This window comes from Gardnerella sp. DNF01157, from assembly GCF_049244225.1.
GTDB classification, from domain to species: Bacteria; Actinomycetota; Actinomycetes; order Actinomycetales; family Bifidobacteriaceae; genus Bifidobacterium; species Bifidobacterium leopoldii.
Map to the genome: position 1 here is coordinate 749,729 of NZ_CP058388.1, position 57,671 is coordinate 807,399.

The window sequence follows — 57,671 nt, forward strand, 5'->3', positions numbered from 1 at the left end:
AACTTATCTGCGCCAGCAGCAGCATGACCGCTTATCTTGGTTGCGTTAAGAACTTTCACAGCAACTGATTTGTCCAGTGAAGTTTGTGCTTTAGAATCATTTGCTGAATTATCTTTAGAGTCATCAGCATCTTTCTTATCTGATTTATTTTCTTCAGATTTATTATTATCGTCGTCATCATCTTCGTCTTCAGAAGATTTATCTTCGTCGCTTTTAGCAGACTTTTTGTTTTCAGAAGGCTTAGCAGGAGATGTTGATTGAGATGATTGTTGCTGATGGTTCCAAGGCAACGGAAGATGTGAGATTTCACCAGAAGCAATAGCCCAAACCAAAACGCCAACAACCGCCGCAATGATTAATGCAACAAAATAAGGAAGTATTACGGCATACCACGCAGGATTTCCACGATGAACTCCAACTGGTCCCTCTGGTGGCTCATCAAAAGCATCAGGCGTATACGACACGTTCTGATTATTTCGCGCCATAATTGCACTCCTTATAAAAGATCATTTAAACAACAATGAATCTATATTATCCAATGCTTAGCACAAAGCACAAATTTAGAAAATTTGATTAATTTCCTTTTATGGTATGCCTTGACATACAGTAGCAATATGAATCCTCAAAATATTAAACCTTTAAACGAGCTAATGGATCCTGATTGGGCTGAAGCATTAAAGCCAGTTGAGCCACAAATACGCGCAATGGGAGTATTTTTGCGAGAGCAGATAGAAAGCGGACATCATATTCTTCCTGCTAGCCACAATATTTTGCGTGCTTTTTCTATTCCACTAAAAAGCATTAAAGTTTTAATTGTTGGCCAGGATCCATATCCAACGCCGGGCCATCCAGTAGGCTTAAGTTTTTGCACAGCTGCAAAAGTGCGCCCACTGCCAAAAAGTCTCATAAACATTTATAAAGAATTAGTAAACGATTTAGGCGTAGAAACTCCAAAGAGTGGAGATCTAACACCGTGGACCAGGCAGGGTGTGATGCTTCTTAACAGATGTTTAACTGTTGAGGCTGGTAAGGCAAATAGCCACCAAGGAAAAGGTTGGGAGCCTGTAACCGATGCAGCTATTCGAGCATTAAACAATAGAACTGATTGCAATGGTAATCCATTGCCGCTTGTAGCTATTTTATGGGGTCGTAATGCGCAAAGTTTGGCTCCTTTGCTGACGAATGCAACTCTTATTACATCAGCGCACCCAAGCCCTCTTTCTGCAATGCGAGGATTCTTTGGATCGCATCCATTTTCAAGAGCTAATCAGGCTTTAATTAATATGGGAGTTTCGCCAATTAATTGGTCCCTAGATTCTCAAGAAATCTAATTGTCTTAAATATTGCAAATTATCTTATAAAGACAATAAAAATGCCATTTTTGAACATGTCAGTACTGCATATCGGTTAAAATGTCTCTTATGGCATTATTTCCACCGCAACCACAGAAGAAACCGTTAACCGATAAAACTTCAATTGCTTCTAAGCTTGGCATTGGATCAGCTGTACCTCAGCCGTCTGCTGTTTCTAATACAAGTGCGCAAGTTACTGCAACTATTTCGAGTGATGACATACGTCGTTGCCAACAAATTGCAAATATTTTGCGCGCACGTTTTGCACAAACCTTAGTCGGTCAAGACACTTTACGAGAGTCTCTTATCCTTACTCTTATTGCAGGCGGACACATTCTTATTGAATCAGTACCAGGTCTCGCAAAAACTACTGCTGCTCAAACTCTTGCAACAGCTATGTCAGGTAGTTTCCGTCGTGTGCAGTGTACTCCGGATTTAATGCCAGCAGATTTAGTTGGTACTCAAGTTTTTGATTTTGCTTCCCAACGTTTTACTACGCAAATTGGTCCTATCCATGCAAATGTTATTTTGTTGGATGAGATTAATCGTTCAAACGCAAAAACTCAATCTGCAATGCTTGAAGCTATGGCAGAAGGAGCAACAACTATTGGAGGCGAAAGAATTCCTCTGCCTCAACCATTTATGGTTATTGCTACGCAAAATCCAATTGAGGAAGAAGGAACATTTAATCTTCCAGAAGCCCAGATGGATCGTTTTATGGTAAAAGCAGTTATGACTTACCCTAATCCTGACGAGGAAGTTCGTATGCTGCAATTACTTACTCAACGAGGATCGGATGTCGTTGATCCTTCAAAGCTAAATACTCAACGCATAAGTTTGCAAGATGTTGTTTTTATGCGTACTGCAGCGCGTCACATACACGTTTCTGAAGCAGTTATGAAGTATGTAGTTGATCTTGTTGCCACTTCTCGCGGTGAAGGTACGCATCCACTTCCTACGATTAATTCATTGGTTCGTATGGGAGCTAGCCCTCGTGCATCAATTGCACTTATTCGTATTGCTCAAGCTCACGCTTTACTTTCTGGACGCGATTATGTGATACCTGAAGATATTAAATTGTTTGCGCATGAAGTGTTAAGGCATCGCATACTTTTAACTTTTGAAGCTTTAGCTGATTCTATTACTACAGATCAAGTAATTGATGCATTAGTTAAGACGGTTCCTGTGCCATGATGCGTACGAAGCGGTTAGTATTATCTGAACCTGCTAAAGCCGTGCGTCGCAAAATTGAGCTTTTGGATCAGCGAATTGATTTGCCTATTGCGCGTAAAGCTTTAGGCTTATTAGAGGGAGACCATCCTTCGCACAGGCGTTTTGGCACAGGTGATGTTATTGACATACACGCATGGCAGCCAGGAGATGAAGCTCGCATGATGAACTGGTCTGCGAGCGCTCGAACTGGACAGCCTATGGTGTCTTCTAGAGAGCGTACTTCGTCTTCTCATACTTGGATTGCTTTAGATACAAGCATAAATATGAATGGAGCTTGTGTTTCTGGAGAATCTCTGTATGAAGTTGCGTCTAATTCTGCATGCTTTTTTGCGTCTTTGAGTTTAAAACGTCATGATGCTGTTTCGTTGTTGTGTGCAGATGGAAAAAATGTTATCAATGTTCATGCTGCTAGCAACTTTTCTGATTTTGAGCGAAATCTAGATTATACGTTGCTTAATACTCGTAAAAATACCAGAGATATTGATGCGTTGCTTACTTCGCTACTAAAAAATATTGACAATAATGGTCTGGTAGTTTTAATAACTGATGAGTATGCATTACAAGCTCATAACGCTGAATCTTTGCGCAAAATTACGCAAAACCATAAGCTTGTCGTTATTGTTATTTCTCCTATTAATCCTTTTGATTCTGCAATTGATTTGCAAATATTTGATGGAATTACTTTACGTAAAGTACCGGCGTTTTTGAAAAAAGAATCAAATAAAAATGAAGTTGAAGCTCGTAGAAATATTAGAATAAACGCTTTATACGATATGCTGCTTGGTGTTCAATCTTCAATAATTCATGGTTCTTCAAGTGAAGAAGTTTTCCATATTTCTGCGCAAAAAGTGAGCCGTACAAATTATCTTGCTGACTCATTTAGCAAGGAGGTTGAATAGAATGAGCCTGGAAGATATTCAAAAGCCTTTACATGATGAAACGCTTTTTTTAATACTACTTTCTGCATCGCTTGTTGTTATCTTTATTGCTTTTGCGGTTTTATATTTTTCTTTTAAAAAGCCAAAGAAATTAGCTGAAAGTAGCAATTCTACAGAAGCAGTTCACATTCATAATGTAAACAAACAAGCTTGGCGTAAAGATATTGATGCGATTGTTGAGAAGTATCATAACAATGAACTTACTAAAGATCAGGCTTGTGCAAAATTGGCGTCTATTGCTAGATCTTATATTTCGAAGATGAGCGGTGAAGATATTCAAACTCACACTTTGGGAGAATTGGCTTCTTTGCGCTTGAAATGGCGCAATAAAAAAGGTGCTGATATGTTACGCCAAACAATATCTGCTTTGTATCCTCCAGAATTTGCTGATCGCAAAGCAAACGAGCAAGCGCGAAATACTACTGTTGAGCAGGCTGCTGAATGGGTTTTAGTATTGCTTGAAGGCTGGCAAACGAAGGACAAACGTTGATGAGTAATAATGTTTGGGAATACATATGGCCATGGAGATGGCAATGGCCATTGCTTTTTGTTGCAGGCGTTGTTGTTTCTGTAGCAATTTTTGCTGTCTTACTAATTTTAGATTCCATTCGTAGCAATATTTTAAAAAAGAAGTATAAGAGTCAAACTAGTAATATTACGCGAAAATTCTATACTTTTACTTTTGACAATGATCTACAAGGAACTACTACTAGTCATTCATGGTATATGTGGCGAATGTTTAGAAGGTTTGCTACGGCTGCATTGGTAGTATCTTTGTGCAGTGCGCTTGCTGTTGCTTCCAGACCAGCACGAGTGTTTAATGCGAACGAGCAAGTTAGTTCTAGAGACATTGTTTTATGCTTAGACGTTTCAGGTTCTGCTCTACCATATGATCGCGAAGTGATTCAAGCGTATCTTAATTTTATTGAGCATTTTCAGGGTGAACGCATTGGATTGAGCATTTTTAACTCCACATCTAGGACAGTTTTTCCACTGACTGACGACTATCGATTGGCTAAAAAACAATTGCAATATGCTGCAAATTTGCTTGGCGGAGTTCAATCGCAAAGTCGCATTAATCGTTTACAACAACGTCAATATCAAGAAATTTCTGACTGGCTTGAAGGAACTCAAAATCGCAAAAACGCAACATCGCTTATTGGAGACGGTTTAGTTAGTTGCGCAGCAATGCTTCCAGGTTTTATTTATGGTTCTGCTCATAATAACCATAAAATACAAAGCCGTTTTAATAGAAGTTCTTCTATTGTTCTTGCTACAGATAATGTTGTTTCTGGAAAACAAACTTACTCATTAAAGCAAGCTTTAGATTTAACAAAGCAGGCTAAAATTACGGTCGATGGGTTATATTCTGGCGCAAAACAGAATGAGAATGATGACACTACATTAGAAATGAAACAGCTTATTGAATCTCATGGTGGAATTTTCCTTTCTCAACGCAATTCTGATTCTGTTATTAATTTAGTAAAAGAAATTGAAAAAAGACATACTGCAATTCCTCAGGGCGCTGCTCAGTCTGCTTTTAGCGACGATCCTGGTCTTTGGGTTTTGTTTACTGTGTTTAGCGTTGTGATTTGGCTAGCTATTGCAAAGAGGATGAAGCGATGACAACAACACTATTTTCTGCTACTACCCTACTGTTTGCACACGCTAAAATTGAAGCTTCTGACACTTCTCAAGCAGGTCAGTTGGTTTTTTCTCCATCATATGGTTGGATTATTGCGATTATTGCAATATTGGTTTTGTTGGCAGCAATGTTTTTTGAAATTGTGCCTATACGCAGGAAACCTGAATCAAGTGATGAAACTTTTTGCATGAGATTAAGACGTATTGGCATATGTATAATGCTAATAATTTGCGTGCTATCTCCAAGTATTATGCGTTCAACTTTACAAAGAGCAGTAAATGCAACAAACGTGATTATTGCTCTAGATATAACAGGTTCAATGAGAGCAAAAGACGCTGATTATGCAAAAAATAGTAAGATTGAGCGTATTGAAGCAGCAAGGAATATTATTCATCAAATAACAAAATCCTATGCTAACTCAAGTTTTGCTGCTATTTCTTTTGGTGCTTCTACGTCTGTTGATGTCCCATTGACGCCTGATGCTAGAGCAGTTGACAATTGGATAAATACTCTACGAACTGAGCCAACTAGCGTAGCTACTGGAACTAGTCTTGACGCACCTATAGATCAAACTTTGCTTACTGCAAAAGCTATACATGATGCTCATCCAGATGACACAACAGTTTTGTATGTTATAAGCGACGGTGAGGAAACAACTCAACGGAAGCGCCGCACATTTTCATCGCTCAGAGCTTATATTACTAACGCATTTGTTATTGGAATAGGCTCATCTAAAGGAGCTAAAATACCTTTGGAAAAAACACAGCTGCAACTTGACGACTACAGCGAAAACAATACCTCTAATCAATGGGTTATTGATCCTGCTACGGGCAATCCTGGCATTTCAAAGCTTGATGAAAAGAACTTACGAAATATTGCCGATGAGCTTAGCGGCAAGTATATGCACTCATCTTTAAATGTAACATTTGGAGACGAAGCAAAACCAATTCTTTCACACCAATGGAGAATGAACGAGACAGCAAAGCCTCGTTTGAGACCTGAACCAATTATTTGGCCGTTTGCAATATTTGCGTCGATACTTTTAATTTGGGAATTAATGTCGTGGTTTATAACTTCAAGGAAATTAGTATGAAGCACATGTCTAGTCGCACAATTATTCGCATTGTTACATTCTTGTTCTTGATTATTGCGATATTAATAGCGTATTTTGCTATCGTAAATTGGAGAGCACAATACGCATATAATGCTGCTACTGATAGCCTTATTTCTAACATAAAATCTTCCAAGAGTATCGATAGCGACAAGAATGTGCTTTTAACTCAGCAACAGCAAACTGATGCTCAATTTGATGATGCTAAATCTCAAGAAATGATGCTGCTTCCTCAACTTCGAAGTAGTATTGACAAAAATGCTGAATTATCACGAAAGTTAACAGAAAAATTAAAGCAGAATCAAAACAATACTAATAAGCAACAGAAACCGAAAAAGCATAACAATCATTTTAAAAACGATAATTCTGACAATCCTTCTAAAGATAAAAAGCAGTCAGATTCGTCTAAGCCTCAGTTGGACAATACTCAGCGCAATAAAGTTGAAAACTTGCTAAAACAGAACGATCATGTGGATTCTAAATATTCACAGGATCAAGAAGACCAGCAAGGTTTAGAAAAGACAGAAAAACGTACTAAAACTGATGAAAGCAGCAATAAGCCTTGGTAATTAAATCTTCAAGATTGGTTATAAGCGAAGCAATAAGCATTGAATAACCTTTTAACCACATTGAATATTTTTTAGTGACTTTTTATTAATGAACGTGTGTAATAACGATTATGCACACATATTACGAATGGCAATGGCTTATACAACGCACTCAAGAGTGCGCTCGCTGCGTTATAGCAGAATCCGCAGCGACTGAATTAGAAGATTGGCAAGGGCTTGCAGCCGAACATTTTCGTCATAGTATGAAAAATATTTCCGCACAAGCGTATGCGTTATATAACATTCGCGGAGGAATATAGTATGTCTTGGAAAGTTAAGTCCTCTGTTGTAGGTGGAATGACGATTAGCGTTGCTGATAGAGAAGCGTATATTAGTTTTTCCAGAAAACTCAACAATATTGCTAAAGAATTGCTTACGCTAAAAAATTTATGGCTTAATGCAGCGATGGTTATTGCCGGTCAAAATTATGGTATACAAAAAGAATCAGGAGCATATATTCATGATTCTTCGCAATCATTTTTAACTGAAAGCATATGTCATGAGTATGCTCATAAATGTTATTTAATGTCTCAAAATTTAGAAAATCTTGCTTTTCTTATTGTAAGAGCAAATAATTTATATGAAGATGCAGAATTTCGTGCAAAAGACGAGTTAGACAATAAAATTTCTTTCTTGGCTCTTGCAAACCCTATTTTTGCTTTACACGTTTTATTGTCCGCAAGTCTTGCTGTCAAACAAGATGATAAAAATCATTCAGGTTTCCAATATCTTGCTAAATGGTCCTACGCAACTAAGAGTATGCAACAAGGAATTATTCGAGGTTTATCGCAGCACCTTATTTTAAATCCTATTACAAGTTTGCCAATATTTATTGCCGGAAATGCGAAAGGCCCCATAAATAAAAAAGAGCGTGAAACCTCACTAAACTTTTTATCCAATGCTCAAAAATATTTATCACAAGCTATTCCATTTATTTCTAGTGCTCTTAGCTTCGTAAGCGCGCCTATTAATGATCGAAAGCAAGGTAATAATTTACTTCTCACTAAAGTAAATGAGACGTGGAGAAAACCTGGATCTGTTCTTGCTAGACCTGGACGTAATCTGCTTGAAACTTTAGAAAATTTAACGGAACTTGGAAGCGGAAATTTGGGCGTTAGGCCACCACTTGTTAATCCAGATGCTGCTACTATTGCAATTCAACGTTTTAAGCGCAGCGATGGCAGTTCGTCATGGTTAGTAATAATTCCAGGAACTGACGGTAAAGAACACTCTCCTTTTGGTTGGGCACAAAACGCAGAAGTAATGAGTCATAGTTCTTTAATGAGAAAACAAGCTGATAGCACTCGAATGGTTGTAGAAGCTATGAAACGTTCTGGAATTAAACCTAACGAGCCTGTTGCTTTAGTAGGCCATTCTCAGGGAGGCATTGTTGCAGCAAGCATTGCAAGCGATTACTCTAAACAGTACAACATACAGCATGTTGTTACTGCTGGATCTCCTATTGCAAATCATCCAATTCCCAAGAAGACTTGGGTTACTAGTATTGAGATGGACGATGAGATTGTACCATCTTTAGATGGCAAGGAGAATCCTCGTAGAAATAATTGGGTGACTATTCATGGGCATGCAATTCATGTTAAAGAATCTAAGCGTTCTTTACCTCCTGGAGTCACGCGTTTTTCTGGCAAACAATATTCGATTAAAAAATTCGATAATGACGGAATATTCGTTAATGATGTTCCAGAAGAAGGAACTTTAACTCATGATTTGCATTACCATACTGCAGCTTATGAAGATGCTCTTCAACTCGGATCTAAAAGTGTGCGCGAGCAAGATCGACATTTTCAGAATACTATTAATGGCAAATTGCAAAGTACTACATTGTGGCAAGGAATAATGAAAAAATAAAATAATTAAATTCTTATTGAGTAAAATTAAGCTAATTCGCAGCATGATGTAACCTTAAACTATGAAGCTTACCGATATTTCTCCTGCAATAGCTCTGACTCCTCTCGATGGACGTTATCATAATCAAACATCCGCACTCGTTGAATATTTAAGCGAACCTGCGTTAAATCGCGAGCGCATGCGTGTAGAAGTTGAGTGGATGATTCTTCTCGCAAATGGTTATGAAGCTAATCGATTCCAGCCAATTGTTAAGGGTGTTAATCCTTTAACTGATGAAGAGTGCTCATATTTACGTTCTATTCCTGAAAATTTTGATGCTGAAGGAATCGCTCGACATGCTGCACATGAGGCTATTACTCATCACGATGTTAAAGCTGTTGAATACTACATTGACGATGCGTTAGACGAAGCAGAGAATAAGCTTGGTCATGCTACTGAGCTCTCAAATTTAAAAACTTTAGTGCATTTTTCATGCACAAGTGAAGATATTAATAATCTTTCTATTGCGCGTTGCGTAAAGCAAGCTGTTTTAAACGTTTATCGTCCGAATTTAGAAGCGATAGTTGATTATTTAGTTAAGAATGCTAACGAATATAGAGATTTATCTATGCTTTCGTTAACTCATGGCCAGCCTGCTACTCCAACTACTTTGGGTAAGGAATTGGCAGTGTTTGCATATCGTTTACGTCGTCAACTTCGTCATCTTGATAATCAAGAGTATTTAGGAAAGTTGAATGGTGCTACAGGAACTTTTGGAGCTCATTTAGCTGCTTTCCCAGAAGTTGATTGGATTAGCGTATCTCAAGAGTTTGTTGAAAATAGAATGGGTCTTCAATGGAATCCATTAACAACTCAAATTGAAAGCCACGATTGGCAGGCTGAACTTTATAGCACTGTAAGTCACATAAACCATATTTTGCATAATCTTGCAGTTGACGTATGGATGTATATTTCTAGGGGTATTTTTGTGCAAGTTCCTGTAAAGGGAGCTACAGGATCTTCTACTATGCCTCATAAGGTTAACCCTATTCGTTTTGAGAACGCTGAAGCTAATCTTGAGATTTCTTGCTCACTGTTTGACACATTATGTGCAACTCTTACTGAAAGCCGCTGGCAGCGTGATCTTACAGACTCTACTACTCAAAGGAATGTTGGCTCAGCTTTCGGTTATGCTCTTCTTGCTTTGAATAATCTTTTAGGCGGTTTGAAGTCTATTCATCCTAATAAAGAATTTATGGCAAAAGAATTAGACGGAAATTGGGAAGTTCTTGGAGAGCCAATTCAAACAGCAATGCGTGCTGAAGAAATTGCTGGCGTACCTGGTATGGAACGACCATATGAGCAAGTAAAAGAATTAATGCGCGGTCACCATATTTCACAAAGTGACGTAGAAGAATTCATTAAATCTCGTAGCTTTGATGCCAATACTGCAGCTCGTTTGCAAGCAATGACACCAGAATCTTACACTGGATTTGCTTCACGATTGGTGGACTTTATTGATTAAGTAGACGGTAAAGCCATGCAATCTAGCATAAATCCAAATCTTGTTATTGAAGATACTCAGCCTAGCTTAGTACGTAGTTGGGCTGATTTGTTGTATGCAATATCATCAGTTGTAATTGGCGTTTTTACTTTGTTGTCGTCAATGTGTTTATCAGCAACAGCTGATGCTATGAAGATTGATGCACGAAGTGCTACTCAAATTATAGGATTATCTTTTAATAATCTTTCATTTGTTCTGATACAGCAAGGTCTTACTCTCATTGTTGTTGCAGAAGTTATTGCACACATGGTTTCTGACAGGCGTTGGATTGATACCGCTATTTCTGTTATTACACTGTTTATAAGTTATGGTTCAGTATGGCTGTTATCTATTGCGATATTTTCTACACACAATATAGCTTTGATTGAATCTTTACAAATGCAGTCCAATAACACTTGGGCTGATTTGCTTCCAGACATGTATGCTGTTCTAGTTGCTTTTCTTACAGTTAGTGGTCCTAGACGCGAATATAAGCATGTAATGTGGGGCTGGAATGCTTTATTCATTGTTACAGCAATACTTCTATTTTCATCTTGGGACTCCTACTCTGCTGTTCTCGTATCATGCTGCTTAGGAAGAGCAATTGGTACGCTTATTCGTTTCGCAAAAGGCACACGCAGTAAGGGTGCTTGGGGTGACGATATTATTCTTGCTTTAAAAAATATTGGCATAGATAATCTTACTCAATTAACTCGTAGAACTCAGCAAGCTGATCATACTGGAGTACTTCGTTCAAGTCTTGATGACGATTTAATTGAAAATTCAAGATTGTATGATGCAACAGACATTCACGGCATACGTTATGTAATTTCAGTATTAGATAATCAAGTTCATTTACCAGGTTATTTAAATCAATTATGGCAGTGGGTGCGTTTAGTAGATATACCGACTCGTAGAGATCGTTCTGCTAGGCATTCTGTTCATCACCATCTTTCTATGCTTCTTGTTTTACGAAATATGCATTTGCCAACAGCGAATGTTTATGGAGTAAGCGACAGTGATAAATCTTCAATAATGGTTTTTCACGCTTCTAACGCTCTGCTGCCTTGTAATTTGAACACTTTAACTATTGATGATGCAGCAAAATTAATGCGTTATGTCGATGCGGCTAATACTCGCGGTATTACGCATAGACGCATCACTCCTGAAACTATTGCTAGGCTTGAAGATGGAACCCCAGTTATTGCAGGTTGGCAAAACGGCGATGTTGCCAGCGATGATACAAATATTGCACTTGATAAAGTTCAGCTTTTAACGCTTATTGCATCTTGCACAGATATTGACACTGCTCTTAAAGCTGCTATTAACACATGGGGTGTAGAAAAGTTATCTGCGCTATTGCCTTTTATGCAAAAAGCCGCTATTCCTGCTTCTACGAGATCTTTGCCATCTTGGAATAAAAAAGTTTTCCAAAATCTTTGCAATAAGTTAAGTGAAACAGTTGCTTTAAGCACAGATGAAGAAGATTATGATACTGTGCGTTTAGCTCGTTTCAATATACGTTTCTTTGTTAGCTTAGTTCTTTCAATTGTTGCTGTTGCTGTTATCGCTACACAGTGGCATCCTCAGGAAATATTTGCTGCCTTGCGTCACGCAGATAATGTAATGGTATTTATGTGCTTTGCTTGCAGCATGTTTGCTTGGATTGGATCTGCAATTACTCTCGGCTCATTCATGGATGATCAAAAACCTTCTGCACATGTTTTGTTTGCATCTCAAGCAGCTTCTGGTTTCACAGCAGTTTCTATGCCTGCTGGTGTTGGTCCTGCATTTGTAAATATGCAATTATTAAAGAAAAACGGGTACACTCCGGCTCAAGCTACAGCAATTACTAGTGCAGTATGGCTTATTCAAGCATTAATGACAACTTTAGTATTACTTTCTATAGGCGTTTTCACTGGTAAAAATGTGCTTTCTGGAATGATTCCTACTCATATGCTCATTACTTTCATTGGAATAATCACTCTTATAGTTTGTGTTTTAATGGTTATCCCGTCCGCTCGTAAAACAATTCGCAAACATTATTTGCCAATATTATCTGATTACGGTCGTCAAATTAAGGAACTTATTTCACATCCTATGCAACTTATTGCGGGCTCTTTCGGTGCTATTGTGCTTGTTTCATGCATTGGATTGGGTTATTGGATTTCTTTACTTGCATTTGGATATTACGCAAATCCTTGGGAAACAATCTTACTATTCTTACTTGCTAACGCTGCTGGATCGGCAGTGCCTACACCAGGCGGCTTGGGTGCTGTTGAAGCTTCTCTTACTTTCGCCTTTACATCTGTAGGTGTTCCTCCAACAGTTGCTTTGTCTGCCACCCTTCTGTATAGACTTATGTTCTACTGGTTAAGAATTCCGTTAGGCGCGTTTGCAATGAAGTGGCTTAGCAATAATGAGCTTATATAAGTGAAATTTACAAACATTTGTGTATTTTTATTAGCAAATATCGTATCTGATTTAATACGAGTATGTTTTAAATAAAAAATAATAAAAAATAAATAAAAATATTAAGAAAAAATGCAAAAATGGCTACATTTGTAGGGAAAATGTACTAGTATCTAGTATGAACGTGACCTTTGAAGAGAAGGTCCCCTGACACAAAGGATGCTGCATGGCATACAACAAGTCTGATCTCGTTTCTAAGATCGCACAGAAGTCCAACCTGACCAAGGCGCAGGCCGAAGCCGCCGTCAACGCATTCCAGGATGTGTTCGTTGAGGCTTTACAGTCCGGTGAAGGTTTGAAGCTTACTGGTCTGTTCTCCGCAGAACGCGTAAAGCGTGCTGAGCGCACTGGCCGCAACCCGCGTACCGGTGAAACAATCAAGATTCCAGCTTCTTACGGTGTACGTATTTCTGCTGGCTCCTTGTTGAAGAAGGCTGTCACTGCCTGAAATTAAGCGTTTTTCGTATTTATTACATTAGACAAATACTATTTGCGCAAAAACGAAGATGGGCACTCCAAAGCTGGGGTGCCCATCTTTTATAAATCTCCTCGTTCCATTTTTCGCAAACGCGGCTCTGCGCTATCTTTTGCTCCCGTAATGCGGTAAACGTCAAAAACGCCTTCAATTTTACGGATAGCAGCAAGTAGAGTTGCTAAGTGCTGAGGATCTGCCATTTCAAAGGTAAATTGACTTGTTGCAACACGGTCATCGCCTGTAGCAATAGTTCCGGAAAGAATATTTACTCCATGATCTGAAAGAACGCGAGTAACATCCGAAAGAAGATGTTGTCGATCCAATGCTTCAACTTGGACCTTAACCAAGAACAAGCCTTTATCGCTAGTCCATTGAACAGGAATAACGCGCTCTGATTGAGTTTTTTGCAAATCGAGCATGTTCTGGCAGTCAGTCCTATGCACAGACACACCTTGGTTTCGTGTTATAAAACCAATAATCATATCTCCTGGAACTGGCATGCAACATTTTGCAAGCTTTACCCAAACGTCTCCAACACCCTTAACTGATACTCCCAAAGCGCCGTTAGACTTATGGCTGCGCTCAACATGACGTAAAGGCAATGCTTCTTGTTCTACTTCTTCTGCAACTTCATCAGCGCCCGCATCTTTTACTAAACGCGAAATAACATTCTGTGTAGAAACTTGGCCTTCGCCAATAGCCGCATATAAAGACTCAACATTAGTAGGCAAATTCAATTCATCAGCAACGCCAATTAATGCCTGCTGCGTCATCAAAGTAGTTAAAGGCAAGTTACGTTTACGCATAGCGCGAGTTAGCTCATCCTTGCCCTCTTCAATCGCCTCAGAGCGGCGTTCCTTGCTAAACCATTGACGTATTTTATTTCGAGCACGAGGAGATTTTACAAAACTCAGCCAATCGCGTGATGGTCCAGCTGTATCCGACTTTGAAGTAAGTACCTCTACAGTGTCACCGTTTGAAAGCTTCGTATCAAGAGGAACTAAACGTCCATTTACACGAGCACCCATCATGCGATGACCAACTTCAGTATGCACAGAATATGCAAAATCAACAGGAGTTGCATCCTGCGGAAGCGCAACAATACTCCCCTTTGGAGTAAAAACATAAACTTCAGAAGCACCAAGATCTTGCTTTAATGAACCTAAGAATTCATCTGAATCTGGAGTCTCACTAGTCCAATCAGCAAGCTGTTGAATCCACTTAAGATTATCTGCTTCGCTAAGCTCTTTTTTGTCATCAATATTATTTTCGCGTTTTAAATCATCATTATCAGGCTTACTTAAAGCGCGACCAGCCTGACCATTAGCTTTGTACTTCCAATGCGCTGCGATACCAAATTCAGCACGCCTATGCATATCCCATGTGCGTATTTGAATCTCTACTGGCTTTCCACCAGGGCCTACAACTGTAGTATGCAAGCTTTGATACATATTCAACTTTGGAGTTGCAATGTAATCCTTAAAACGTCCTGGAACAGGGCTCCATCGAGCATGCACTGCACCTAATGCTGCATAACAGTCACGAATAGAATCGACTATTATTCTCACGCCAACTAAATCGTAAATATTAGCAAAATCATGACCTCGAACGATCATCTTTTGGTAAATAGAGAAATAATCTTTTGGTCGACCTTTTACTGATGCTTTAACGTGTTGTTCTGCAAGATCTGCATTAATTTCTTCAAGAATTTGTCGTAAATAAACTTCGCGCTGACCTGCTCTACGAGCAACTAAAACAACAATTTCATTATAAATTTTTGGATACAGTACTTTAAAACTCAGCTCTTCAAGTTCAGTTTTAATTGCATTCATACCTAAACGGTTAGCAAGAGGCGCATATACGTCAAGAGTTTCTCTTGCTTTTTTATGTGAACTTGATGGCTTAACATACCTCCAAGTGCGAGCATTGTGCAAACGATCCGCAAGCTTTACTACAAGCACTCGCACATCGCGGCTCATTGCAACAACCATCTTACGAATAGTTTCTGCTTGAGCACTTTCGCCATATTCCATGTTGGATATTTTTGTAACACCATCTACAAGACCTGCTACAGTATCGCCAAATTCAGCTCGACATTCTTCTAGCGTGTAATCTGTATCTTCTACAGTGTCGTGTAATAATCCTGAAGCAACAACAATTGGTCCCATTCCAAGATCTGCAAGAATTTGAGCTACAGCAAGAGGATGAATAATGTATGGCTCACCAGATTTGCGTCTTTGACCTGTATGCTGCTTTACAGCACGATCATAAGCTCTATGAAGAATGCTCATATCCTCATTAGGATGATGCCATTGGCACATGCTCAATATTGGCAATAATGGATTTCGAGAATCTTCGCTGATTTCACATCCGAGCCTATTGGATCCTTTTACATCCTCTTGAAGTTCACCCATTTGGCACCTCCTGGTACTTTTACTATCCTACCTGCAATTCGCTCAATACACTACAAAAACAAAAAATACATACAATAAATCCGACTCAGTTTTAAAAACCGGTCGGATATTTATAAAAAGATTATTGTACGCCAGTGGAGCCAAAACCTTTATCAGAGCGATCAGATTCAGGTAATTTAGATGCGGGAATAAATTGTGCTTCTACATAACGTTGTATAACCATTTGAGCGATACGATCACCTTTATGGAATTGCACTGTGTTCTCAGGATCTAAATTAATAAGAGGAACCTTAATTTCACCACGATACCCGGCATCAACTGTTCCAGGTGCATTTAGCACAGTCACACCCTGTTTTGCTGCTAAACCAGAACGAGGATGCACTAAAGCAACATAACCTGCAGGTAAAGCTATAGCAACTCCAGTAGGAACAAGCGCTCTCTGGAAAGGACGCAAGGTAAAATCTTGGGTAGTTCTTAAATCGGCACCTGCATCACCTGCATGCGCGTAGCAAAGCGGCTGTAATGTAGATGTTTCATCATCGAGATACTTAATTAATACCTCAACCTGTTCGGGGCCAGTATAGGTCTCGTCATATGCCATTTAAGCTGCGCACTCCTTGCAAATAGGCTGACCATCAGCATTAGTTTCAGCTAACTGGCTGCGATGCTTAACTAAGAAGCATTCAGAACAAATAAATTCATCGCCTTGCATAGGGATAACAGTTACGGATGCATCTTCGTTACTTAAATCAGCACCTGGCAACTCGTAGTCTTCAGCAATAGCATTTTCATCATCGTCAATATCGCTGTTTGAATTTTGAGAACCTTTACTCAAAGCTTCCAACGACTCTTCGTCCTCATCTTTGCTACGAGGAGAATCATAATCCTGTGCCATTATGGTCCTTTCGTTTTTAAAGCTACTTACGCGCATAGCATACACGAATGCTACCCCGTATATTACACATTTTTTATTTTAAATAAAATGGTAAAGAATGCAGTGTATGGACTAAAGTATATAAATAGTATTGTTAAAAGCGAAGAAAGTGGTGCATAATGCTTGAAAATCCGCCAAAAGAGGCGAGTTTTGACCATATTGACGCAGACGGTAATTTGATTTTCATTTGTGAAAACACGCCGTTACGTATTCAAGTGGACGACACGCTGGAACGCGCCATCGCTGGTTCACATAAAATTACGAGTAAAAACAGCGATGAACAGAACTCAGCAAACGCTGGCGCAAATTCTATGCAATCTAATGCAACATTGCCTATTTCGCAAATTCAGGCATTGATTCGCGCAGGAGTTGCACCTTCACATGTAGCACAAAGATACAACGTTAGTGAAGCACAAGTTAGGCGTTTTTCTGCAGGCGTTGAAACCGAAAAGCAGTATGCAATTGAGCAGTTCCTTCTAGTACCTGCTCCTAAACAAAGCAATATGCGCACTATTGCAGATTTAATTGAAAGAACGTTAGCTAAAGCACATATTGGCATGGAAACAGTGCAATGGAAAGCAACGCGCAGAGGATTAGAGCCATGGCGAATTACTGCTACTTTCAAAACTGCTAGTCGCACTATTAAAGCTGAGTGGACATGGAACATGCATGACAACTCTGTTACATGCGCGAACCCTTCGTCTAGATTATTGCTTGGTGAAGATGTTAATGCAGCGGATACTTCTAAACAGTCTCCATATGGTGGAGCTTATAGAGACACTGTAAGCATTAATTTCCCATTCAACACTGAAGAGCTTCCAGGAAATTCTATTCGTTCTGCCAGAATCGAACGAGCTGTTTCTCAATGGGAACTTAGAAACAGTGACAAACTTGCAGATGCACAAGCCCAATCTTCCTTCGAAAATCAGGACAATAATTCTGACATACAGCAAGTATTAGAAAAAGGCTATTCTAAGCGTTCTACTAAAACAAATACGCAATTTATTAAAGAAGATAATTCTCAGCAGCCTTCGCTAATACAACCGGATGCTGAATTTATTAATAGAAACGAAACGAATAGCAAAATCGTCAATGAGTCTAATGAAGCACAAAAATCATTGGCTGCAAAAGTTCAAAATGCTGAAAAAGCAGATATTGTTAGTACGAATTTGCAAAAAAATGCTGCTGAAAGTAATCAAAATTCTGCTAAAAATAATCAAGAAATTAATGCTAATGGTCAAGAAAAATCATCTCCTGAGCACAATAAACGTAAAGCTGGAAGAGCAGCAGTACCAAGCTGGGATGAAATATTATTTGGTGAAAGCTAAATAAGAAGTTTAAAAATAAATTTTTCGCTTATTGACAAAATGTGTGACACTCTTAGTAAAATTTGAGTGTCACACATTTTATTTGCTAAGTTGTGATTTATAAAAACATTTTCAATACTAGAAGCAAAAACTCACTAATTACACTAAATCTATGAGGCACGGAATATCCATTTCCATGTGAGTCATTGATCCATGAACGCTAGGTAAACTCATAGCTTTATCAGATTGAATGCGAGAATCAACAATTGTGTAAGCTCCACAAGCTTGCACAATAACATCGCCAATAACAGCCTCTGCCCTGTTGTTTACTAAACCAAAAAGACCATCGTCAATGGCTTGTTTTTTACTACGTACAATTGCATTAGTTCCAAAATATTCACGCCAACGGTAAATAATATCTTCAGGATTTGCGTCACTGTTAGCATACAACATTACAGAACGAGGTTCACCGCCAACCATCGATACGCCTTTTATCAACTCATCATGCTTAGCAATATCAACTCGCTTATTGGGATCAGATTTAATCATCCCATGATCTGCAGTAATAACAATTAATGTTCCAGGAGCACAATTTGCTCGCAAAAGACGCAACTGCTCGTCAATTTGCTCAAAAACAGAAACCCACTGCTGAGAATCCCAACCATAATTATGACCGGTTTTATCAGCGTCACGTAAATACATATAAGTTAAACCTGGAGTTTTACTGCTATTAGCAGCCTTAAGAATGCGAGCTCTAGGAGTTCCAGCAGTAATATAATTTGCTCCACGAAAAGCAGCTTTGGTAAGAGGAGTATTTTCAAACTTTGGTAATCCCACGCTATCTGCACGGACTCCATTAGAAACTAAACTTTCAAATATAGTTGGCTCTTGCTGCAAAACTAGCGGATCAGGCGCATCATTAAATTGAATAAGCTGCGCAAGTTTACCAGTTTGAGAATTCTTTTGCGTGTAACCGGTCATACAAGTAAGACCCGGACATGTGCCTGTTCCAAAAGTAGCCATTGCAGCAACAGTTGTGCTTGGGACGCACGTGCTAATTGGTCTTTGATTTATTGATTCGTTAAGTAAGGATCGTAAATAAGGAGCGTGACCTTTGCGCATAAGAATATTCCAGTATCCTAAACCATCTATTAGCACTACAATTGCAGAATTAGATTTAGGGAAACCAAGGCTTTCTCGTAAAGCGTGTGGATCGTTATGAATAGCTGTTTTGACAGGAGCATCTATTGCATCACTTAAAGCTGGAAGAACCGAAGATATATGTAACGCTCCACCAAGATTTTTTTCATTAAAATCATAAGAAAAATCTTCATTAACTACGAAATTAGAAAAATCACCGTACTTAACATTACCAACGAATTGTAAAAGATCATTTTCAGACGGTATTTCAGCACTCATACTTACTATTGAACCACTTATATTGCATTGGACAAAACGCGAATAATAAATATTTATATAAATAACTAATCAAATTGCTGAAAAATTCAGCAAAAACATGCTGTTTGTGCATATAAATTGGTAAGATTGATAGCCGTAATGTCATTCAAGGAGTTCTAAATATGCCCTCACGCCATCACTCAACACAGCAAGCTTTCGATCCAAGAAAAGTTAAAGAGCATATTGTTGAAACACCATTGAACGAAGAAATGAGCAAATCCTTCTTGGAATATGCTTATTCAGTTATTTATGCTCGAGCTTTACCGGACGCACGAGACGGAATGAAACCAGTGCAGCGACGCATTGTGTATCAAATGGGCAATATGAATTTGAGTCCTGATCATGCTTATATGAAATCAGCGCGCGTTGTTGGTGAAGTAATGGGTAAACTTCATCCTCACGGTGATTCTGCAATCTATGAGGCAATGGTTCGCTTAGCTCAACCATTTTCCCTACGCTTGCCACTTGTTGACGGACACGGTAATTTTGGTTCTCTTGACGACGGTCCAGCAGCTTCTCGATACACCGAAGCGCGTTTAGCTCCTGCATCACTAGGTATGAACGCGGATATCAACGAAGACACAGTTGATTTCGTACCAAATTACGACAATAAACTAAAAGAACCTACTGTGCTTCCTGCAGCTATTCCAAATCTTTTAGTAAATGGCGCTTCTGGAATTGCTGTAGGCATGGCAACTAATATGGCAACGCATAATCTAGGCGAAGTAGTTGCTGCAGCAAAATATGTTATGAAACATCCTGACGCAACCCTAGATGATCTTATGAAACTAGTTCCAGGACCTGACTGGCCTAGCGGAGGAATTATCATCGGTCGAAGTGGCATTCGCGAAGCTTACGCAACAGGTCGCGGAGCATTCACTACAAGATCTACAACACATATAGAAAATATTACTGCTCGCAAAAAAGCTATTATTGTTACAGAACTTCCGTTTATGGTTGGACCAGAACGCGTTTTGGAAAGAATTTCTCAAGGAGTTAAATCAAGAAAATTAGACGGTATTTCAGGTGCTATTGATTTAACAGATCGACATAACGGAACTCGTATTGTTATTGAGATTAAGACAGGCTTTGATCCTAACGCTGTGCTTGCTCAACTTTTTAAGCACACTCCTTTGCAAGAGAGCTTTACTATTAACAATGTTGCACTTGTTGACGGCAGACCTCACACAATGGGCTTGAGAGAGCTATTAGACGTTTGGATTTCTCACCGCAGAACAGTAGTACGCAGACGCAGCGAATTTAGGCGCAAAAAAGCTCAAGAACGCTTACACTTGGTTGATGGCTTGCTTCTTGCACTTCTTGATATTGATGAAGTAATTCAGGTTATTCGTTCATCTGAAGATGCAGATAGTGCAAAAACTAAGTTAATTAAAGTATTCGATCTTGATGAAATTCAAGCACAGTATATTCTTGACTTACGTCTTCGCAGACTTACTAAAATGAGCCGAATAGAGCTCGAAGCTGAACGCGACGATTTGCTCAAAAAAATTGAAGAGCTAAATCAAATATTAAGTTCTGAAGCGAAACTCGACAACGTCGTAATAGCAGATATGGATACTGCAGTTAAACAATGGGATACTCCACGCAGAACAATTTTGCTTGACGAAAATGAAGATGGTAGTTTTACTCCAGTAGCCTCCAGCATAAATAAAAACAGTGAGGATATTGCGATTAAAGCTGTGCAATCAGCAAATAAAATTACTTCAACTCAAGCAGATTTGGCTGCAGCAGCTAATGCAGCTCGTAAAACTGGAGAAGCTGACGCATCTTCTGTTGCAATGCAATTAAGTGACGAGCCTTGTGCAGTAGCATTAAGTACTTCAGGGTTAATTGCCAGAACAAGCATTGCAGTGTTAGAACATTGGAATTCGCACAATAACAACGTATTTAACACTCCTTGTAAAACAATGTTTGCGACAACAACGCGTTCAACTTGTGCTCTTGTTACTTCATCTGGTCGACTAGTTCTAGCTCATGTTGCAGATTTGCCACAACTTAACTATGAAGAAGGAAAACCTGCGCTGCTCAGCCATGGAGTAAAAGCACAAGAATTGCTAACTTCCACACAAAGCACGGATCCAGTAAGAGGAGAACATGTAGTTTCAGCAATAGCATTTGATGCCTCACAAAACGCTACTCCACTTGCAATCGGCACACGAAACGGTGTAGTTAAAAGATGGAATTTTGAAGCTCCAACTACCATGGATTCATGGAGCATAATTGACTTAAAAGACGACGACACCGTTATTGCTGCAGCCCCAGCGGAAGACAACGACAGACTTGTGTTCATTAGTAGTGATTCTTCATTACTTACTTTTGACGCTAAACAAGTTAGGCCACAAGGACGTACAGCAGGCGGAATGGCAGGTATTCGTTTAGCAGAAGGCGCTAAAGTTGCAACCTTCGCAGTAGTGCCAGAAAAATCAATAGAGTGGCATTACGAAGAAGGCGAAAATGGTTTATTCTCCGCTTCTGGAACAGTAGTGTTCACCGTTGCTGGAGACAGTGAAGCTCTTCCTGGAACCGAAAACGGTTCTGCAAAGATTACTCCATTTGACATGTACCCAACAAAAGGTCGCGCAACTGGTGGCGTGCGCTCGCAAAGATTCCTTAAAGGTCAAGATACGTTGATACACGCGTACGTTGGATACTATCCATTGCAAGCCGTTACAGAAGGCGGAAGCAATGTTGAGCTACCTAAACCAGATATGCGTAGGGATGCTTCTGGAACTGAGCTTGTTTCCCCAATTGCACATATTGGATAGCATTACGAACAATTTTTAGAAAATTATTAGTGATTAGTCACCAATAAGAAAATAGATAATATAAAACTAAAGCTATTAAAAATTAGGTAAATTTTTTAAAGAGAAAGGGAAAATATGTCATTTTGCACTCATTGCGGCAGTAGCATGGTAGACGATGCAAAGTTTTGCGAACAATGCGGTACGCCTAACGAAAATTACGAAGATAAAACTAAAGAACAAGAAATAAATCAAGTAGAGCAACAAACACATGCACAAGAGTTGCAAAAAGAACCTAATAAAGGTAATAAAAATCATAAGAAAAAAGGTGCATTCATATCAATTATTTGCGCAATAATCGTTCTAGCTATAGTTGCAGCCATTGGAACAATTTATTACATGACGAGAGTACAGACAAATTCAGGTATGGCTACAGTGCCAGTAATTAAAGATACAAATGCTCAAGCTGCTGCAACGAATTTACGCTCAAAAGGTTTTAAAGTACAAATTGTTAGGGAACTTAATAAACGCAAAAAAGGTTCCTTCATTTCATTAAAAGGCATTAAACCAGGTAGTAAAGTTAATCATTCCACAAAAATAACAGTTGTGGAATCTCTTGGTCCAGGTATGCCAAAAAACGTTATTGGGAAAACTGTAGACGAAATTACTGACGAAGTAAAAGCAATGAGCTTAAAAGTAGAAGTTCATAAAGTTCCTGCAACAGTAAAGCCTGGAACCATTATTTCAACTTATCCTATGCCCGGAGAAGCTTTTAATGCAGCTTACGAAGGTGACAATATGCATATTGCTATTGCTAGTAAATGCAACAAAAAAGTAGTACCTGCAGACTTGTTAGGAAAAGATATAGACAGCGCAAAACAAATACTGGAAAAAGTTGGAATAACGAAATACGAATTAAAACCACGATTTTCTTCTCGTAATCATATTGATAAAATTGTGGGCTCCTACCCTGCATTGGGTGAAGAAAATTTGAAAGAAGTAAAAAAAGTTACTCTATACTACGGTGTTGATGCAAGTGAAACAAAAGAAGTACTAACTAAAAAAGAGCATCTGGACGGAATAAATAATGCTGATGTCCGCGTAACAAAAGGCCTTTCTCCAATTGCAGGAGTTTGGTGTAATAAAGGCGGCGAATGCTTATACTTCAATGAAATGCCATCGTTTGTTGAAGGTGAATCTACAGTTGTGTTAGGGACACGCGTTGGCGATCTCATGAATGATGGAGCTAAGCCTATTATGATAAGTGATGAAAATTATCTTAGCATGAATAACTATTCGCAAGATATATCTGGATCTATTCTATACGATAAAAAATTACCTATGAATGATATGATGAAAAATCATTTACTTTCCGGCGATACTGGCGCAGTAGAATTCTACAAAGGATTAGATTTGCCATCTTGCGGAAACAATATATTTTCCCCATCACCAGGTGTAAGAGTTTGTGAACATGGTAAAGATATAAACGCAGAAAACAGCCCTGAAAAATTTGATGATCAAGGAATGTATAAAGGTTCTAACAAAGATGCTAATACAGGATTAACCTACAAAATGCATGATTTCTTTGTGCTTGTTCCTGTAAATACAAAATTTGATGAACTTGAAAAGAGCGGATACTTTAAAGGCAAAGGGAAAAATAAGCCTGATTTTAGCCGACCATTCATTATGCGAAGAGATCCAAAGCTGTACGATAAAACACAAGTAGCTATTCCTGATGGAGTTACTGGACCCGATTATCCAACTAGCCCGTTTGTGCCAACGAAAAAGAACAAGCCAGTGCCTTTCGCGCCAGCTCCAGACGACGACAATGTTTATTACAAGATTGAAGAACCTTTAAATTGGTTAAGGTTCGATATTATAAAAACCTTGTAGTTAAAATTTGACGTTGTAAAGCAAATAATATTAGCACTTAAAAAACGCTTAATCATTTGCTTATCAATAAAATTAAGCCCTTCTAGTTGTAGTATTTCAACTTTTTAAGGGCTTAATTTTATTATAAGAGATTATTATGCATAAACGCGCATCAGACGCACATGCATAAAAGTCATTACAGCGAGAAGAATAAGCAAATAAGCTGGAAGCAGCATCATGGAAACATTCTGTGCAACTATTCCAAAAATCGCAGGTATTACCATAGAGCCGATGTATGCGCTTGCCATTTGCATGCCAACAATTGCTTGAGACTTATCAGCACCAAAATAATGCGGAGTTGAATGAATGATGCATGGATAAACAGGAGCGCAACCAAGTCCAATAATAATGAATCCTGTAACAAGCTCAATATGATTCGGCAAAGGCAGCAGCAACACCAGAATGCCCATAAGCATTACGCACTGCCCAATACGAATCATGGTTGCATCGTTAAAACGCATAGTAAGAAATCCGCTTACAAAACGACCAACCGTAATACCAACATAGAACAGGCTTGCCCAACCAGCTGCAACAATGCGGCTAACTCCTCCATGCAAAACCATGTAACTACTAGCCCACAAGCCTGCAGTTTGTTCCAACGCACAATAGCAAAAGAACATAATAAGTATATTTTTAGCTCCTGGAATGCGCAAAATTCCCGCATAAGATACCTTTTCAAAAGATTTTGTTTTTGACTCAACGATCTTATTCAATTCATTCTTTTTATTGTTTTTCCACAACGGCAAACTCATGAGCAGCACAAGTGTTAAAGCAATCTGCATAACGGCAATATACTGGTATCCAGCAGTCCATCTTTGACCATGCGAAAGCGCAAAACCCATAACATAAGGACCTGCAGAAGCACCAATTCCCCACATGCAGTGAAGCCAGCTCATATGCCAACTCTCATAGTGCACTGCAACGTAGTTATTAAGAGCCGCATCCACTCCTCCAGCACCTAAACCGTAGGGTATAGCTAGAAAAATAAGCACAAGATAATTCGGAGCAAAAGAAAAACCTAGTAACGCTAAAGCTGTTAGAGCAACTGAAATAAGCGTAACTTTCCCAGGGCCAAATTTGCACGTAAGTTTGTTCGAAAGTAATGCAGAGATAATTGTTCCTGCAGAAATAACCATTGATATTCCGCCAGCCCAAGAAATTTGCGCACCAATATCGTGACTCATAGTAGGCCATGCAGCTCCAAGAAGAGCATCCGGCAAACCCAAACTGATGAAAGCAAGATAAATAACAGCAAGAAGAAGGTTAATCATAAAAATTCCCAAACATTAGTACTTCATATTTCTAACGCAAACACGCCTTCATAAAGCAATATAAAGGAATATAAATATACAAGGCGACATAAAGCAACGCAAACAACATGCCGACATCAGGTATCGATTTTGGAACGATCAAAGTCATCAGCGTTATCAACAATAAACTGCTTGCGCGGAGGAACATCATCACCCATCAGCAAATCGAATACTTCGCTCGCTTGCTGAGCATCTTCCATACGAATCCTTCGAAGCATACGGGTTCTAGGGTCCATAGTAGTGTCTGCAAGCTGATCCGCATCCATCTCGCCCAAGCCCTTATAGCGCTGAATATCGCTGTTAAAATCAATGCCCTTAGCTTGCAAATCATCAAGCTTTCCAGCCAATTCGTCGTCTGAATAAGTATAAATATACTCACCCTTTCGCTTTCCAGCGAGCGCAATTCTGTGAAGAGGCGGCACTGCAGCATAAACATGACCGTGCTCAATAAGCGGACGCATATAACGATAGAACAGCGTCAGCAGCAAAATACGAATGTGCGCGCCGTCAACATCAGCATCAGTCATCATAACAATCTTGTTATAACGCGCTTGCGAAATATCAAAACTTGCGCCCGATCCCGCTCCAACAACCTGAATAATTGCAGCACACTCTTTGTTTGAAAGCATTTGTGCAAGACTTGCCTTTTGCACGTTCAAAATCTTACCGCGAATTGGAAGAAGCGCTTGGAAAGCAGAGTTCCTAGCAGCTTTTGCAGTGCCAAGTGCAGAATCACCCTCGACGATGAAAAGTTCTGCAACATCGTCGTTTCCAGGCTGGCAATCAGAAAGTTTTGGTGGCATTGAAGCAGACTCAAGCGCATTCTTTCTGCGCGTAACTTCCTTAGTTTTACGCGCCTGAACACGAGCATGCATTTCGGAAACGATTTTTTCCAAAACCCTAGCAGACTGCTCTTTGAATCCTCGCTTAGATCCAGTAATCATCTCACCAAATTGAGCATCAGTCATTTTAGTAACAATTGGCTTAACTTGTGCGGTTCCAAGAACATCCTTAGTTTGACCTTGGAATTGAGGCTCAGCAATGCGAACAGTTACGACTGCTACCAATCCTGCTGTAATGTCGTCTCGCTCAATTTTCGTATTCGAATCTTTAAGATTTACTTTTAATTTGCGTGCGTTGTCTTCAACAGCTTTACGAATTTGCTTGGTCAATCCTTGCAAGAATCCGTCAACGTGCATACCTCCGCCAGGAGTTTCAACAACGTTTACGAAACTAATAATCGTTGAATCGTAGCCGTTTACCCAACGCATTGCAATGTCAACGCCGCACTTACGCGTTACTTGTTGAGCATGTAAATCTCCTGCAGAATCAACAGCTTGCGTTTCTTCTACATATGTATCTTCGCCAGAAATACGCCAAATATCCGATACTGCTTCACCTTTTGAAAGAAAATCAACGAAATCTTTGACGCCACCATTATGCAAAAATTCAACTACTCGAGGATGATGCTTATTTTGCATTGAGTTAGCAGACTCAGCATTTGCAACAGATTGTGCAACTGATTCTTCAGATTCAGCATCTTCATTCGCGATATTTTCAGTCTCATCTTCAGAATCATCTTCATCTTCTAATGTTGTTTCAGATTCTAATTCTTCAAATTCAGGCACAGAGTCATCGCTATTATCAGACTGGTTTTCAAGAAGATTATCTTCTGCAGCATTATCTTCTATAACATTGTCTTCTGGAGAATCAATTTCTTCAATATTTGCAGATTCACCTTCAGGCACATGCTCGTCAATAACAGTAATTTTTAAGCCTGGAACCAGGAAACTTGTTTGACGCACGCGAGCAATAAGCTGCTCATAGCTGAAATGCGCAGTTGAGTTAAAAATTTCTGGATCCGCCCAGTAGCGTACACGAGTGCCGGTAGTTTTTGGCGAAACAGTGCCAATAATTTCAAGCTCAGTAGGCTTATTTTTTCGCGTGCGCTTAAACGGAGAAGCAGGAGATGGATGCTCTGGATCTGCATCACTATAAACTCCAGGATGTCCCTGATGGAACGCCATATGATGCGTTTTACCGTCTCTATCAACTTCGACATCCAAACGCAAACTCAAAGCGTTTACAACAGAAGAGCCAACGCCATGTAAACCGCCTGCAGCATTATAAGAAGCGTTGCCAAACTTTGCTCCAGCATGAAGCTTAGTTAAAACAACTTCAACGCCTGTAAGTTTTGTTTTAGGCTCAACGTCTACTGGAATACCACGACCGTTATCTGCAACTTCAATAGATCCATCGTCGTGAAGAGTAACAATAATATGATCGCAAGCTCCAGCTAAAGCTTCGTCAACTGCGTTGTCAATAATCTCCCAAAGGCAATGCATTAAACCTTGACTGTCTGTAGTGCCAATATACATGCCTGGACGCTTACGAACTGCGTCTAAGCCTTCAAGCACAGTCAAGCTATCAGCATCATATTGCTCTTTATGAGAGACCACTTCTACCCCTTGCACTTATTAAACGTACAACCGATTATTTTAAGCAATAAGTGTCGTACTATCGCAAAAGCAACAATACGACACTTTGTAATATAACTTCACACAATCACTGATCTAAGAAGTCACGCAAAGTTTGCGATCTAGAAGGATGACGCAGCTTAGACATTGTTTTAGACTCAATTTGACGAATACGTTCACGAGTAACACCATAAACGCGACCAATATCGTCTAAAGTCTTTGGTTGACCATCTTCCAAGCCATAGCGCATCTTAATAACTCCAGCCTCTCTAGGGGCCAAAGTTTCCAAAACTTGCCTAAACTGTTCTTGAAGAAGCGAGAATGCAACAGCATCAGACGGTGCGATTGCGTCAGTATCTTCAATCAAATCGCCAAACTCAGAATCGCCATCCTCACCCAAAGGAGTGTGCAAAGAAATCGGTTCACGACCGTACTTTTGTACTTCCTGAACCTTTTCTACTGGCATATCTAGTTCGCGAGCAAGCTCATCTGGTGTAGGTTCACGACCTAAATCTTGAAGCATTTGACGCTGAACCCTAGAAAGCTTATTAATAACTTCAACCATATGCACTGGAACTCGAATAGTACGAGCCTGATCTGCCATAGCACGAGTAATAGCCTGGCGAATCCACCAAGTTGCGTAAGTTGAGAACTTAAAGCCCTTCTTCCAGTCAAACTTTTCAACTGCACGAATCAAACCAAGGTTACCTTCCTGAATCAAATCAAGGAAAAGCATGCCTCTACCCGTATAACGCTTAGCAAGAGAAACAACAAGACGCAAGTTTGCTTCAAGAAGATGATCTTTAGCTTTCTTACCATCTGCTGCAGCCCACTTAAGCTCACGCTTACGCTTAAACTCCATTTGATCAATTTGAGTATCAAGCAAATGCTGAGCATACAATCCAGCTTCAATACGCTCTGACAAATCAACTTCTTGCTCAGCGTTAAGCAAGCTCACGCGACCTATCTGCTTTAAATAATCCTTAACAGGATCTGCAGTAGCGCCTGTAGCAATTACACGACGCTTAGGATTACCAGACGGAGTTAGATTATCATCATCGTCATCGTCTCGTACAACAAATGCGCCTTTTGCTTGTGGCACTTGCGGAGCATCATGCTTAATTTCGTCGTGATCATCAATTTCATCAAGATCTTCAGACTCTTCATCATCAAGATCATCTGCAACGTCAATATCGCTTAAATCGTCAACATCAGATATATCTTCTGGCTGGATATCGTCTAAATCATCAAGATTCAAATGTTCATCATCAACATCAAGATGTGGATCGTCATCTAAAGGATCGTCAATAGATAATTGATCTTGAGATTCAATATCTACGCTATCCTCAGTTTCGTCATGTTTAGCATCAGACGATACTGATTCAGTATCAATCTTGTTGTCTTCAGTTTTCTTTGAGCGAGAACTGCGTGTCTTGCTATCAGCTGACGAAGTTCGAGTACTGGTTTTACGCGCAGCGCTAGCCTTGCGAGTTTTTACAGGCTTAGTATCATCTTGCATTTCGTCGCTGTCGACCGTTGATCCAACTTCACTCGTCAAACTGTTCCTCCTGTATTATCCCCTTGTAACGCATATAGGCATAGTTCATGCAAGGGCAAGTTTTACCTTAAGTAGTAAACCATTTAAGCAAGACGATTATTCCCCAACTAATTTTTTGCGGCGTGGCGAATTATTCAATCCATGCTGGCTCAAGACCATTTTCGAATGCTCCACACACTATTTTTGCCATAGAACAATCAGGATCAATGCGCAATGCACAATCACAATAATACTTTACTTCTCCTAGCCTAAACCACCAGCTGATATAAGCTAATAAAGCGTAAACTTGCACAGATAATTTTGGAATGCTTTTAGTAATAATAGCCATAGATTTTAAAATTTTGCACGCGAAAATAGCTCTCTTTATATCAGGCTTATTATTTGTTTGAGTGAATTTTGCTTCTAAACAATGCCGCAAATTACGAGATACTTCAGAAGTGTGAGGACACCAAGCAAATTCCGACAAAGTTTTTTCGTCATACCATTCTTGATTTTCATCCAGAATAGAAATAAGCATTGCGTCACGAACATTAATATTATGCAACATTGCTATTGGCAGGTTTACTAGATCATATCCAAACATTTTTTCATCGTAAGCAAACATATTGTACCATCGCATAAGCGCTCTGCTTGCAATATCTCTAATGGCGTATTGCTTGCCATTTCGATCAACATTTTCTATAAAAGCTTCCGAAACTGCCGGAACCCAATATTCTAATCCTTTAATCCATTGCACACTATCACTACAGTTGTTGTAAATATATTCCTTAGAAAAAGTCATAAAAAAGCTGCACTCTTTGGAAGGATATATATTCCCATTAATATCTGAAATTTCTCTTCCAGCAAAACTTTCAAAATCTTCTGAACCTGCAAAATCTAAACAACCATTAAAAGAATTAGCGCTTTCACCATAAATTTGCATAAGACTTTGCATATCAAAGTCATCCATACAATTATGCGATATCTTTGTTTTCAAATCATCCTCTACAATTTCCATGCATACTCCCCCTCATTTTTTACATGATTTTTTATTTTGATAATCAAACTATGTAATAGCATTTTTTGATATATTGAAGTTTCTCAAGACATAAGTCAGCATTCAATAAAAAACTATTTCCGCGGTGAAAAGCTTATTAAACCATAATAATAACTGCGTTTTGTAATGTTCAGCCCTGTGGATAACTTTCATAATATGAGCACATTTATAGGCAACAATTACAGTCTTAACGATATTGAATCTAGAATTACTTTTTTAATTTCTCAGCAATTTAATACGGGACTAGAAGATAATCTTTCATCCACATGTGCGCAAACACTACAGCAAGTAATAAAGCAAGCTATTGTTTCAAGCGAAGGCGGAAAACGTCTTAGAGCTCTTCTTACGATTTCAGCATTTTACGCTGCATCAAAAGAAACCAATATTCAAAAAATCCATGAACAGTCTGTATTTGACATAGCTTGTGCTCTAGAAGTATTTCAAACAGCTGCATTAATTCATGATGATATTATTGACGAATCTTATTTGAGACGTGGAAAGCCTAGTGCGTATTGTGCATTAAGTAAAGCTTGCAATAATAAGCATATTGGCACAGGCTTAGGTTTAATGCTAGGAGATCTACTTGCCACAGAAAGTTTCGATATTGCAAGAAATTGTGCGAAGAATTTTACTTATGGCGAGGAATTGTTAGCAGCATTTGCGTCTATGCAAAGAAATGTTGGTATTGGTCAAGTATTGGATTTGTCTATAGAAATGATGCAACTAGATAATCCAATACAACTTGCGGAATCATCTTTGAATGTTTTTAGATGGAAAACAGCCAGTTACACTACTGTTGCTCCATTAACTCTCGGCTTTCTTGCAGCAAATATGCAACCAACTGAAGCATACAATCTTGCTAATTCTATTGGCAATTCGTTAGGCGTTGCTTTCCAGATTGCTGATGATTTGCTTGATATTGTTTCAGATAGCAAGATTACAGGTAAGCCTATTGGCGGTGATATTAGAGAAGGTAAGCGTGCAGTTCTTCTTGCAGATGCTTTGCAATACGGAAACGATAACGAAAGAGAAATACTATTAAAAGCTTATACGAGTAGTACTAGGAGTGAAGATGATGTAAATAAAATAATACAGATTTACCATACTTCTGGTGCTATTGAAAAATCAAAAAAGCGAATTGAGAATCTATGGAATGATTCACAACAAGCAATCGAATCAAGTACATTGAGCGATAGTGGAAAAACTATTTTGCATGAAATTAGCAAACGATTTATACCAGAAGCATGGCGTAATGTACAATAATATTTAGTAAATAACGCTCGAAATTAGCCTTCTTTACTATCTTGCTTGTACACTCGTAAGTAGCAAAAATGGTTTTACGCGTATAAGGATTGTGACAATGGATGAAGCTACGCAGGCGCAGCCAGGTATGCGCATTGAAAATCGCTATCGCATTGTGCGCAAAATAGCTCAGGGTGGCATGGCTACTGTGTATCAAGCAGAAGATGAACGCCTTGATAGACCTGTAGCAATTAAAATCATGCACACTCAACTTGCTCAAGGAGTGCATCGCCAGCAATTTATTGCTAGATTCCGCAGAGAAGCAACCTCTGCTGCAGCAATTGCCAATCCACATATTGTGCAAGTTTATGATACGGGCGAATATGATGGGCTTGATTATCTTGTGATGGAATATGTTCATGGCGTTAATTTGCGTTATGAAATGAATATGCAAGGCACATTCAGTGTGCGAGATACGCTGCGTTTACTTGCAGAAACTTTGGATGGTCTCGCTTCTGCACATAATGCTGGAGTTGTGCATAGAGATATTAAGCCGGAAAATATTTTAATTAACGATCGAGGTCATGTTCAGATTACTGATTTCGGTTTAGCTAGAGCAATTTCGCAAGCAACATTATCTTCTACAGGATTGCTTCTTGGCACAGCAGCTTATCTTGCTCCTGAACTTATTGAGCATAATCTTGCAACTCCTCAAGGTGATTTGTATTCAGCGGGCATGATGGCTTGGGAAATGCTTGCAGGAAGAGTGCCTTTTACTGCAGATAATCCTGTTACGCTTGTTTTCAAGCATGTGCATGAAAACACTCCTTCAATTGCTACAGCTTGCCCTGGAATTAGCGAAAAAGTTGCACAATTCATAGCAAACCTCACTGCTCGCGACATGAACGAACGACCTAAAGATGCAAGTGAAGCATTAGCAAAATTACGTGCACTTTCTACACAATTAAACCCTGAAGATTGGCAATACAAAGCAGAAGAACCACAAGAGTTTTCAGAAGAAACAGACTTTTCTCCTATTAATAATTTGCGTGTTCCCCCTGAAGCAAATTATTCGGACAAATTGAATCCTAATAATGACTCAGATGCTACACGAGCGATAAATACTTCAGGCTCTAATTTTTCTGCTAATTCCAACTCTTTATTGCAAAATGCTACAGACGAAACTGTTGCAATACCTAGAGATAATTCTGTAGGTGAACTCGATTCATGCACAAATAATGATCTACATAATCCTGAAGTCAATAATGTAGCAATAGACAATTCACTAGCAAAGTCCGACAGTGCTTTCGATGCGAATAATCTTCAAAAAACACAAGCTATGCAATGGCATGCTACTAATGCAGAAGATGTGTCATACAATTCGCAAGATAATCCTTTAGAAGAATTTGACGATAGCAATATGCCAACAATTGCTATTAGCTCTCGCAATTTTAACAACAAATTAAATGCAACAAAACCATTGGGCCTGTCATATACAGAAAAGGACTTAGGAAACAAGTCTAACCGCTCTTCTAAAAAGCGTGTTTTCATTATTGCAGGTTTAAGTACAGCTGGAGTATTAGCAATTGCTGCTATTGGTGGTTTTTGGTATTTCTTAGGTCCTGGCAGTTATTGGACGCTACCTAAGCCTGACGACCTTCAATGCAACAATTATGCATCTTGCAAAATAACTGATGTCAATTGGCAACGATATGAGCACACGCTTAAAGTTGCTGGAATTCCTTACACAGTTTCAAAAGATTATAGTGACGATGTGCCAGAAGGAAAAGTAGTTTCAACAAATCCTGATGTTGTCGGAAGCCATATTCAAAAGCACAATAATAGTGCTCTTAATGTTGTAATTTCGCGTGGAATTCGTAAGGCTACAATCCCGGACGATATTACAGATCCAAAGACTTACAATGGCAAAAATCCTTTGAAAACATTGCGTAAAGCAGGCTTTACTAACATTATTCACGATAAGTCAGGAGATACGTATTCTATAGATATACCAGCTGGCAGCTTAATTGATATTAACCCTAAACCTGGCACGCGCATGAACCATAACGAAGAAGTAAGTATTTTACTTTCTAAGGGACCTAAGCCTGTACAAATGCCAGATATAGTTGGGAAAACAAAGAATGAAGCTGACTTAGCTTTGACTGACGCTAAGCTGGATGTAAAGTACGAAGAAGAAAATAGCGATACTGTAGCAAAGGGTAAGATTATCCGCGCTTCTGTTGAAGCTGGTTCTGACTTACATTGGGGCGATAGCGTTAAAGTTGTTGTTTCAAAAGGTCCAAAAACTGTTACATTGCCAAACGTTTGCGGAAAGAGCAGTGATGAAGCTAGAAGGATTATTGAAAGTCTAGGGCTTAAAGTTCGTGTTTCTGCTCCACTTGGTGATTTAATGCACGTAGTGCGCTTCCAATCCCCTGGAGCTGGAAGCGAAGTGCCATTGAAGGATTCTAATGGAAATCCTTCTATTATTACTCTTACAGTAATATAAGCGTGTCTTAAGTATTATAAAAGCGGCGGAAGCTCAATAACTTTCGCCGCTTACATATTTGAACATAAATAAAATTTAAATATATAATAATGTTAATCTAATAGCATGAGAATCAGCATTATATTTTACTTATTTTCGTTACTTTCTTCACGTTTTTGACGCATACGTTCTTTTACGGTTTGAGCATATTCATCAACGTATTCTTGACCACTCATTTGCTGAATAGACTTAGTTACTTTATCTGTAATTTCGCGTAAACGCTCGTGAGTGATCTCACTTTCGTCACGAACACGCTCTACTTGAATAGGCTCGCCATAAATCGCCTTAGTCTTGCCTTTTGCTGGAATAACTTGACCATGCACTTGTAATTCTCTAGTTCCAATAATTGCAACAGGTATAATCGGGCAACCTGTTTCAAGAGCAAGACGTGCAGCACCAGTATGACCACGATATAAACGACCGTCTGGGCTTCTTGTGCCTTCAATATGAATGCCAAAAAGCTGACCTTTTTCTAATATTTCACGAGCATGATTCAAAGCGCCAAGAGATTTTGCGCCTCCAGAACGATCTACAGGGAAAACGCCCACAGAAGTAAACCACCACTTCTTAAAACGACCCTTTAAACCTTTGCCTTCAAAATATTCTGCTTTACCCATAAAGTGGATCATACGAGGACAAGTCAATGGCAGAAGCGCGTCATCAATAACAGCAAGATGATTTGCAGCAATAATAGCTCCACCTTTTTTAGGTACATTTTTAATACCTTGCGCTGATGGATGAATCCTCATGCGGGCAATACCCCCAAGTCCCTTCACGAAGAACCAGTACAACATACCATATCCTTTCTTGCAAGTCCAATTTCGAACATTTTAAGCATAGAATCAGGAAGACTTGCTACAGTATAGTTCATGACTTCTTCTAAGAATACCAACGACCCTCGCCGGGATGACGAGTTAACGTCAGAATCGTTAAAGAATAATCAAAAACAAAACAACGGAGATTTTGATGACGAATGGTCATCTTTTGTTGCAGAACATTCTGATGACATGAACGATATTGCTAATTCACGTAGCGCAAAAAGTTTTGAAAAGCACGCTCAGAAAGAAGAAAAAAAGAAAGAGCGCAACACTATAGCAAGCGACAATAATTCTAAAAATCAAAAAAGTGTAATAAAAAATAAATTTAACTTAAAAAATCTAAGTAGCCATAAATCTTATATTATTCCTACTAGAATGCAAGATTCTCACACGATTATAACTGCTAAAGGTCCTCGTGATAATACCCGCACAAGTTGGCTCGATTTAGATAAGACTATGGAAGACTATGGCGATGATTTTGTGCCTCCAAATCCACAATTTTATAACGTATCTTTAGTTAATGTAGTTTTGTGGATTCTATTTGTTATAGGTATCTTCGGTGTTATTGTAAGTGCTTTTATTCCTACTATAGCGAACATTGTTGGTATTATATGCGGCTTATTAATGCTACTTAGTGGAGCAGGATTACTTATGAATCGCAAAAAACCTGATCCGTATAAAGAAGATTACAGCGATTATGGAGATGGTGCTCGAGTATAGCTAATAATCAATCGAATATAATAAAAGGCGGCATGATTTTGATCACACCGCCTTTTATTTATATTTTACTTTAGTAAGCTTTCAAGTCACTCAGCTTCATTTTCAGCTTCGTTTTGACCATGGCAAAGCTTGTACTTACGACCAGAACCACATGGGCATTCGTCATTCTTATTTGTTCCTGGGAATGTACGTCCATCAGACCATGGAGTCTTCCATTCTTCATTCTTTGGTCGCATGGTTAATGGAACATCGCCTTCAGCATGGCTCAAAGGTGCAGGACCAACAATACCAGCAGCTTGATCTTCAGCATCTACCTCAGACGAAGCTTGCGCAACATCTTCATCAAGCTCATCGTCAGAAGAAATATCTTCAGTAGAAGCAATCTGATTGACATCAATGTGGAATAGAAGCTGAATGCTTTCTTCCTTAATTGCCTCAATCATCGAATTGTACATCTGGTAGCCTTCACGCTGATATTCAACGAGCGGATCACGCTGACCCATACCACGCAGACCAATACCATCCTTCAAATAATCCATCTCATAAAGATGTTCACGCCACTTGCGATCGAGAACAGAAAGAACAACGCGACGTTCAATTTGACGAAGTGGATCAGCACCGAGACGATCTTCGACGAGAGAGTAAACCTTTACTACACTGTCGACGATCAAATCACGCAAAGCAGAAACAGCTTTTTCGCCCTTGAGATTGATAATCGTTTCACGTACCTGATCCCAATCAAGAAGTACAGGCATTACAGAGTTAAGAGCATCTTTTAAGCCGTCCAAATCCCAATTCTTTGGCTTATCAGAACCGTTCATTGCGCCACGCACATAGCTTTCTACGGTGTCACTGATGAACTTCAAGATGTCCTCGTGAATATCTTCACCCTTAAGAACCATCTGACGCTCTGCATAAATCACAGTACGCTGCTTATTCATAACATCGTCATACTTCAAAACGTTCTTACGCATTTCAAAGTTACGAGCTTCAACAGTCTTCTGTGCCGTACGCACACCGTTAGAAACGTACTTAGACTCAATTGGTTCGCCTTCTGGCAATCCCTTAGCCATAACACGAGCAACAAGCTGAGTGTTGAACAGGCGCATCAAATCATCTTCCAAGCTCAAGTAGAAGCGAGATTCGCCAGGATCGCCCTGACGACCAGATCGACCTCGAAGCTGGTTATCAATACGACGAGATTCGTGACGCTCAGTGCCAAGAACATACAAGCCACCAAGCTTCTTAACTTCTTCATGCTCGTCTTTAACTTGCTCTTTAACTTCAGCTAAAACGCCTGGCCAACGCTTCTCATATTCTTCAGGAGTATCGTCTGGAGAATAACCATCAGCCTTCAACTTTGCATCAGCCAAGAATTCAACATTGCCACCAAGCATAATATCAGTACCACGACCTGCCATGTTAGTAGCAACAGTTACAGCACCCTTACGACCAGCAACAGCAACAACAGCAGCTTCCTTAGCATTCTGCTTAGCATTCAAAACCTGGTGAGGAATGCGAGCAACGTCAAGGAGTGAAGAAAGAATCTCAGAAGATTCAACAGAAGCTGTACCAAGCAACACAGGCTGTCCTTTAGCATGGCGTTCAGCAACATCGCGCACGATAGCAGTAAGCTTTTCTTTCTTTGTGCGGAAGATCAAATCGTCCTTATCTTTACGAATTACTGGACGATTGGAAGGAATTGGAAGAACACCAAGCTTATAAGTTCCCATGAACTCTGCAGCTTCAGTCTCAGCAGTACCAGTCATACCAGCAAGCTTGTCGTACATGCGGAAATAGTTTTGCAAAGTAATAGTAGCAAAAGTCTGATTTTCTGCCTTAACTTCCACATTTTCTTTAGCTTCAATTGCTTGATGCAAGCCCTCGCTATAACGACGACCTGGAAGAACACGACCAGTATGCTCATCGACAATCAAAACTTCGCCGTTGGTGACAACATAGTCACGATCTAGAAGGAAAAGCTCCTTAGCTTTCAAAGCGTTATTCAAATAACCAATAAGAGCTGTATTGCTTGGCTCATAAAGGTTATCGATGCCCAAATAATCCTCAATTTTTGCAATGCCAGGATCAAGAATACCTGCGGTTTTTTTCTTTTCGTCAATCTCGTAATCAACATCGCGAGTAAGCTTCAAAACAAGTTTTGCAAATTCACGATACCAATGAGTTACATCACCTTCAGCAGGACCTGAAATAATAAGTGGCGTACGAGCTTCATCGATAAGAATGGAATCAACCTCATCGACAATTGCATAGTGATGACCGCGTTGCACAAGTTCGCTCTTTTCCCACGCCATATTATCGCGCAAGTAATCGAAGCCAAACTCATTATTTGTACCGTAAGTAATATCAGCATTGTATTGCTTACGACGCTCAGGTGGCTGCTGGTCGGTAATAATGCAGCCAACGCTCATGCCAAGGAATCTATAAATACGACCCATAAGTTCGCTTTGATAGCTAGCAAGGTAATCGTTGACTGTGACAACGTGCACGCCTTTGCCTTCCAAAGCATTCAGATAGCTTGGCAAAGTAGCAACCAACGTTTTACCTTCACCAGTTTTCATTTCTGCAATATTGCCCCAATGCAATGCAGCACCACCCATAAGCTGCACATCGAAATGACGCTGGCCAAGCGTACGCTTTGAAACCTCTCGCACAGTAGCGAAGGCTTCAGGCATCAAATCATCAAGCTTTGCACCATTGTCTAAACGCTGCTTGAATTTAGCAGTTTGACCCTTCAATTCTTCATCGGAAAGCGCGGAAATTTCATCTTCCAACGCATTCACAGCCTTGGCTACGTTCTCAAGGCGCTTCAATTGACGGCCTTCACCCATACGCAAGGCTTTATCGACGATATCTACCACGTTTTGCTCCCTTAGGTCATGTCTATGACGACGGCCTAGCCAACATAGACGTAAACTGTGCCTATATTACGCGACGGCTACGATTTTTGTAAGTTAGCGAGTCTGATTTCTACATAAAAATGCCCGCCCAACATTGTGCTAGACGGGCACGCGCACTTATTCGCGCACTTTAGACATGTTTTTAACCATTACTTTTGCTTAGCAACATTTTCAGGTGTATCAATTTCAAACACGCCATAGCTCCAACCATGTCTGCGATATACTACAGATGGTCTCATAGTTTCTTTGTTTACAAACAGGAAGAAATCATGTCCAATAAGCTCCATCTCATACAAAGCCTCATCTATGCTCATAGGCTCTGCAATATGTAGCTTACGACGAATCACAATAGGAGTGTCGCCAACACTTACTTCCACAGATTCACCAGGACCTAAATCGGAAGCAACAGCAGCATCTGCGCTATTAACCTCATTTTCTTCTGGCTCTTCAACGGTAGTTTCAATCTCAGGCTCTACAGCACTCATATCTACAGGAGTCATTTCCGTATATCCACGGCGATGATCCTTACGACGATCGCGAGTACGACGCAAACGAAGCGTCAACTTATCAAGCGCCATATCTAATGCGCTAAATTGATCAGTGCTAGAAGCTTCTGCGCGAATCACAGTGCTTCCTGCAACAACAGTGATTTCAACTCGCTTTGCTGTGTCAGCCTGCCTTGGATTGCCTTCATGAGTCAACACGATTTGCACGCGCTGCGCATCAGGCGCAATGGCGGTCACACGATTCATCTTACTTTCTACAACGTCACGGAACCTTTGATTAATCTGCGTATGACGACCAGTAATGACGATTTCCATGCGAAACCTCCCCATATAGACTCGAACCTTAAGCTCGATTTGTACAACCCGACTGCCACGATGCCGTCGGTTCTTCTATTATATCTGCTAAATCCATACAAACCTAGCAATTTATTAAATTAAAATAAAAAAATTAACGTTAGGGGCATTCACTTAGGGATTTAATTCCTAAAAAATTATCGGCGTAATCGGTATTACTACCGGCTACGCCGATTTTACTTATGGAGTGGAATATCAACTGCACCTATGTAATTCCACTGTATCCATATGGTTTGTTTCTTGGTTCTTGTACCTGCTACCTTTTCAGATTTTTCAACATAAATCTTATCTACAAAGGTTCGAATGATCTCTGCATTAAGTTCTTGTATATCTGTGTATTGTCGTACTAATTTCAAGAAAGAATCCACGTTGAGACATTCCTCTTGCGCTTTAGAAATAAAGGCTTCAAGGGATTCAATCTTGCTTTTCAGTTCAGCTTGTTCCTTGTCGTAGGACTCAGACATGCTCTTAAATCGTTCATCAGAAATTTTACCGTCTAAGTTGTCTTCATAGAGATGCTGAACAATTGTGTCAAGTTTGCTAATTCTTGCTTTTGCTTGCTCGAGTTCCCTATTAGAGGACTTTAACTTTTGGGTTAGTTCTTTCTCGCTTTTCTTCATCACAAGTCCCACGAACTCTTCTTCGTGCTGTTTGGCAAATGAAGTAATCATTCGTAGCTCGTGAAGCAGTATTGCTTCGATCTGAATATTTCTAATTTGATGTGATGAGCATTTGCCTTTTTGCTTACGATATGTAGCACAGACAAAGTATTCTTTATCATGGCTCCAACCTTTTCCTCGAACCTGATAAAGCTTGTTACCACAATCCGCACAAAATAGCATTCCCGATAACACCGGCATCTCTCCAAGATTGGTACGCACTCGTCTACCATCTCTTATACGTTGAACAATATCAAAAGTTTCCTGGTCAATAATTGCTTCGTGTGTGTTTTTGAAAATTAGCCAGTCTTCTTTGGGATTCAATAATGTTTTCTTGCACTTGTACGATTTCTTTCTTGTTTTGAAATTGACCGTATGCCCAAGATATTCTTGCTTTTCAAGCATATTAGAGATAGTTTTTTGATTCCAGACTCCCTTAATCTCCGATTTCGCGGAAGGAATTTTAATACCAAGAGAGAAAAAATGCTCAGAAGGTGTTGGAATATTCCTTTTGATTAGCTCATTGGCAATCTGGCTAGGCCCATACCCATTAACGCAGAGTCTAAAGATTTCACGCACTACACTGGCAGCTTCTTCATCTACAATCCAATGATTTTTATCTTCAGGATCCTTAAGATATCCGTAAGGAGGATTGATGCAGAGCGGCTTCCCACTTTGTCCTTTTGCTTTAAACACAGCTTTTATTTTTCTGCTTGTGTCTTTAGCATAAAACTCATTGAAGATGTTGATGAAAGGTGTCATGTCGTTGTCTGACTGATTATTGCTATCTACGCCGTTATTTATTGCAATAAAGCGAATATCAGCGTTAGGGAATACCATCTCTGTATACATACCAACTTGCAGATAATCTCTACCCAAGCGTGACATGTCCTTGACGATAATGGTTCCAATCTTTCCTTCGTCAATGAGAGCAGTTAATTTAAGCCAATCAGGTCGCTGGAAATTAGTACCCGAGTAGCCATCGTCTACAAAGAACATAAGATTGTTGAAATGATTATCCTCGGCATACTTTTTCAGCATGCTCTTTTGATTGATAATGGAATTGCTGTCACCTTGTAATTCATCGTCTTTGGATAAACGGCAGTAAAGTGCCGTTATCTTGCCTACATTATCTAGAGTATAAGAAGGCTGTCTATTTAGTTTATTCATCTGTTTTTCCTCCTTTCCGACAGCCTTCAAGCGGTCAGTATATATTCCCGTATAACTCAGAATTTATCAAGTTATTTAGCTTCTATTACATGGTTTAAATTGCTTAAAATAAGGTGTTTGATTAGGTCTTTGACACCTTTCTGAGCACTCTTGCTTTCAAGAGAGTTAACCGTAAATTCAGTATTTCCGATTCTTAACACTTCGGTTTTTACCGGTGTATCCTTAATTTGTTCATCCATGCATTTTGACCTCCTTGTTTAAGAAAGTTGCAATACTTTAATTGCTTCAGGATGTACCAGTTTCCCATCCAAATACTCAAAAGAGAGGTAACCTATCTGGTCTATAAGAGAAAATATTTCGTTTAGAACCTTGATGGTTGGGTTATGGCGTTCGATAATCCAATAGTTGGAAAAATCACCAAAGGCGATAACTTTTGCTCCCTTTTGCGAAGAAGGCATGGCATTGTCAATGACCACAGGTCTGCCCATTAAGTTGCCATCAAAATCAGGTAGGATGTATGCTCCGGTAGTGTCCTTTAAGGTTTGAAGATAAAGAGCAGTTTCATCATTCATAAGCCACGTGGCATTTTCTCGATACTTACTATCTAGCGAGAAGAATAAATGTTTGATGGTATCTGCGGAAATCTCTTTTGCTTGCACAGCAACCTCAGCACCTGATGTATCTGATAAAATTCCTGTCGGCTTAGTTATCCCATCGCCATTTATAAAAGCTTCCGACTCACTCAATGTAAATTGCTTTGTCAGTTCGCTTGTGATGAACTCTTCGATATCAAAGTCAAGATCAGCTGTAAAATCCGTACCCAAACGAATAAGGTTAACTAGGGTATAATCCGTTACATCAATACGCTTAAAGCCATCTTTAATAGGCATATGCGTAATGATATTCGCATCATAATCTTTCATCCATTTAGTGAACGGTGTACCTTCATAGATGAACAATTTGCTTGATTGCGAGTGTGCTTTTACCACTGTACACAGTTTTCTAAGATTACTTTTGTTTGCAAGTTTTGCTTCGAGTTTTGCTAGAGAAGAAGTCGGCAAATCATAGGCACCTGTATGAATGTGGCGCAGTTTTCCTGCAATATTGTTCGCATTACCATTTGCGTCGCGCAGTACGTTCCAAAACGTGTTGTGGTAGTCCTGACTTGCTAGTTTCATTTCTTTTTCAATATCTCTGTTAATCATAATTGTTAGTTCCTTTCATTACTGTTTTCTGCAATTACTGCAGTAATTTGCTTGATTTTGCCCATTTACCCTTTTGAATTCGCTGTTTTTGCACGCAAGACCCTGCGCCCGTTCCCGAAGGGGTACTCTTTAGAGATTTGACCCCCCCCCCTAGGGGGTTAGGTTCAGAAAGTAGTATGCGAATAAATTTCTAACAGCACAGTACCTAGGCAGGTTTTCTTTCTTCAATGTTGTCAAAAAGCTGAAATCATTTCAGTATTTTGATTTGTGCATGATAGTATTTCTTCTTCATGTTCAACACAGGTTTGCGATACGAATTACGCAATCATAGGCACCACCTCCTTAAACGTGGCATGATGTGGCAGTTAAATTTCGTTATTGCCTTATAGGGTTATATGGGGATATAGGTTATTAACTGCCACTAGTTGCCACTTAAAAAATCGCTAAACTCACTTTTAAGCCTGTAGCCTTTAAGAAGCGTGGTTTTTTCTCCGCCTGTCTTGGGACGCTTTCTTACAACCTCGGCAAATTTTCTTAATTCCTGATTGAAGTTTCTGCTGTTCTCAGAAAAACAGCCGTTATCAATGCACCACTTCTTGTAGTGGTCGTATACAACTGCCGTTCGAATCTCAGAGCTCTGGTCTTTAACGAGTACATCTTCAGCAAACTGTGCCATCTTGTCACTGTCGTGGGCATAACTAAAAATGGCATCAAGAACGCTATTAGGCGGCTTAAAGCCTTCATCTCGGAGGTGGGTAAAGCCTTCAAGAAGCCAGTTTAAAATGGCACTTTGCACCTCTTTTTTAGAAAACTCCGCCTTTAAGGTTTTATCCTGTTCCCACGCTTCAAAATGCCTGTTAAAGGGAATAATCTGCATGCGGTCGCTACTAAACACTGTCATATCGCTGATGACGGGCAGATAATTGGTGTTCACGTACAGTTTGAACTGTGGTTTAAAGTCAAAACTGTTCTCATGCAGGAATCGAGCGTTTAAGGTATCACTTCCCGTCATGTATTTAACTTGGGCTGAATTAAGGAATAGTCCTCGGCTCGGCTCAGATATATTGGCAAAGCGAACACCGGCAAGGCGTGCTACATCCTCGGTCGGCTGTGAGCTATTAGGGTTCTTCTTTAGAGCAATGGTTTCCGCGCGTACCGCTTTTCCGTAATCGCCCATCACAGACAGAACGCTTTCCATGAGTGTGCCTTTACCGTTTCTTGTGCTTTCTCCAAAAAGAAAGAACATGCACTCATAGCGTGTATCACCGCTTAACGCATAGCCTAATGACTTTTGAAGATACAAGGCTTTCTCACAATCTCCGCTCATAATTTCATCGACAAACTGGCGAAAACGTTCACTTCTTGCCTTCGGGTCATAAAACACAGGTGATACTTTGGTAATAAGATCTGTTGCTAAGTGCTTGCGAAATACACCGTGCTGAAGGTCTAAAGTTCCGTTTTGGCAGTTAAATAGATAAATGTTCTTATCGAACGCTTCCATCGAAATGGGGTAAACGCTTTGAGCTTCCTTGATATAAATCTCACGGTTACGACGGCTGCTCCATTTGTTCCAATACTCAACAAGCATGGAACGGGTTCTCTCGTCTTTAATGACACCAGCATAACGTATAAGAGAAAGAGCTAAATCCTTGCATAGTTCCATCGTTTTAAGCGTTCCAATATCGCAAGTCCAACGTACACCATCGAAGATGAACCACATTTTGCGCTCCGGTACATAGTGCAGAATGTTTTGGAAAATATCAGCAAACAATCTGCCATTACCTAAATCACCGTTGCGATATCGTATATTTTCATCAGGCTTTAGTTCCTGTAATTTAGATAAGAGATCATCAAAGTCTTCCTCAGCACTTGCATTATGGAAAGGCTCATAGAAGGTATGACATTTAGAAACAGCTTTCTGAATGGTTGTGTTGCCATAAGTATCCGCGCCACGGTGTTCATCCCACTTAGGACGGAATAAAGCAGACTTACGAAAAAGTCGGTCTATTTGCTCCTTGTTACCGCCACAGTAAAAGGCAAGAATAGACACAAGCGCGGCATCTGCTTCGCTATGAGAAGGGTAAGCCGAAATGTCACCATGCCAAAGTGCTGTAAATTTAGCTCCATTTATGGCGTTGCCAGCTTTTTCAATAACAGATGTATCGCTTAAATATGACCTTGTACACGCGTTATTTTCTTTTTCATGAGTGTTTATGTTTCGCTTCATGTACGTGTCTAAAAGCCACATGATGGCTTCATCGTCTTCTAAAAGCTCGCCTTCCTGATACACGTCGCCCGTAACTGTTAGATAGCGATTCGTAGCTAGAGCGCTGTAAACCTCAATATCCCCATGCTTGATGTAATAAGACTTTTTATCGTATGCGCCGTTAAACAGAAGCAAGATATGAAAGCCATGCTTACTTGGGCTGTATTCGATATAAGCGTGCTTGAAATGGGCAATAATCTCTTTTGCCCAGTCTTTAATGATGCCATTATCGATGCAGTGGTCTAAATCGATGCCTAAGAGGTTATCAACAAGCTTTATACCAATTCCGTCGTATTGGTCTTTTACTTTCATGGCATCATCAAGCGAGGTGAAATCGCTTAAGTTGTCTGTAGCTGCTTTCTTTCCCGTTATGGGGTTATAAGGCGGCTTAGTGAGCCTACCGTTTTCTTGCTGCTCGTACTTCCATGAACAAAAGATATTCTTGTTCTTTAGTGCTTTTGGCAGTTTCTCTAGATCCATATTTGATCCTCCTTTTCTAGAAGGCTTATCCCTTCTACATCACAGGCAAAAGAAAAAGCCGACTTTTTAACCTGTCTTAAAAAGTTTTTTTGGTCTTCTACTTGGTAGCCATGAAAGAGGGTGTAATCTGACGGTTTTAGAAAAAATTTTTGACAATAAAAATCTCCTAAGCATTCATTAGGCATTTGCCTTGAATGAATAGCAAAGGAGACTTTTTTAATCTGCTATATTCCGGAGTGGCTAGCTCTTTATATCGTTGATATACTCACAGAATCGTGATAATATTTAACTATTAAAATAAGGAGGGAATTATGGCTGTTAGTTATAAAAAACTATTACATCGCATGATTGAAGAAGATATTTCCAATCAGGACTTAATGAGAATGAGCAATATTTCCGCCAACATTATTACGAAACTACGCACTGGGCAATATATATCACTGGAAAAAGTGGAAGGTATCTGCACAGCTTTACACTGCACGCCCAACGATATTTTGGAATTTATAGCGGAGGATGAAAAGTAATGGCTAATAATCAAAAACTGGAACTTACGTGGCTTGGTAAGGATAAAGAAATCAAAATAGAGCCTAGGATTCTAGTTGAGGATAAAGAAAAATCAAACTGCAAAAATGATCCTAATACAGAAAACATGCTCATACATGGAGATAACCTACTCGCACTAAAAGCGTTAGAAAACAAATATGCAGGTAACCGCGATCACTTCTTCATATTTGAAGTAAGTACCGTAGATGAGAATCCGCTAATCTATCATTATACATATAAGAAAACTACAATATATTTAGCAGAAAAATAGGAGCAGTTCAATTGACTGTTCCTATTTTTAATATTCATAAAATCTAAAGTCTTTATACTCTTTAACAATGGAGTCGCCAACCAGAACAGACTATACTGACCAGCGACTACCTTAAATTTAATGTTTCAGATTTATTTTCTTATCTCTAATTTCATAAACTACATCTGCTACATTTTCGAGTAATCGTTTATCGTGGGTGATAAACACGATAGTTCCGGTGTACTCCTTCATTAGTATTTCCAAAGCCTCTAAACTTGGTATGTCAAGGAAGTTACTGGGTTCATCCATTATTAGGATGTTATATCTACCCATGAGCATTTTAGCAAGCAACAATTTTATAATTTCTCCACCGCTTAAAACAGATAAACTTTTTCCAATATCGTTCTGTTTGAACCCCATAGATGCTAGCACTGAACGAATTTCTGATATATTGTAGTCACAATCCTTCTGCATAAACTCCATAACATTCTGATTACTGTTGTACTTGTAACCATTCTGTGCAAAGTAACCTATTTTTGCCTTAGGCGAAATAGAAATTCCTTCTTCATGGTTTAAGATCATTTGGATTAAAGTTGTTTTTCCGATTCCATTACCACCAGTTAACGCCACTTTTGCTCCTAACGGAATTTGAAAAGATGCATTTTCAAACAGAGCCTTATCCCCAAATACTTTATTAATTTCTGCACCGACTATAGGGTATGGATTATGGAGCTCCAATGCTTTACTTTGCCTGAAACGAATTCTGCGAATGCCTTCCGGAGCTTCTACTTTTCCTAAGGCCGCAATCCTGTGCTCTAGGGTTTTAGCAGCATTATACATCTTTTTTTCCTTACTTCCTATTGATTTTTGATGAGCTAAACGCCCTCCGTCTTCAGTACTTTTTTTCTTTGAAGAACCTTTTGCCTTCTGTTCTATTTTACGAGCCTGTTTTCGCTTTTCCTCCGCAGCCCTTTCCAATCGGGCACGTTCCGCAATAAATTGTTCGTATTCTGCAGCTTGGCTCTTACGTTCTTCCTCTTTCTGACGAAGATAATCAGAATAGTTTCCCCAATACTCAGTGATTTTGCCATCTTTCAGTTCCCATATTTTATCTACTATTTCATCAAGAAAATAGCGGTCATGGCTAATAACTAACAGTGCACCTGTAAAATATTTTAGCTGTCCTATTAGAAAATCAATTCCTTCACGGTCTAAATGGCTCGTAGGTTCATCCGCTAAAATACCATGAACCTGTGCCGATAAGGCCTGTGCTATTTTAAGCCTTGTTTCTTCACCACCGCTCATAGTCTGTATATTTAATTGCTCAACACCTAGCTTGCCTACAAGTGCAAAATCTTTTTCCTCCTGCAGAGTTACTTCGTCCAACTGGGGAATATAGGCAAGTTCACCCAGACGATTCATTTTACATCCTGGGGGAGTTAATTCTCCTAAAAGTACCCTGAGTAAAGTGCTTTTTCCAGCACCATTTGCTCCTACTAAACCAATACGGTCATAATCATATACTTCTAATTCATTTATATCTAAAACATCGCGTCCTTTGAATTCCACACGAATGTCTTTTGCTTTTAATATTAATTCCATAACATTTCCTCCTGTCTATAATCGCATGCTTTCATTTGCTTGTATGCAGGGAAAACCCTGCGATTTTAGCAGGAAGAGTTACATGAAAATAAGATACATAAATATTCCTCCAATATTGTTTATTTTAAATCTAATTTTCTAACCTCAGTTATCATTTGGCAAACTATAGCAATGCCAATAATTAAAATACCTGATAGTAAAAACCAATGATTTACACCGATTTTATCAGCAAAGAATCCAGAAAGAATTAACCCAATTGGCATAGCAAGTGACATGATACTTCCGATCAAAGAAAATACACGTCCTAAATATTCAGGCTTAATTTTCTCCTGAAAAAGAGCTGTTTGCACACCGCTATAAAATGGCACCGAAAGCCCCATTATTGCACAGCAAACTACGAATATTACAAATCCATTTGGAGGAAGTATTCCCGAAACGGCTAAACTGGTCCCCATTATAAAAAATGAACTTGTTATTAGTAATACATGCTTTTCGAAGCCCCCTAATCTTCCTAATAATAAGCCTCCTGCTAGCATCCCAAATGCAAAGGAAATTTCCGTAATAGAAATATGCACAGGCGTTCCATTAAAGTGTTCCATGCTTATTAAAGGAAATAGTGCATTGATTGGCATATAAACAAAAGTATATAGTGTTCCTAAGAGTAATAAGGCAAACAATCCTTTGTTTTGTCTCAGAACCACAACTCCTTCTTTCATCTCCCTTATGAAATTTGGTTCTAAACTTTGCACTTGATTACCCAGCTTAGGTATACGTACAATTGCTACCGTAATAGATGCAATCACAGCACCCAATACGTCGATGGCAATAATAGCATTTAAATCCCAAACGGAGTATAAGAGTGCTGCAACTGCCGGACTAACAATATAGCTTATAGACTGCAAAGACTGACTATAGCCTGCGCATTTCGTTAGCTGTTCTTCTGGTACTAAAAGTGGTGTAACCGCATTGAGTGCTGGGGTATGAAAAGCTGTTCCAATGCTACGGATAAACAATACTATCATAATCATCCAGACAGGTAGCTCCATACAGAATGCAACAATAGCAAGCACTGCACCAGCTGCTGCGATAATTAAATCGGCACCAATCATTATCTTCTTCCTATCATGACGATCCACTAGCACACCAATGGCAGGTCCCAAAATCGCATAGGGTAAAAAACCTACTAATGAAGCCATAGACAAGACCATCGCAGATCCTGTTTTTTCTGTAAGGTAAAAAATAATCGCCATTTGCAGGATGGCACTAGTGATTAATGATACTGCTTGCCCTGCCCATATTGCATAAAATTTTCGTTTCCAATTGTTGTATTTTTCCATTTATATTATCTCCTGCATATTATTTTGCTTGAATTTCTATTTTGAATAGCATTCTAGGCAATAAAAAATGCAGGCCAAACCCCACAATGTGGCTTTTGGTCTGCATACATACAATTTGGAAACATTCATATTAAAGACATAGTTAAATAAAGGTATAGTTAAATAACCAATATCCTCACCGTAACTAATGAATGCTCAATATCGTATAAATAAGCACAACAAAAAAGCCTATCATCGGGTATAGATTCTGCTTTTTTTATTGCCAGCTTATCTTAAACGCATTGAGGCTGTCATAGTTTCGGTTCCTCCTACATCTTTGTCTATATCAATTTATAGTATAACACAACAAGATGATATGTTCAATATAAAAGTTATGGAATGAGACTCATACTTCCAATTCGATGCCAGATTTAAAGGATATGACGAAGTTTTCTTCATAGACTGTAACGCTCTGGATTATCTTCCTTAGTAGCAAGCGATTAGCTTTCACAAAATCTTCTGTTTGTAGTTTTAAAAATTCATCAGGATTTTCTAACTCAACCTCAAAATATTTCATTTTACATTCCCTCATTTCATTTATTGATAAATTGAGTTTGCAAAAAAGAGTGGACAATTTTTGTCTACTCTTAACCTTTAAAATAGTTTTTTTTTAATCGATTTGAAGTTGCCTAAATTATTACTTATTCGGTAAAATGAAGTATTGCTTTCAACAGATTTCCTTCAACTACACTTCACTTGATTCAAACAAGGTGGGTACATTTCTATTCCCACAAACTCCTTGTCAATGGAAACAAACACGTACCCACAGGGTAAATGGAAATAGAAACTGATAATTTCTAGCTATCACTTCTACTCATTCCAAAAATTTTCTCACTCTGATACTTACCCACCATAAAGCAAAAAGCCTTGCAATCAAGGCTTTCATTATCCCTTTCGTTCAAAGGTTTCTAAGCTTTTACGAGCAGAGCGACACACTCAGCGGTTCGCTATCTCCGTTCTGTCTGCGTGCTAGCACTTGTCAATCACGGACAGCTATCGCATGGGCGGAAGTAAATGCTAATCTTCGTCGTTTTACTCCTTGACTAGCAAACTTACCGCCTCAACATGCTACGTTTGTAGGTTTCACAGGAACTCCTATTGCCGAAACATATCAGACCTTTGGTCAGGAAATTGATAGATACACTATGGATCAGGCGGTCGCAGATGGACTAACTGTTTCTATTAAGTATCATCCTCGTATTGCCAAGGTGTTACTTGATAAGACCAAAGCTAAAGAAATTGAAAATTACTATAAAAAGTGTGCCGATGATGGTGCAACGTATGATGATATTGAAGCCAGTAAACGTGCAATGAGTTCTATGGAAGTTATCCTTGGCGAGCCTTCTCGCTTGGAGAGGCTTGCTATAGATATTCATGACCATTATATTTCATCTTGTGATAGTGACCCAGATAGAATTCAGAAAGCAATGATTGTCTGCTCTAGCAGAAAAATTGCATATTCACTTCTTTTGAAATTCAAGGATAAATATCCGGAATGGTTTGAAGAAAAGAAAACTCCTGACGGAGTTACTGCAACAGATGAAGAACTTAAAGAATTAAAGCCTATGCCATTTATGGCTATGGTATCGAGTGTTGGAAGTAATGATGAAGCTGAGATGTATAACTATCTTGGTGGAGTTAAAAATGATAAACGTTGCGAAGAACTGGATGCAGCCTTTAAACAGGAAAAGTCTAATTTCCATATTGTTATCGTAGTTGATATGTGGATTACGGGATTTGATGTTCCGTCACTTACATATTTATATAACGATAAGCCTTTGAAGAAGCACTTGCTGATTCAAACTATCAGTCGTGTAAACAGAAAATATCCCGGCAAAGAATATGGTATGGTTATCGACTATATTGGCATTCGCGATAATATGCGTGAGGCCATGAAGGTTTACGGTGGTGATACATCAGTTGCTCCCACATCGGATGACGTTGAGCAGGCTACCTCTGCATTCAGGGAGGAGATTGAAATACTTAAAGCACTGTTTACAGATTATGACTTAGCTCCATTCCTTAATACGAAATGTGACCCTGTTGAAAGATATAAATTACTTTCCAAAGCGGCTGAGTATGTCTTTACATCAGCACAGGTCTTGCAGACAGAAGGAAACGGAAAAACTAATCAGGTCTCATTTAAGACATATTTCTTAAAGTCTGTTAAGAGAATGAGAAGTGCTTTTGATATTTGCCAACCTTCTGGAAATCTGGGCGAAGAAGAATCTGCGCTTGCACAGTGCTTTATGGCTATAGCAGGCTTCGTTCGTAAAATGAGTGGAACCAGCGATGTTGATGCTGAAACTATGAATCTTGTGGTATCAAAGATGGTTGAAGAGGCATTAAAATACAATAAGGTAGAAAGTGTTCTTGAAAGTGGCGAGGAAGAAGATATCTTCTCTCCTGAATACTTTGAAAAATTATCAGATGTAGAAATGCCTGCTACAAAGTTAGAATTACTTATCAAAATGCTCCGTAAGCAAATAAAGGAATATGGCAGGGTTAACCAATTAGCAGCGAAATCTTTCCAAGAAATGATTGAAAAGACTATTGATGAGTACCATGAAAGACGTAAGCACCTTACTGCTGAAGAAGCCGGGGCAACACAGGAAGCTGCCTCAGAAGATATTATTAAGGCTGCAACTGAACAAGCTTTAGTGATACTTCGTCAGATGAACGAAAATCGTGAGAGTTTCCGTAAAATAGGATTAACCTTTGAAGAAAAGGCATTCTATGATATTTTGATTGCTCTTCGTGACCAGTATAAGTTTGAATATGGCATTGACAAAGAAGTTAACGGTGTTGTGATAAACGATAAATGCAAGACACTTGCTAAAAAAGTTAAGGAAATAATAGATACCGAGTCTTCATTTGTGGACTGGCTCAACAATCAGAATGTGCGTAATCAGTTAAAATTGAAGATAAAGATTTGTTTGGTTAAGAACGGCTATCCGCCACAGTATAGTCCTGAAGTGTTCACAAAGGTTATGGAGCAGGTAGAAAATTTTGAGGAGCATTCTGAAACAACTTCAGAAAGTTAGATTATTCCTTTTCCTTATTGCTTCTATGTGAAGAACTATGATGTTTGCTGAGAATAGTGCCCTATATGGTAGAAAGAAGGATGGTGAATAACATGGGAAGTATTGTTTTAGAATTACAGAATGAAATTGTGTCATCAAATTGCGATGTTGTTAATATATTACGCAAAGCACATTTGATTGCATCAAAATTAAAGCTTAATGATTTTGATCAATGGATTAAACACGAATTAAATGGTTATCCTGACCCAGAATCTTGCCCTGAGTACAGAAAGGTTCGTGGAAGTTTAAAAACTTTCAATCCTTATCGCGGTTGGATTCCAACCTCAATACAGGATAATGAATACGAAAAAAAGATTTGTGAAAGAAAGTTAGTAAATTCAATTTCTGAAATCATTTCTTTATGTCAGTCCTCAGGAAATGTATTAACTTTAGATTTTTCAGGCGAACAACTTGCATTGTTTGATAAAATGGCTGATTCGCTACCTCCAATGGATTATGCATTACATGTACCTACAACTGCAGTTAAAGACATTGAAGAAAAAGTCAAAAATACTATTTTAGAATGGACATTGAAATTAGAATCGGAAGGTATTGTAGGGGAAAATATGGTTTTCTCTGAGAATGAAAAAGAATCCGCAGTGAACATGCCGCAAACCGTGAATAATTATTACGGGAATACAAGTGTGATCAATTCGCCATCCGATAATGTACAGATAGTGTCTGGAAGTGAGAATACAGTTACATTTTCCTATGATAAAGTTAAGGATGTAGTTGATGCCGTTGAAAAAAGTATTAGTGAATCTGATTTATCAAAAGAGGATATAGAAACCGCAACAGAATTATTAGCTGACATCAAATTAAAAATTGAAGAAGAGAAGAAACCGCATATTTTAAAATCAGCATTGGTTGGACTAAAAGACTTTTTAATTAATACAGGTGCCAGCGTTACTGCAGTGTTAATACAAGCTCAAATACAAGGTTTGTTCTAAAAATCTCAAATACTATTTCGGTATCTGAGTATAAGAAAACGGCCACACAGAGTATCTCTACTCTTGTATGGTCGTTTTATTTCTTATGTTCCCGCTTAAAGGCTTTCAGTTGGTTTTCTTTTAATCCCTTACTGAACACTCCTTTTATTACGGAATTTCTTATAAAATAACGAATTTTTTACGATATTAATATTATCTGCTATAATTAGGAAGGTTGAGGTTTCACGATGGCCGCGGTCACAATGTTCATTCGGAGTGACTGAGGAACTTCCGGGCTCCACAGAGCACAATGGCGGATAACGTCCGCCCAGGGCGACCTGAGAGATAGCGCAACAGAGAATAGACCGCCTGAGCGTTTCGTTCGGGTAAGGGTGAAACGGCGGCGTAAGAGACCACCGGGCTTCTGGCAACAGTAAGCCGCATGGCAAGCCTCATTGGGAGCAAGGTCAAGCAGAAGACGCTTTAGAGCTGCTCGCTCAAGTCTTCGGGTAGACTGCTAGAGTTTGGCGGTAACGTCAAATCGAGATGGATGGCCATCCGCATGCACTTGTGTATGCGACAAAACCCGGGGTATGTGAAACCTCATCAACTCAACCAAATAGCATATTTTCAACTTATATCGCTGATTTTTGGAGCGAAAGAAAAATCAGAGAATACTGCTAAACACTTATTAAACGACGAATCTAAATCAATTTTTACGTTTGAATTATCAACTACTCCGCATGTTTGCATACCAGCTTGCTGAGCTGAACATAAAGCTGTAGCAGAATCTTCAAAAACTACACATTTAGCTGGATCTGCTTTAAGTTGATTAGCTATATCGATATAAGTTTTAGGACTATGCTTACCTTTTTCAGATAAATCTTCTCCAAAATGAAGAAAATCAAAACAATCAAAAATACCAACTCTTTTTAAAGCTGGAATACACAAGCGTTTAGAAAGGGTTGTGGCAAGAAAAAGCTTTACACCATTAGAATGCAAATAATGCACATATTCATACGCGCCTTTTCTTAGCGGAAGATGATTAGCATAAGCGTCAAAAGCCATATCTGACCACTCCTTCATCAAAGCTTCAGGAGCATCAGTGAACCCGTAATTTTTAATAACATATTCTGCAATTTGTCTAGGATTCATTGTTGCAGTTGTACTAGCAAAGATTGAGGGAACGCTCATACCACGTTTCGCAAAACTTACTCGATCAATATCATCCCAAACGCTTAAAGAATCAAGTAATGTGCCGTCAAAATCAAAAATCGCTGCAACAATAGACGAATTATTTTGTAAATCCATCAATGATCTTCCTACTTGCATTCAATAGTTCACGAGCATGTTCTAGTGAAGTTTTTGATTCACTTCCATCAAGCATCCTAGCAATCTCTTGTTCACGCATCAAATCATTAAGCTCAATAACAGAAGTATTTGCAACTTTAGCAAAAGAGCTATTCTCGCTATTATCGCCATTTTCAACAAGATTTTTTTGTACTGCAAATTGTACATCTGCAAAAGAAGCAACCTGAGCTAAATGAGTAACAACAATAACTTGAGCATGTTTAGAAAGTTGAGCCAAACGTTTACCTAGCTCTACTGCCGCAACACCACCAACACCAGAATCTACTTCGTCGAAAATAAATGTCATATTTTCTTCGTCGCAATCTGTCAACTTCGCAATAACAAGCTCAATTGCAAGCATAAGCCTACTTAATTCACCACCAGAAGCACTTTTGCTCATCGGCAAATCTGAAGAAGCAGGAAATGGTCGGAACAAAAACTCTACATCATCACATCCGTTAGCATCAAGCGGAATAGAACCAGATAAATCTTCGCAACGCTTATTTACAGTGATAATTAATTGAGCACCTGGCATAGCCAAAGAGTTTAATTCTTCACTAACTAAAGTGCCAAAATCATGAGCTGCATTTAAACGAGTTTTATATAATTCTTCAGCAAGTTTAAGAGCATCATCATATCGTTGAGCACATTTAGCACGCGCTTTGGCAATAGCTTCAGGAGAATCATCTAAATCTTCAAGTTCAAACTGAGCTTTTTCGGACCAATCAAGTACATCATCTAATGTTGGCCCCCACCTACGAGTTAAATCAGTAAGATCATGAATACGAGAATTTAAATCATCTAAATCTTTTTCACTTACATCAATATCCAACTGTTGAGCAAGCTGCATTACAATATCGTCAAGTTGAGCATGAATATCGTCAAGTTGATTTGCAATAGAATTGAAAGAATCATCTACACGAATATTTCGTAATGCTTGAGAAGCTTTATCTACAAGAAAACAAGCATCTTCAGATGATTCTGAAGCACCATAATCTATTTGACTGGAATCAAGGGATGCGAGCGCAATGCTCACTGCTTTGACAATTTGAGCAGAATTCTCAATTCTTTCTCTTTTTGCGCGCAATTCCTTATCTTCATTAGGGAGAGGATTCACATCTCGTATTCGCGCTAATGATTCTCTAAGGTAATCTGCACGTTGCCGTGAAGAAGACGCTTGATTTTCTAGTCGGTTACATGTTTCTTTAGCATCTTTCCACGCTTGATACGCACATGCGTATTGCTTAAGTAATTCACTATTTTTAGATACAGTATCAAGCAATTCGCGTTGTTTTGAATTTGTTGCTATGCGTAATTGGTCACTTTGTCCATGAATCACTATCAATCGAGAACATACTTGTTCAAGAACTGTTTTTGGTACTGCGAAACCAGAAATTGTTGCTCTTGAACGACCTTCTTGTGGTACTGTTCTAGAAACATACATATCTGATTTATTTTCGTCATTTTCTGAAGGCTCTAATTCAATACCGGATTTGCCAACAGCATCTACTAATTCACTTGTTTTAGGAATACTAAATATGCCTTGGACCCACGCTTCTTTAGCATTTGGAGAAATCCTTGCAACTTCTGCTTTCGATCCAGAAATAAGCTTGATAGCACTTAAAAGCATTGACTTTCCGGCACCTGTTTCGCCCGTAATAGCTGTCATGTGAGACGAAGGAGTAATAAGCGCATGTGAAATTGGCCCAAGATTACGTATTTCTAACTCTTCAAGCACGCTGTACCTCGTTTTATAAATGCTATATTTAATATTATTTTCTACTTAAATAATTCATTTTAAAGAATTATTATTGTGCTCACGCCATCCAACTATTGGCAAATCAAATTTTGTAACTAAACGCTTCGTAAAAGGAGCGCCAGAAAGTCTAGCTAATAATAGCTCATCTTTTGATTGACGAACTTGAATCCTTGATCCCTGAGGGAGCGCACGCTGTCTTCTACCGTCGCAACAAATCCAACCTCCAGAAGACGATTCATTAAGAATGTCAATAGTAAAAGTAGAACCGGCACCAATAATTAGAGGACGCGCAAAAAGAGCATGAGCAGCTAATGGCACTAATTGCAATGCTTCTACATTTGGCCACATAATTGATCCACCTGCTGAAAATGCGTAAGCTGTAGAACCAGTAGGAGTTGAAACTATTACACCATCGCAACCAAAAGATGACATTTCAACATCGTCTACTCGTATTGAAAGTTCTACCATTCGACCTCTGTCTTCGCGATCAAGAGTTATATCGTTCAACGCCCAATCACTTAAAGGCTCGCTTTCGCCAGGAAGCCACACATCTACATGAGCTTCCATTCTCCTGTCAATAGTGTAATCCTTGTTTGCAATCCTACGAATAGCATCATTAATTTGAAAACTTTCAAATTCTGCCAAAAAACCAACATGGCCAAGATTTATGCCGATAATTGGAACAGTAGTACAATGCACTAACTCAGCAGCCTGAAGCATGGTGCCATCTCCCCCTAGCACCACAACTATTTCTGTATTTTCGTCAACTATACGAGTAGTTTTTTTAGCAAAATCAGACACAGAAGCACTGTTGAATACGTCAACAACGAATCCAGCTTTAATAAGTTGAGTCTTGACTTGATTTACCACATTACTGTGAACATCAATCCTAGCGTGAGTAACTACAAGAGCACGACGAGCCGCCGAAGCGGAATTAGTATCGAAATGTTCCTGCATATACAGCCCCTTCGTACTGTTTAAACACAACTACTACTATTGTAATTGTTAGGATACATATTGAAAAATGTTAAACATTCAATGATTAACTTATTTCTTATTTCTCGTAACGCGCATAAAGAAGATACTCCGTATTGCCATGTGTTCCTTCAATAGGAGATTCACAAGAGGAGATAACCTTTAGACCGTTTTGATTTGCACAACTTTTTATTGTTTCTAAAGCTTTAATTTTTAAAGTTTCGTCAGTTACTATTCCACCTTTTCCAAGGTTTCCTTTTCCTACTTCAAATTGCGGCTTAACTAAAAGCACAATATCTGCATGCAATTGAGCTATTCTAGAAATTACTGGAATAACAAGCGTTAGAGAAATAAAAGAAACGTCAGAAACTATAAGATTTGGCTTATATGGCAAGTTTTCTTCGTACACATTTCGAATATTTACACCGCTCATTTCAATTACATGTGAATTGTTAGCTATTTTTGGATGCAATTGACCATGACCAACATCTAAAGCTATTAC

At 39.1% G+C, this 57,671-nt stretch carries 44 protein-coding genes and 1 other RNA gene (2 of these 45 running past the window's edge); 22 read left to right on the top strand and 23 right to left on the bottom strand.

Annotated elements, in window-relative coordinates:
- Window positions 1–485 carry the 5' portion of a LytR C-terminal domain-containing protein gene (locus tag HXT38_RS02790; RefSeq protein ID WP_112928640.1) on the bottom strand. Its footprint begins 190 nt before the window's first position, so 485 of the gene's 675 nt are visible here — the first part of the coding sequence; it begins with the start codon at window positions 483–485; its stop codon lies off the left edge, out of view.
- 129 nt (window positions 486–614) lie between these two features.
- On the opposite strand from HXT38_RS02790, the gene HXT38_RS02795 reads away from it, so the two are divergent.
- From HXT38_RS02795 to HXT38_RS02845, 11 genes are all read left to right on the top strand, one after another.
- Window positions 615–1,331, top strand: a complete 717-nt coding sequence (locus tag HXT38_RS02795; protein ID WP_004106746.1) for a uracil-DNA glycosylase — start codon at window positions 615–617, stop codon at window positions 1,329–1,331.
- Window positions 1,332–1,421: 90 nt separating this feature from the next.
- Window positions 1,422–2,546, top strand: coding sequence for an AAA family ATPase (locus tag HXT38_RS02800; protein WP_421791572.1), 1,125 nt, complete (start codon window positions 1,422–1,424; stop codon window positions 2,544–2,546).
- Window positions 2,543–3,484 (top strand): DUF58 domain-containing protein, encoded by a 942-nt coding sequence (locus HXT38_RS02805; RefSeq protein WP_064340180.1) that lies wholly within the window; start codon window positions 2,543–2,545, stop codon window positions 3,482–3,484. The genes HXT38_RS02800 and HXT38_RS02805 overlap by 4 nt, the downstream gene beginning before the upstream one ends.
- A gap of 1 nt (window position 3,485) precedes the next feature.
- Window positions 3,486–4,013 carry a hypothetical protein gene (locus tag HXT38_RS02810; RefSeq protein ID WP_415705941.1) on the top strand — a complete coding sequence of 176 codons (528 nt, stop codon included), beginning with the start codon at window positions 3,486–3,488 and terminating at the stop codon, window positions 4,011–4,013.
- Entirely contained in the window at window positions 4,013–5,149 is a 1,137-nt protein-coding gene (locus HXT38_RS02815; RefSeq protein WP_032842510.1) for a VWA domain-containing protein, read from the top strand. The genes HXT38_RS02810 and HXT38_RS02815 overlap by 1 nt, the downstream gene beginning before the upstream one ends.
- A complete protein-coding gene (locus tag HXT38_RS02820; protein ID WP_004119495.1) occupies window positions 5,146–6,261 on the top strand; it encodes a vWA domain-containing protein in 1,116 nt (371 codons plus the stop codon). The genes HXT38_RS02815 and HXT38_RS02820 overlap by 4 nt, the downstream gene beginning before the upstream one ends.
- Window positions 6,258–6,848: a DUF6466 family protein gene (locus HXT38_RS02825; protein WP_004119493.1), complete on the top strand. Its 591-nt coding sequence runs from the start codon at window positions 6,258–6,260 to the stop codon at window positions 6,846–6,848. The genes HXT38_RS02820 and HXT38_RS02825 overlap by 4 nt, the downstream gene beginning before the upstream one ends.
- Before the next feature lie 300 nt (window positions 6,849–7,148).
- The gene (locus HXT38_RS02830) at window positions 7,149–8,756 is read left to right on the top strand and encodes an esterase/lipase family protein (protein ID WP_421791575.1); all 1,608 of its coding nucleotides are present in this window, start codon (window positions 7,149–7,151) and stop codon (window positions 8,754–8,756) included.
- Window positions 8,757–8,817: 61 nt separating this feature from the next.
- Window positions 8,818–10,260, top strand: coding sequence for an adenylosuccinate lyase (gene purB / locus HXT38_RS02835; protein WP_415696186.1), 1,443 nt, complete (start codon window positions 8,818–8,820; stop codon window positions 10,258–10,260).
- Between the two features lie 15 nt (window positions 10,261–10,275).
- Window positions 10,276–12,711 (top strand): lysylphosphatidylglycerol synthase transmembrane domain-containing protein, encoded by a 2,436-nt coding sequence (locus HXT38_RS02840; RefSeq protein ID WP_421791577.1) that lies wholly within the window; start codon window positions 10,276–10,278, stop codon window positions 12,709–12,711.
- Window positions 12,712–12,916: 205 nt separating this feature from the next.
- On the top strand, window positions 12,917–13,198 hold the full coding sequence (locus HXT38_RS02845) for an HU family DNA-binding protein (RefSeq protein ID WP_004119480.1): 282 nt from the start codon (window positions 12,917–12,919) through the stop codon (window positions 13,196–13,198).
- Between the two features lie 89 nt (window positions 13,199–13,287).
- Here HXT38_RS02845 and HXT38_RS02850 read toward each other — a convergent pair whose 3' ends face one another.
- The 3 genes from HXT38_RS02850 to HXT38_RS02860 form a co-directional block, all read right to left on the bottom strand.
- Entirely contained in the window at window positions 13,288–15,639 is a 2,352-nt protein-coding gene (locus HXT38_RS02850) for a RelA/SpoT family protein (RefSeq protein ID WP_004119477.1), read from the bottom strand.
- A 121-nt stretch (window positions 15,640–15,760) separates the two neighbouring features.
- Window positions 15,761–16,240, bottom strand: a complete 480-nt coding sequence (dut, locus tag HXT38_RS02855; RefSeq protein WP_004106773.1) for a dUTP diphosphatase — start codon at window positions 16,238–16,240, stop codon at window positions 15,761–15,763.
- Window positions 16,241–16,534 carry a DUF4193 domain-containing protein gene (locus HXT38_RS02860; protein ID WP_421791579.1) on the bottom strand — a complete coding sequence of 98 codons (294 nt, stop codon included), beginning with the start codon at window positions 16,532–16,534 and terminating at the stop codon, window positions 16,241–16,243.
- 158 nt (window positions 16,535–16,692) lie between these two features.
- Here HXT38_RS02860 and sepH point away from each other — a divergent pair, with 158 nt between their 5' ends.
- Window positions 16,693–17,901 (top strand): septation protein SepH, encoded by a 1,209-nt coding sequence (gene sepH, locus HXT38_RS02865; protein WP_415696188.1) that lies wholly within the window; start codon window positions 16,693–16,695, stop codon window positions 17,899–17,901.
- A gap of 138 nt (window positions 17,902–18,039) precedes the next feature.
- Here sepH and HXT38_RS02870 read toward each other — a convergent pair whose 3' ends face one another.
- On the bottom strand, window positions 18,040–19,299 hold the full coding sequence (locus tag HXT38_RS02870) for an alkaline phosphatase family protein (RefSeq protein WP_004106779.1): 1,260 nt from the start codon (window positions 19,297–19,299) through the stop codon (window positions 18,040–18,042).
- Window positions 19,300–19,460: 161 nt separating this feature from the next.
- Here HXT38_RS02870 and HXT38_RS02875 point away from each other — a divergent pair, with 161 nt between their 5' ends.
- Window positions 19,461–22,124: a DNA gyrase/topoisomerase IV subunit A gene (locus HXT38_RS02875; RefSeq protein ID WP_101892144.1), complete on the top strand. Its 2,664-nt coding sequence runs from the start codon at window positions 19,461–19,463 to the stop codon at window positions 22,122–22,124.
- Between the two features lie 114 nt (window positions 22,125–22,238).
- Window positions 22,239–23,993, top strand: coding sequence for a PASTA domain-containing protein (locus tag HXT38_RS02880; RefSeq protein ID WP_421791582.1), 1,755 nt, complete (start codon window positions 22,239–22,241; stop codon window positions 23,991–23,993).
- A 134-nt stretch (window positions 23,994–24,127) separates the two neighbouring features.
- On the opposite strand, the gene HXT38_RS02885 is transcribed toward HXT38_RS02880, so the two are convergent.
- The 4 genes from HXT38_RS02885 to HXT38_RS02900 form a co-directional block, all read right to left on the bottom strand.
- Window positions 24,128–25,303, bottom strand: a complete 1,176-nt coding sequence (locus HXT38_RS02885) for an MFS transporter (RefSeq protein ID WP_410297088.1) — start codon at window positions 25,301–25,303, stop codon at window positions 24,128–24,130.
- Window positions 25,304–25,419: 116 nt separating this feature from the next.
- The gene (locus HXT38_RS02890; protein ID WP_064340565.1) at window positions 25,420–27,801 is read right to left on the bottom strand and encodes a DNA gyrase/topoisomerase IV subunit B; all 2,382 of its coding nucleotides are present in this window, start codon (window positions 27,799–27,801) and stop codon (window positions 25,420–25,422) included.
- 106 nt (window positions 27,802–27,907) lie between these two features.
- Window positions 27,908–29,377 (bottom strand): RNA polymerase sigma factor, encoded by a 1,470-nt coding sequence (locus tag HXT38_RS02895; protein WP_004106787.1) that lies wholly within the window; start codon window positions 29,375–29,377, stop codon window positions 27,908–27,910.
- 130 nt (window positions 29,378–29,507) lie between these two features.
- Window positions 29,508–30,374, bottom strand: a complete 867-nt coding sequence (locus HXT38_RS02900; protein ID WP_064340566.1) for a hypothetical protein — start codon at window positions 30,372–30,374, stop codon at window positions 29,508–29,510.
- Between the two features lie 195 nt (window positions 30,375–30,569).
- On the opposite strand from HXT38_RS02900, the gene HXT38_RS02905 reads away from it, so the two are divergent.
- Together HXT38_RS02905 and HXT38_RS02910 are read left to right on the top strand one after the other, a co-directional pair.
- Window positions 30,570–31,676, top strand: a complete 1,107-nt coding sequence (locus HXT38_RS02905) for a polyprenyl synthetase family protein (RefSeq protein ID WP_064340567.1) — start codon at window positions 30,570–30,572, stop codon at window positions 31,674–31,676.
- A 97-nt stretch (window positions 31,677–31,773) separates the two neighbouring features.
- Window positions 31,774–34,164 (top strand): protein kinase domain-containing protein, encoded by a 2,391-nt coding sequence (locus HXT38_RS02910; RefSeq protein ID WP_421791585.1) that lies wholly within the window; start codon window positions 31,774–31,776, stop codon window positions 34,162–34,164.
- A gap of 125 nt (window positions 34,165–34,289) precedes the next feature.
- On the opposite strand, the gene HXT38_RS02915 is transcribed toward HXT38_RS02910, so the two are convergent.
- Window positions 34,290–34,997 carry a lysophospholipid acyltransferase family protein gene (locus tag HXT38_RS02915; protein WP_116442701.1) on the bottom strand — a complete coding sequence of 236 codons (708 nt, stop codon included), beginning with the start codon at window positions 34,995–34,997 and terminating at the stop codon, window positions 34,290–34,292.
- 75 nt (window positions 34,998–35,072) lie between these two features.
- Here HXT38_RS02915 and HXT38_RS02920 point away from each other — a divergent pair, with 75 nt between their 5' ends.
- The gene (locus tag HXT38_RS02920; protein WP_004106798.1) at window positions 35,073–35,741 is read left to right on the top strand and encodes a hypothetical protein; all 669 of its coding nucleotides are present in this window, start codon (window positions 35,073–35,075) and stop codon (window positions 35,739–35,741) included.
- 86 nt (window positions 35,742–35,827) lie between these two features.
- Here the strand turns inward: HXT38_RS02920 and secA are convergent, their stop codons facing one another.
- From secA to HXT38_RS02950, 6 genes are all read right to left on the bottom strand, one after another.
- Window positions 35,828–38,623 carry a preprotein translocase subunit SecA gene (secA, locus tag HXT38_RS02925; protein ID WP_004106800.1) on the bottom strand — a complete coding sequence of 932 codons (2,796 nt, stop codon included), beginning with the start codon at window positions 38,621–38,623 and terminating at the stop codon, window positions 35,828–35,830.
- A gap of 188 nt (window positions 38,624–38,811) precedes the next feature.
- Window positions 38,812–39,483 (bottom strand): ribosome hibernation-promoting factor, HPF/YfiA family, encoded by a 672-nt coding sequence (hpf, locus tag HXT38_RS02930; protein WP_421791587.1) that lies wholly within the window; start codon window positions 39,481–39,483, stop codon window positions 38,812–38,814.
- Window positions 39,484–39,698: 215 nt separating this feature from the next.
- Window positions 39,699–41,351: a recombinase family protein gene (locus tag HXT38_RS02935; RefSeq protein ID WP_050567752.1), complete on the bottom strand. Its 1,653-nt coding sequence runs from the start codon at window positions 41,349–41,351 to the stop codon at window positions 39,699–39,701.
- A 71-nt stretch (window positions 41,352–41,422) separates the two neighbouring features.
- Entirely contained in the window at window positions 41,423–41,590 is a 168-nt protein-coding gene (locus HXT38_RS02940) for a hypothetical protein (RefSeq protein WP_004121940.1), read from the bottom strand.
- Between the two features lie 18 nt (window positions 41,591–41,608).
- Window positions 41,609–42,556: a phage major capsid protein gene (locus tag HXT38_RS02945; RefSeq protein ID WP_004121942.1), complete on the bottom strand. Its 948-nt coding sequence runs from the start codon at window positions 42,554–42,556 to the stop codon at window positions 41,609–41,611.
- A gap of 421 nt (window positions 42,557–42,977) precedes the next feature.
- Window positions 42,978–45,302, bottom strand: a complete 2,325-nt coding sequence (locus HXT38_RS02950; protein WP_004121944.1) for a phage/plasmid primase, P4 family — start codon at window positions 45,300–45,302, stop codon at window positions 42,978–42,980.
- Between the two features lie 311 nt (window positions 45,303–45,613).
- Between HXT38_RS02950 and HXT38_RS02955 the strand changes: the two genes are divergently transcribed.
- Together HXT38_RS02955 and HXT38_RS02960 are read left to right on the top strand one after the other, a co-directional pair.
- Window positions 45,614–45,826, top strand: coding sequence for a helix-turn-helix domain-containing protein (locus HXT38_RS02955; RefSeq protein ID WP_004121956.1), 213 nt, complete (start codon window positions 45,614–45,616; stop codon window positions 45,824–45,826).
- The gene (locus tag HXT38_RS02960; RefSeq protein WP_004121959.1) at window positions 45,826–46,116 is read left to right on the top strand and encodes a DUF5960 family protein; all 291 of its coding nucleotides are present in this window, start codon (window positions 45,826–45,828) and stop codon (window positions 46,114–46,116) included. Before HXT38_RS02955 ends, HXT38_RS02960 begins: the two co-directional genes overlap by 1 nt.
- 117 nt (window positions 46,117–46,233) lie before the next feature.
- On the opposite strand, the gene msr(D) is transcribed toward HXT38_RS02960, so the two are convergent.
- The 3 genes from msr(D) to HXT38_RS02975 all read right to left on the bottom strand — a co-directional run bounded on the left by msr(D) (window position 46,234) and on the right by HXT38_RS02975 (window position 49,590).
- Window positions 46,234–47,697 carry an ABC-F type ribosomal protection protein Msr(D) gene (msr(D), locus tag HXT38_RS02965; RefSeq protein WP_000420313.1) on the bottom strand — a complete coding sequence of 488 codons (1,464 nt, stop codon included), beginning with the start codon at window positions 47,695–47,697 and terminating at the stop codon, window positions 46,234–46,236.
- A gap of 119 nt (window positions 47,698–47,816) precedes the next feature.
- Window positions 47,817–49,034 carry a macrolide efflux MFS transporter Mef(A) gene (mef(A), locus tag HXT38_RS02970; RefSeq protein WP_000417519.1) on the bottom strand — a complete coding sequence of 406 codons (1,218 nt, stop codon included), beginning with the start codon at window positions 49,032–49,034 and terminating at the stop codon, window positions 47,817–47,819.
- Window positions 49,035–49,419: 385 nt separating this feature from the next.
- Entirely contained in the window at window positions 49,420–49,590 is a 171-nt protein-coding gene (locus tag HXT38_RS02975; RefSeq protein WP_000873143.1) for a hypothetical protein, read from the bottom strand.
- A gap of 580 nt (window positions 49,591–50,170) precedes the next feature.
- On the opposite strand from HXT38_RS02975, the gene HXT38_RS02980 reads away from it, so the two are divergent.
- The 3 genes from HXT38_RS02980 to rnpB all read left to right on the top strand — a co-directional run bounded on the left by HXT38_RS02980 (window position 50,171) and on the right by rnpB (window position 53,695).
- Window positions 50,171–52,117 (top strand): type I restriction enzyme endonuclease domain-containing protein, encoded by a 1,947-nt coding sequence (locus HXT38_RS02980; protein ID WP_225791482.1) that lies wholly within the window; start codon window positions 50,171–50,173, stop codon window positions 52,115–52,117.
- A 65-nt stretch (window positions 52,118–52,182) separates the two neighbouring features.
- Window positions 52,183–53,106 (top strand): ABC transporter substrate-binding protein, encoded by a 924-nt coding sequence (locus HXT38_RS02985; protein ID WP_421791589.1) that lies wholly within the window; start codon window positions 52,183–52,185, stop codon window positions 53,104–53,106.
- Window positions 53,107–53,321: 215 nt separating this feature from the next.
- Window positions 53,322–53,695, top strand: an RNA gene (gene rnpB / locus HXT38_RS02990) — RNase P RNA component class A.
- Window positions 53,696–53,715: 20 nt separating this feature from the next.
- Here rnpB and HXT38_RS02995 read toward each other — a convergent pair.
- The 4 genes from HXT38_RS02995 to HXT38_RS03010 all read right to left on the bottom strand — a co-directional run.
- The gene (locus HXT38_RS02995) at window positions 53,716–54,396 is read right to left on the bottom strand and encodes an HAD family hydrolase (RefSeq protein ID WP_004106804.1); all 681 of its coding nucleotides are present in this window, start codon (window positions 54,394–54,396) and stop codon (window positions 53,716–53,718) included.
- Entirely contained in the window at window positions 54,380–56,173 is a 1,794-nt protein-coding gene (recN, locus tag HXT38_RS03000) for a DNA repair protein RecN (RefSeq protein ID WP_421791591.1), read from the bottom strand. The genes HXT38_RS02995 and recN overlap by 17 nt, the downstream gene beginning before the upstream one ends.
- A gap of 54 nt (window positions 56,174–56,227) precedes the next feature.
- Window positions 56,228–57,151 carry an NAD kinase gene (locus tag HXT38_RS03005; RefSeq protein ID WP_112928631.1) on the bottom strand — a complete coding sequence of 308 codons (924 nt, stop codon included), beginning with the start codon at window positions 57,149–57,151 and terminating at the stop codon, window positions 56,228–56,230.
- A 97-nt stretch (window positions 57,152–57,248) separates the two neighbouring features.
- A protein-coding gene (locus HXT38_RS03010) for a TlyA family RNA methyltransferase (protein WP_004119418.1) crosses the window boundary here: on the bottom strand, window positions 57,249–57,671 show its 3' portion. Its footprint extends 381 nt past the window's final position; the window shows 423 of its 804 coding nt (coding positions 382–804); its start codon lies beyond the right edge, outside the window; it ends in the stop codon at window positions 57,249–57,251.

Bases quoted from the DNA above. Each gene is read 5' to 3' on its own strand.
- HXT38_RS02880 (WP_421791582.1), top strand. From the start codon at position 22,239: ATGTCATTTTGCACTCATTGCGGCAGTAGCATGGTAGACGATGCAAAG.
- purB (WP_415696186.1), top strand. From the start codon at position 8,818: ATGAAGCTTACCGATATTTCTCCTGCAATAGCTCTGACTCCTCTCGAT.
- HXT38_RS02840 (WP_421791577.1), top strand. From the start codon at position 10,276: ATGCAATCTAGCATAAATCCAAATCTTGTTATTGAAGATACTCAGCCT.
- HXT38_RS02885 (WP_410297088.1), bottom strand. From the start codon at position 25,303: ATGATTAACCTTCTTCTTGCTGTTATTTATCTTGCTTTCATCAGTTTG.
- HXT38_RS02950 (WP_004121944.1), bottom strand. From the start codon at position 45,302: ATGGATCTAGAGAAACTGCCAAAAGCACTAAAGAACAAGAATATCTTT.
- HXT38_RS02870 (WP_004106779.1), bottom strand. From the start codon at position 19,299: ATGAGTGCTGAAATACCGTCTGAAAATGATCTTTTACAATTCGTTGGT.
- HXT38_RS02910 (WP_421791585.1), top strand. From the start codon at position 31,774: ATGGATGAAGCTACGCAGGCGCAGCCAGGTATGCGCATTGAAAATCGC.
- HXT38_RS02825 (WP_004119493.1), top strand. From the start codon at position 6,258: ATGAAGCACATGTCTAGTCGCACAATTATTCGCATTGTTACATTCTTG.
- sepH (WP_415696188.1), top strand. From the start codon at position 16,693: ATGCTTGAAAATCCGCCAAAAGAGGCGAGTTTTGACCATATTGACGCA.
- HXT38_RS02845 (WP_004119480.1), top strand. From the start codon at position 12,917: ATGGCATACAACAAGTCTGATCTCGTTTCTAAGATCGCACAGAAGTCC.
- HXT38_RS02805 (WP_064340180.1), top strand. From the start codon at position 2,543: ATGATGCGTACGAAGCGGTTAGTATTATCTGAACCTGCTAAAGCCGTG.
- HXT38_RS02815 (WP_032842510.1), top strand. From the start codon at position 4,013: ATGAGTAATAATGTTTGGGAATACATATGGCCATGGAGATGGCAATGG.
- dut (WP_004106773.1), bottom strand. From the start codon at position 16,240: ATGGCATATGACGAGACCTATACTGGCCCCGAACAGGTTGAGGTATTA.
- HXT38_RS02850 (WP_004119477.1), bottom strand. From the start codon at position 15,639: ATGGGTGAACTTCAAGAGGATGTAAAAGGATCCAATAGGCTCGGATGT.
- HXT38_RS02830 (WP_421791575.1), top strand. From the start codon at position 7,149: ATGTCTTGGAAAGTTAAGTCCTCTGTTGTAGGTGGAATGACGATTAGC.
- HXT38_RS02985 (WP_421791589.1), top strand. From the start codon at position 52,183: ATGGTAGAAAGAAGGATGGTGAATAACATGGGAAGTATTGTTTTAGAA.
- HXT38_RS02800 (WP_421791572.1), top strand. From the start codon at position 1,422: ATGGCATTATTTCCACCGCAACCACAGAAGAAACCGTTAACCGATAAA.
- HXT38_RS03005 (WP_112928631.1), bottom strand. From the start codon at position 57,151: ATGCAGGAACATTTCGATACTAATTCCGCTTCGGCGGCTCGTCGTGCT.
- HXT38_RS02995 (WP_004106804.1), bottom strand. From the start codon at position 54,396: ATGGATTTACAAAATAATTCGTCTATTGTTGCAGCGATTTTTGATTTT.
- HXT38_RS02960 (WP_004121959.1), top strand. From the start codon at position 45,826: ATGGCTAATAATCAAAAACTGGAACTTACGTGGCTTGGTAAGGATAAA.
- HXT38_RS02875 (WP_101892144.1), top strand. From the start codon at position 19,461: ATGCCCTCACGCCATCACTCAACACAGCAAGCTTTCGATCCAAGAAAA.
- HXT38_RS02915 (WP_116442701.1), bottom strand. From the start codon at position 34,997: ATGTTGTACTGGTTCTTCGTGAAGGGACTTGGGGGTATTGCCCGCATG.
- HXT38_RS02955 (WP_004121956.1), top strand. From the start codon at position 45,614: ATGGCTGTTAGTTATAAAAAACTATTACATCGCATGATTGAAGAAGAT.
- HXT38_RS02820 (WP_004119495.1), top strand. From the start codon at position 5,146: ATGACAACAACACTATTTTCTGCTACTACCCTACTGTTTGCACACGCT.
- HXT38_RS02945 (WP_004121942.1), bottom strand. From the start codon at position 42,556: ATGATTAACAGAGATATTGAAAAAGAAATGAAACTAGCAAGTCAGGAC.
- HXT38_RS02795 (WP_004106746.1), top strand. From the start codon at position 615: ATGAATCCTCAAAATATTAAACCTTTAAACGAGCTAATGGATCCTGAT.
- HXT38_RS02975 (WP_000873143.1), bottom strand. From the start codon at position 49,590: ATGAAATATTTTGAGGTTGAGTTAGAAAATCCTGATGAATTTTTAAAA.
- hpf (WP_421791587.1), bottom strand. From the start codon at position 39,483: ATGGAAATCGTCATTACTGGTCGTCATACGCAGATTAATCAAAGGTTC.
- HXT38_RS02900 (WP_064340566.1), bottom strand. From the start codon at position 30,374: ATGGAAATTGTAGAGGATGATTTGAAAACAAAGATATCGCATAATTGT.
- HXT38_RS02940 (WP_004121940.1), bottom strand. From the start codon at position 41,590: ATGGATGAACAAATTAAGGATACACCGGTAAAAACCGAAGTGTTAAGA.
- HXT38_RS02905 (WP_064340567.1), top strand. From the start codon at position 30,570: ATGAGCACATTTATAGGCAACAATTACAGTCTTAACGATATTGAATCT.
- HXT38_RS02935 (WP_050567752.1), bottom strand. From the start codon at position 41,351: ATGAATAAACTAAATAGACAGCCTTCTTATACTCTAGATAATGTAGGC.
- HXT38_RS02860 (WP_421791579.1), bottom strand. From the start codon at position 16,534: ATGGCACAGGATTATGATTCTCCTCGTAGCAAAGATGAGGACGAAGAG.
- HXT38_RS02920 (WP_004106798.1), top strand. From the start codon at position 35,073: ATGACTTCTTCTAAGAATACCAACGACCCTCGCCGGGATGACGAGTTA.
- HXT38_RS02810 (WP_415705941.1), top strand. From the start codon at position 3,486: ATGAGCCTGGAAGATATTCAAAAGCCTTTACATGATGAAACGCTTTTT.